The 57,671-nt window shown below is 62.6% G+C and carries 48 protein-coding genes, 2 tRNA genes, 1 pseudogene and 1 riboswitch (1 of these 52 cut by a window edge); of the genes and pseudogenes, 25 read left to right on the top strand and 26 right to left on the bottom strand.

All coding sequences use genetic code 11. From position 1 onward, the window contains the following. Positions 1-1,668, top strand: the 3' portion of a protein-coding gene (locus tag BQ8482_RS22630; RefSeq protein WP_123149623.1) for a Tex family protein. 645 nt of this gene lie to the left of the window's left edge; only the last 1,668 of its 2,313 coding nucleotides appear in the window; the start codon falls outside the window, past its left edge; its stop codon occupies positions 1,666-1,668. On the opposite strand, the gene BQ8482_RS22625 is transcribed toward BQ8482_RS22630, so the two are convergent. Then, on the bottom strand, positions 1,669-2,565 hold the full coding sequence (locus tag BQ8482_RS22625; RefSeq protein WP_123149622.1) for a LysR family transcriptional regulator: 897 nt from the start codon (positions 2,563-2,565) through the stop codon (positions 1,669-1,671). A gap of 162 nt (positions 2,566-2,727) precedes the next feature. On the opposite strand from BQ8482_RS22625, the gene BQ8482_RS22620 reads away from it, so the two are divergent. The 17 genes from BQ8482_RS22620 (at position 2,728) to BQ8482_RS22540 (ending at position 26,473) form a co-directional block, all read left to right on the top strand. Next, entirely contained in the window at positions 2,728-3,918 is a 1,191-nt protein-coding gene (locus BQ8482_RS22620; protein WP_123149621.1) for an acyl-CoA dehydrogenase, read from the top strand. Positions 3,919-4,040: 122 nt separating this feature from the next. Continuing rightward, on the top strand, positions 4,041-7,418 hold the full coding sequence (locus BQ8482_RS22615; protein WP_123149620.1) for a transglutaminase family protein: 3,378 nt from the start codon (positions 4,041-4,043) through the stop codon (positions 7,416-7,418). Positions 7,419-7,424: 6 nt separating this feature from the next. Further along, positions 7,425-9,830: a circularly permuted type 2 ATP-grasp protein gene (locus BQ8482_RS22610; RefSeq protein WP_123149619.1), complete on the top strand. Its 2,406-nt coding sequence runs from the start codon at positions 7,425-7,427 to the stop codon at positions 9,828-9,830. 25 nt (positions 9,831-9,855) lie between these two features. After that, a complete protein-coding gene (locus tag BQ8482_RS22605; RefSeq protein WP_123149618.1) occupies positions 9,856-10,740 on the top strand; it encodes a transglutaminase family protein in 885 nt (294 codons plus the stop codon). A gap of 148 nt (positions 10,741-10,888) precedes the next feature. After that, positions 10,889-11,995, top strand: coding sequence for a DNA topoisomerase IB (locus tag BQ8482_RS22600; RefSeq protein ID WP_123149617.1), 1,107 nt, complete (start codon positions 10,889-10,891; stop codon positions 11,993-11,995). Between the two features lie 115 nt (positions 11,996-12,110). Continuing rightward, the gene (locus BQ8482_RS22595) at positions 12,111-12,485 is read left to right on the top strand and encodes a YciI family protein (RefSeq protein ID WP_123149616.1); all 375 of its coding nucleotides are present in this window, start codon (positions 12,111-12,113) and stop codon (positions 12,483-12,485) included. After that, positions 12,482-13,756 (top strand): RNA polymerase sigma factor, encoded by a 1,275-nt coding sequence (locus BQ8482_RS22590; RefSeq protein WP_123149615.1) that lies wholly within the window; start codon positions 12,482-12,484, stop codon positions 13,754-13,756. Before BQ8482_RS22595 ends, BQ8482_RS22590 begins: the two co-directional genes overlap by 4 nt. A 169-nt stretch (positions 13,757-13,925) precedes the next feature. Continuing rightward, the gene (gene amaB, locus BQ8482_RS22585) at positions 13,926-15,437 is read left to right on the top strand and encodes an L-piperidine-6-carboxylate dehydrogenase (protein ID WP_123149614.1); all 1,512 of its coding nucleotides are present in this window, start codon (positions 13,926-13,928) and stop codon (positions 15,435-15,437) included. 109 nt (positions 15,438-15,546) lie between these two features. Then, complete coding sequence (locus tag BQ8482_RS22580) at positions 15,547-15,759, top strand: hypothetical protein (RefSeq protein ID WP_123149613.1); 213 nt, start codon at positions 15,547-15,549, stop codon at positions 15,757-15,759. Positions 15,760-15,902: 143 nt separating this feature from the next. After that, positions 15,903-17,438 (top strand): FGGY-family carbohydrate kinase, encoded by a 1,536-nt coding sequence (locus BQ8482_RS22575; protein ID WP_123149612.1) that lies wholly within the window; start codon positions 15,903-15,905, stop codon positions 17,436-17,438. Next, positions 17,435-18,211 (top strand): DeoR/GlpR family DNA-binding transcription regulator, encoded by a 777-nt coding sequence (locus tag BQ8482_RS22570; RefSeq protein ID WP_123149611.1) that lies wholly within the window; start codon positions 17,435-17,437, stop codon positions 18,209-18,211. Before BQ8482_RS22575 ends, BQ8482_RS22570 begins: the two co-directional genes overlap by 4 nt. A 92-nt stretch (positions 18,212-18,303) precedes the next feature. Beyond that, positions 18,304-20,001 carry a glycerol-3-phosphate dehydrogenase/oxidase gene (locus BQ8482_RS22565; protein ID WP_123149701.1) on the top strand — a complete coding sequence of 566 codons (1,698 nt, stop codon included), beginning with the start codon at positions 18,304-18,306 and terminating at the stop codon, positions 19,999-20,001. Between the two features lie 517 nt (positions 20,002-20,518). Then, the gene (locus BQ8482_RS22560) at positions 20,519-21,169 is read left to right on the top strand and encodes a DUF2291 family protein (protein WP_123149610.1); all 651 of its coding nucleotides are present in this window, start codon (positions 20,519-20,521) and stop codon (positions 21,167-21,169) included. Continuing rightward, on the top strand, positions 21,166-22,707 hold the full coding sequence (locus tag BQ8482_RS22555; RefSeq protein WP_123149609.1) for a sugar ABC transporter ATP-binding protein: 1,542 nt from the start codon (positions 21,166-21,168) through the stop codon (positions 22,705-22,707). The genes BQ8482_RS22560 and BQ8482_RS22555 overlap by 4 nt, the downstream gene beginning before the upstream one ends. Before the next feature lie 2 nt (positions 22,708-22,709). Beyond that, on the top strand, positions 22,710-23,870 hold the full coding sequence (locus BQ8482_RS22550) for an ABC transporter permease (protein ID WP_165848670.1): 1,161 nt from the start codon (positions 22,710-22,712) through the stop codon (positions 23,868-23,870). A gap of 32 nt (positions 23,871-23,902) precedes the next feature. Continuing rightward, positions 23,903-24,862 carry a D-ribose ABC transporter substrate-binding protein gene (locus BQ8482_RS22545; protein WP_091594763.1) on the top strand — a complete coding sequence of 320 codons (960 nt, stop codon included), beginning with the start codon at positions 23,903-23,905 and terminating at the stop codon, positions 24,860-24,862. 525 nt (positions 24,863-25,387) lie between these two features. Beyond that, entirely contained in the window at positions 25,388-26,473 is a 1,086-nt protein-coding gene (locus BQ8482_RS22540; protein ID WP_244602934.1) for an AI-2E family transporter, read from the top strand. Between the two features lie 271 nt (positions 26,474-26,744). Here BQ8482_RS22540 and BQ8482_RS22535 read toward each other — a convergent pair whose 3' ends face one another. The 4 genes from BQ8482_RS22535 to BQ8482_RS38250 all read right to left on the bottom strand — a co-directional run bounded on the left by BQ8482_RS22535 (position 26,745) and on the right by BQ8482_RS38250 (position 29,476). Continuing rightward, complete coding sequence (locus tag BQ8482_RS22535; protein ID WP_123149607.1) at positions 26,745-27,758, bottom strand: ABC transporter substrate-binding protein; 1,014 nt, start codon at positions 27,756-27,758, stop codon at positions 26,745-26,747. Next, positions 27,755-28,510, bottom strand: a complete 756-nt coding sequence (locus BQ8482_RS22530; RefSeq protein WP_123149606.1) for an ABC transporter ATP-binding protein — start codon at positions 28,508-28,510, stop codon at positions 27,755-27,757. Before BQ8482_RS22530 ends, BQ8482_RS22535 begins: the two co-directional genes overlap by 4 nt. After that, on the bottom strand, positions 28,507-29,307 hold the full coding sequence (locus BQ8482_RS22525; RefSeq protein ID WP_165848669.1) for an ABC transporter permease: 801 nt from the start codon (positions 29,305-29,307) through the stop codon (positions 28,507-28,509). Before BQ8482_RS22525 ends, BQ8482_RS22530 begins: the two co-directional genes overlap by 4 nt. Positions 29,308-29,329: 22 nt before the next feature. Beyond that, on the bottom strand, positions 29,330-29,476 hold the full coding sequence (locus BQ8482_RS38250; RefSeq protein WP_165848668.1) for a hypothetical protein: 147 nt from the start codon (positions 29,474-29,476) through the stop codon (positions 29,330-29,332). Further along, positions 29,467-29,579, bottom strand: a riboswitch (TPP riboswitch). It overlaps the preceding gene by 10 nt. Before the next feature lie 359 nt (positions 29,580-29,938). On the opposite strand from BQ8482_RS38250, the gene BQ8482_RS22520 reads away from it, so the two are divergent. From BQ8482_RS22520 to BQ8482_RS22505, 4 genes are all read left to right on the top strand, one after another. Continuing rightward, positions 29,939-30,712: a sulfite exporter TauE/SafE family protein gene (locus BQ8482_RS22520; RefSeq protein WP_123149605.1), complete on the top strand. Its 774-nt coding sequence runs from the start codon at positions 29,939-29,941 to the stop codon at positions 30,710-30,712. 134 nt (positions 30,713-30,846) lie between these two features. Continuing rightward, positions 30,847-31,356: a superoxide dismutase family protein gene (locus tag BQ8482_RS22515; RefSeq protein ID WP_123149604.1), complete on the top strand. Its 510-nt coding sequence runs from the start codon at positions 30,847-30,849 to the stop codon at positions 31,354-31,356. Between the two features lie 195 nt (positions 31,357-31,551). After that, positions 31,552-32,562: an ATP-binding cassette domain-containing protein gene (locus BQ8482_RS22510; protein WP_123149603.1), complete on the top strand. Its 1,011-nt coding sequence runs from the start codon at positions 31,552-31,554 to the stop codon at positions 32,560-32,562. Then, the gene (locus BQ8482_RS22505; protein WP_123149602.1) at positions 32,559-33,365 is read left to right on the top strand and encodes an ABC transporter permease; all 807 of its coding nucleotides are present in this window, start codon (positions 32,559-32,561) and stop codon (positions 33,363-33,365) included. Before BQ8482_RS22510 ends, BQ8482_RS22505 begins: the two co-directional genes overlap by 4 nt. 68 nt (positions 33,366-33,433) lie before the next feature. On the opposite strand, the gene BQ8482_RS22500 is transcribed toward BQ8482_RS22505, so the two are convergent. The 9 genes and pseudogenes from BQ8482_RS22500 to fdnG form a co-directional block, all read right to left on the bottom strand. Then, positions 33,434-33,883, bottom strand: a complete 450-nt coding sequence (locus tag BQ8482_RS22500) for a hypothetical protein (RefSeq protein WP_123149601.1) — start codon at positions 33,881-33,883, stop codon at positions 33,434-33,436. 16 nt (positions 33,884-33,899) lie between these two features. Continuing rightward, positions 33,900-33,995 (bottom strand) — tRNA-Sec (locus BQ8482_RS38245). 126 nt (positions 33,996-34,121) lie between these two features. Then, positions 34,122-35,954 (bottom strand): annotated as a pseudogene (gene selB / locus BQ8482_RS22495) (selenocysteine-specific translation elongation factor); the annotation flags it as partial. Then, positions 35,951-36,775: a tetratricopeptide repeat protein gene (locus BQ8482_RS22490; protein ID WP_123149698.1), complete on the bottom strand. Its 825-nt coding sequence runs from the start codon at positions 36,773-36,775 to the stop codon at positions 35,951-35,953. The pseudogene selB and the gene BQ8482_RS22490, both read right to left, overlap by 4 nt. Continuing rightward, a complete protein-coding gene (gene selA, locus BQ8482_RS22485; RefSeq protein ID WP_123149599.1) occupies positions 36,762-38,180 on the bottom strand; it encodes an L-seryl-tRNA(Sec) selenium transferase in 1,419 nt (472 codons plus the stop codon). Before selA ends, BQ8482_RS22490 begins: the two co-directional genes overlap by 14 nt. Positions 38,181-38,187: 7 nt before the next feature. Further along, on the bottom strand, positions 38,188-39,105 hold the full coding sequence (gene fdhE / locus BQ8482_RS22480) for a formate dehydrogenase accessory protein FdhE (protein ID WP_123149598.1): 918 nt from the start codon (positions 39,103-39,105) through the stop codon (positions 38,188-38,190). 152 nt (positions 39,106-39,257) lie between these two features. Continuing rightward, positions 39,258-39,953 (bottom strand): formate dehydrogenase subunit gamma, encoded by a 696-nt coding sequence (locus BQ8482_RS22475; protein WP_123149597.1) that lies wholly within the window; start codon positions 39,951-39,953, stop codon positions 39,258-39,260. Then, positions 39,940-40,890: a formate dehydrogenase subunit beta gene (gene fdxH, locus BQ8482_RS22470; RefSeq protein WP_123149596.1), complete on the bottom strand. Its 951-nt coding sequence runs from the start codon at positions 40,888-40,890 to the stop codon at positions 39,940-39,942. The genes BQ8482_RS22475 and fdxH overlap by 14 nt, the downstream gene beginning before the upstream one ends. 10 nt (positions 40,891-40,900) lie before the next feature. After that, positions 40,901-43,987, bottom strand: a complete 3,087-nt coding sequence (gene fdnG, locus BQ8482_RS22465) for a formate dehydrogenase-N subunit alpha (RefSeq protein ID WP_165848667.1) — start codon at positions 43,985-43,987, stop codon at positions 40,901-40,903. Positions 43,988-44,444: 457 nt separating this feature from the next. Between fdnG and selD the strand changes: the two genes are divergently transcribed. Beyond that, a complete protein-coding gene (selD, locus tag BQ8482_RS22455) occupies positions 44,445-45,518 on the top strand; it encodes a selenide, water dikinase SelD (RefSeq protein ID WP_123149593.1) in 1,074 nt (357 codons plus the stop codon). Between the two features lie 143 nt (positions 45,519-45,661). Here the strand turns inward: selD and BQ8482_RS22450 are convergent, their stop codons facing one another. The 9 genes from BQ8482_RS22450 to BQ8482_RS40135 all read right to left on the bottom strand — a co-directional run bounded on the left by BQ8482_RS22450 (position 45,662) and on the right by BQ8482_RS40135 (position 54,008). Beyond that, positions 45,662-46,621, bottom strand: a complete 960-nt coding sequence (locus tag BQ8482_RS22450) for a DMT family transporter (RefSeq protein ID WP_123149592.1) — start codon at positions 46,619-46,621, stop codon at positions 45,662-45,664. Between the two features lie 466 nt (positions 46,622-47,087). Then, the gene (locus tag BQ8482_RS22445; RefSeq protein WP_123149591.1) at positions 47,088-47,981 is read right to left on the bottom strand and encodes a LysR family transcriptional regulator; all 894 of its coding nucleotides are present in this window, start codon (positions 47,979-47,981) and stop codon (positions 47,088-47,090) included. 331 nt (positions 47,982-48,312) lie between these two features. Continuing rightward, positions 48,313-49,368, bottom strand: a complete 1,056-nt coding sequence (locus BQ8482_RS22440) for a lipocalin-like domain-containing protein (protein ID WP_123149590.1) — start codon at positions 49,366-49,368, stop codon at positions 48,313-48,315. Continuing rightward, positions 49,358-51,766 (bottom strand): ABC transporter permease, encoded by a 2,409-nt coding sequence (locus BQ8482_RS22435; protein WP_208867813.1) that lies wholly within the window; start codon positions 51,764-51,766, stop codon positions 49,358-49,360. The genes BQ8482_RS22440 and BQ8482_RS22435 overlap by 11 nt, the downstream gene beginning before the upstream one ends. Beyond that, entirely contained in the window at positions 51,766-52,422 is a 657-nt protein-coding gene (locus BQ8482_RS22430) for an ABC transporter ATP-binding protein (protein WP_123149589.1), read from the bottom strand. Before BQ8482_RS22430 ends, BQ8482_RS22435 begins: the two co-directional genes overlap by 1 nt. 372 nt (positions 52,423-52,794) lie before the next feature. Then, positions 52,795-52,980 carry a DUF3606 domain-containing protein gene (locus BQ8482_RS22425; RefSeq protein ID WP_123149696.1) on the bottom strand — a complete coding sequence of 62 codons (186 nt, stop codon included), beginning with the start codon at positions 52,978-52,980 and terminating at the stop codon, positions 52,795-52,797. A 130-nt stretch (positions 52,981-53,110) separates the two neighbouring features. After that, complete coding sequence (locus tag BQ8482_RS22420; RefSeq protein WP_123149588.1) at positions 53,111-53,404, bottom strand: DUF1488 family protein; 294 nt, start codon at positions 53,402-53,404, stop codon at positions 53,111-53,113. 13 nt (positions 53,405-53,417) lie between these two features. Continuing rightward, positions 53,418-53,753, bottom strand: a complete 336-nt coding sequence (locus BQ8482_RS22415; RefSeq protein ID WP_123149587.1) for a hypothetical protein — start codon at positions 53,751-53,753, stop codon at positions 53,418-53,420. 132 nt (positions 53,754-53,885) lie between these two features. Further along, positions 53,886-54,008 carry a hypothetical protein gene (locus BQ8482_RS40135; protein ID WP_258122430.1) on the bottom strand — a complete coding sequence of 41 codons (123 nt, stop codon included), beginning with the start codon at positions 54,006-54,008 and terminating at the stop codon, positions 53,886-53,888. Positions 54,009-54,325: 317 nt separating this feature from the next. Here BQ8482_RS40135 and BQ8482_RS22410 point away from each other — a divergent pair, with 317 nt between their 5' ends. Continuing rightward, positions 54,326-54,619 carry a hypothetical protein gene (locus BQ8482_RS22410; RefSeq protein WP_123149695.1) on the top strand — a complete coding sequence of 98 codons (294 nt, stop codon included), beginning with the start codon at positions 54,326-54,328 and terminating at the stop codon, positions 54,617-54,619. A 297-nt stretch (positions 54,620-54,916) separates the two neighbouring features. Here the strand turns inward: BQ8482_RS22410 and BQ8482_RS22405 are convergent, their stop codons facing one another. Continuing rightward, positions 54,917-55,132, bottom strand: coding sequence for a hypothetical protein (locus BQ8482_RS22405; RefSeq protein WP_123149586.1), 216 nt, complete (start codon positions 55,130-55,132; stop codon positions 54,917-54,919). Positions 55,133-55,454: 322 nt separating this feature from the next. On the opposite strand from BQ8482_RS22405, the gene BQ8482_RS38240 reads away from it, so the two are divergent. After that, positions 55,455-55,543 (top strand) — tRNA-OTHER (locus BQ8482_RS38240). A 305-nt stretch (positions 55,544-55,848) separates the two neighbouring features. On the opposite strand, the gene BQ8482_RS22400 is transcribed toward BQ8482_RS38240, so the two are convergent. Together BQ8482_RS22400 and BQ8482_RS39470 are read right to left on the bottom strand one after the other, a co-directional pair. Beyond that, positions 55,849-57,039 (bottom strand): NADH-quinone oxidoreductase subunit D, encoded by a 1,191-nt coding sequence (locus tag BQ8482_RS22400; protein ID WP_123149585.1) that lies wholly within the window; start codon positions 57,037-57,039, stop codon positions 55,849-55,851. A gap of 73 nt (positions 57,040-57,112) precedes the next feature. Then, entirely contained in the window at positions 57,113-57,271 is a 159-nt protein-coding gene (locus tag BQ8482_RS39470; protein ID WP_244602933.1) for a hypothetical protein, read from the bottom strand. Between the last annotated feature and the right edge of the window lie 400 nt (positions 57,272-57,671).

Raw genomic sequence — 57,671 nt, 5'->3', positions numbered from 1 at the left:
GCCAACGTGCCGAGCCATCGCGCGCTGGCCATGCTGCGCGGCCGCAACGAAGAGGTGCTGTCGCTCGACATCGAGGTCGATGCCGACGACGCGTCACCAGTGAAGCCGGTCGAACGGATGATTGCCGACGCCTACGCCATCGGCCGCCAGTTGCCGGGCGATCGCTGGCTGATGGAGGTGGCCGGCTGGACCTGGCGCATAAAGCTGTCGCTGCACCTGACGCTCGATTTGATGCGCGATCTGCGAGAGCGGGCCGAGGAGGAGGCGATCCACGTCTTCGCCCGCAATCTGAAGGATTTGCTGCTCGCCGCACCCGCCGGCTCGCGCGCCACGATGGGGCTCGACCCCGGCATCCGCACCGGCGTCAAGGTGGCGGTGGTGGACGGCACCGGCAAGCTGCTGGCGACGACGACAGTCTATCCGTTTCCGCCGAAGAACGATGTGCGCGGCACGCAAGCCGAACTAGCGAAGCTCATCCGCCTGCATAAGGTCGAGTTGATTTCCATCGGCAACGGCACCGGCAGCCGCGAGACGGAAAGGCTGGTGGCCGACATGCTGTCCGACATGCCTGCCGAGTCCGGGCCGAAGCCGCTCAAGGTGATCGTCAGCGAGGCGGGTGCCTCGGTCTATTCCGCCTCGGCAACGGCGGCGGCGGAATTTCCCGGCCTCGACGTGTCGCTACGGGGCGCGGTGTCGATCGCCAGGCGTCTGCAGGATCCGCTCGCCGAACTGGTCAAGATCGAGCCGAAGTCGATCGGCGTCGGCCAGTATCAGCATGACGTCGATCAGTACCGGCTCGGCCGCTCGCTGGAAGCGGTGGTCGAGGACGCGGTCAATGCCGTCGGCGTCGACCTGAACACCGCCTCGGCGCCGCTTCTGGCGCGGGTTTCGGGTCTTGGCGCATCGCTGGCCGAGGCGATCATTGCGCACCGTGACGCGGCCGGCCCCTTCGCCAGCCGCCGTGACCTGTTGAAGGTCTCTCGCCTTGGACCCCGCGCGTTCGAGCAATGCGCCGGCTTCCTGCGCATTCCCAACGGCACCGAACCGCTCGATGCCTCGGCCGTGCATCCGGAAGCCTACGGCGTGGCGAAAAAGATCGTCGCCGCCTGCGGGCGCGACCTCCGCTCGCTGATGGGCGACAGTGCCGCTATCAAGGCGCTCGATCCGCGTGTCTTCGTCGACGAGCGGTTCGGCCTGCCGACGGTGCGCGATATCCTGGCGGAACTGGAAAAGCCCGGCCGCGATCCGCGCCCCGGCTTCAAGACCGCGACCTTCGCCGACGGCGTCGATGACATCAAGGATTTGAAGCCAGGCATGCTGCTGGAGGGCACTGTCACCAATGTCGCCGCGTTCGGCGCCTTCGTCGATATCGGCGTGCATCAGGACGGCTTGGTGCACGTTTCGCAGTTGGCCGACCGTTTCGTCAAGGACGCGCATGAGGTGGTGAAAGCCGGCGACGTGGTCAAGGTGCGCGTCGTCGACATCGACATCAAGCGCAAGCGCATCGGTCTCTCGATGCGCAAGGATGGTGACGGCGGTACACCGAAGCCGCGCGACAATGGCAACAGACCGGTGCCGCGCACGCCGGCGCCGCAGCGCCAGCCGGAGCGGCCGGCAGGGCAGGGCGCGTTCGGCGCCGCGTTGGCCGATGCGTTGAAGCGGAAGTAGCTACTTCTCCGGCGGCAGATGGCCCAGCAGCCAGTCGCGAAAACTGGCGACCGGCGGATGGCCGCGCTTGTCGTGCGGCACGACGAGATAATAGGCGCTGCGGCTTTGCATCGGCCGACCCGGCGCCGGCACCAACTGGCCGCGCTGTAATTCGCCTGATATGAGCACCTGCGGCAGCAGCGCCACGCCGAGCCCGGCCATGCAGGCCTGGGCGGCGGTGCCGAATTGCTCGAACTGCATGCCGGGTCCGGTTGGTGCGCTCAATCCCTGATGCTCGAACCACTCGGTCCATGCGCCGGGCCGCGTCGCCATATGCAGCAGCGGCAGGCGGCCGATGTCGGTGGGTGTGGCAATGGCGCGGCCGGCCAGAAATTCGGGCGAGACAACCGGCAACACCGTCTCGCGCACTAGCAGCGTCGAGTCGGCGCCGGGCCAGTCGGGCAGGCCGTAATGGATGGCGGCGTCAAGCCTTTCGCGGGAGAAGTCGAAGCGGCCGATGCGAGTGACGAAATTGATGGTGATGTCAGGGTTGTTTTCGACGAAATCCGGGATGAGCGGCATCAGCCAGCGTGTACCGAAGGTCGGCAGGATCGCAAGGTTCAAGATGCCACTATGCCGATTGCTCATCAATCCCAGGGCTGCATCGCGCAGCTGGCCAAGGGCGGCGCGCACCGCTTCGGCATAAATCTCGCCTTCCGTCGACAGCCTGACATTGCGGCTGTCGCGATCGAACAGCCGGCGGCCGAACTGGTCCTCCAAAAGCTTGATCTGCCGGCTGACGGCGCCCTGGGTCAGATCGAGCTCCTGCGCGGCGGCGGTGAAGCTGCCCAACCGGGCCACCGCCTCGAAGGCGGCAAGGGCGCTGATACCAGGCAAGAGGCGGCGCTGCACGTTCATTATCCATTACTAACGCTCATTGATCCTTGAAGCAATTTCGTTTGATTTTTTCGAGCTGGAAGCCGATAAGCCGCGCACTTCAAGATTTTTGTTTTTGCATGTCATCATCTCAAATCCGCCGAGTTTTTTGGGCGACGTGCAAGAGTTTGGGAGACCGAGGCCATGGCCGCCGACAAGAATGCATTCGTCTGGGATGATCCTTTCCTGATCGAGGACCAGCTTTCGGAAGACGAACGGATGGTGCGCGACGGTGCAGCGGCATTCGCCGCCGACAAGCTCGCTCCGAGGATCGAGGAAGCCTATCTCGAGGAAAAGACCGACGCCGGGATCTTTCGCGAGATGGGCGAGGCCGGTCTGCTCGGCATAACCATTCCGGAAGAATATGGCGGGCTCGGTGCCAACTACGTCACCTACGGCCTGGTGGCGCGCGAAGTCGAGCGCGTCGACTCGGGCTATCGCTCGATGATGAGCGTGCAGTCGTCGCTGGTGATGTATCCTATCCATGCTTATGGCTCGGAGGCGCAACGCAAAAAATACCTGCCGAAGCTGGCGTCAGGCGAATGGATCGGCTGCTTCGGCCTGACCGAGCCGGATGCCGGTTCCGACCCGGGCGGCATGAAGACGCGCGCCGAGAAGACGGCGAACGGCTACAAGATTTCGGGCTCGAAAATGTGGATTTCCAACGCGCCGATCGCCGACGTGTTTGTCGTCTGGGCGAAATCGGCCGCGCATGACAACGAGATTCGTGGCTTCGTGCTGGAAAAGGGCATGAAGGGGCTGTCGGCACCGAAGATCGGCGGCAAGCTGTCGCTTCGCGCATCGATCACCGGCGAAGTGGTGATGGAAGGCGTCGAGGTCGGCGAAGATGCGTTGCTGCCCAATGTCTCAGGCCTGAAGGGTCCGTTCGGCTGTCTCAACCGGGCGCGCTACGGCATCTCATGGGGCGCGATGGGCGCGGCGGAGGATTGCTGGCACCGCGCCCGCCAATACGGCCTCGACCGCAAGCAGTTCGGCAAGCCGCTGGCCGGCACGCAGCTTTTCCAGAAGAAACTCGCCGACATGCAGACCGAGATCGCTCTGGGGCTGCAGGCCAGCCTGCGCGTCGGGCGGCTGATGGATGAAGGCAAGATGGCGCCGGAGATGATCTCGATCGTCAAGCGCAACAATTGCGGCAAGGCGCTCGACATTGCCCGCCAGGCCCGTGACATGCATGGCGGCAACGGCATCCAGATCGGCTACCATGTCATGCGCCACGCGCAGAACCTGGAGACGGTCAACACTTATGAGGGCACGCATGACGTGCATGCGCTGATCCTCGGGAGGGCGCAGACGGGATTGCAGGCGTTTTTCTAGGCGACCCCTAGGCCGGCAACGCTGCTTAAATTAGGTGCAGCGCAACATCTCTGCTTGGAGAATGGCCAGCATTTGTGTCAGGGTTCGGCGAATTCGTTTGAAACGCCGACTTTCGAGGCCCCATGGCAATTCTGGCAGCTGTCTACCACCTGACCCATTACAAATATGACCGGCCGGTTGTTCTCGGCCCTCAGGTCATCAGGCTGCAGCCGGCGCCGCATTCCCGCACCAAGGTGCTCAGCCATTCGCTGAAGGTCGAGCCGGCGAACCACTTCGTCAATCTGCAGCAGGATCCCTACGGCAACTTCCTTGCCCGCTTCGTGTTTCCGGAGCCGGTGACGGAACTGAAGATCGAGGTCGACCTCGTCGCCGACATGACGGTCTACAATCCGTTCGATTTCTTCGTCGAGCCGTCGGCCGAGATCTTTCCATTCGAATACCCGGAAGAGATCAGCGCCGATCTCGCCATCTACCGGACGCCGGAACCGGCTGGACCGCTGCTGGCGGCGTTCCTGCAAACCATCGATCGCCACCCAACCAATACCGTCAATTTCGTCGTCGACCTCAATGCGCGCCTGCAGCGCGAGATCGCCTATATCGTGCGCATGGAAACCGGCGTTTTTTCGCCGGAGGAAACGCTGGCCGCCAAGAAAGGCTCGTGCCGCGATACGAGCTGGCTGCTGGTGCAGATCCTGAGGAACCTCGGCATCGCTGCGCGCTTCGTTTCCGGCTACCTGATCCAGCTAAAGCCCGACCTCGTCGCGCTTGACGGACCGCCCGGCACTGCCGTCGACTTCACCGATCTCCATGCCTGGTGCGAGGTCTACCTGCCAGGCGCCGGCTGGATCGGCTTCGACCCGACCTCCGGATTGCTCACCGGCGAAAGCCATGTGCCGCTCGCCGCAACGCCGCATTTCCGCAACGCCGCGCCCATTTCCGGCATGGCGAGCTTCGCCAATGTCGAGTTCGGCTTCGACATGCGGGTCGACCGCATCGCCGAGCATCCACGCATCACCAAGCCGTTCTCCGACGAAAGCTGGCAGGCGCTCGATGCGCTGGGCAACCAGGTTGACGCCGCGCTCGAAGCCGGGGACGTGCGGCTGACCATGGGTGGCGAGCCGACCTTCGTGTCGATCGACGATTTCGAGGCGGAGGAGTGGAACACCGCCGCCGTCGGCCCGACAAAACGCGAAAAGGCCGATGCGCTGATCCGCCGGCTGCGTGAGCGTTTCGCGCCCGGCGGCTTCCTGCACTACGGGCAGGGCAAGTGGTATCCGGGCGAAAGCCTGCCGCGCTGGACCTTCTCGCTGTACTGGCGCGCCGACGGCGAGCCGGTGTGGAGCGACCCGTCGCTGATCGCACGAGAGAATAGCGAAGCAGATGTCGGACCGAAGCAGGCTGAAGGCCTGCTGACGGCGATTGCCGATGAACTCGGCATCGACAAGACCATGGTCAGCGAAGCCTATGAGGACCCGGCCGAGTGGCTGCTCAAGGAAGGCAAGTTGCCGGAGAATGTCGATCCGTCCAATTCGAAGCTGGACGACCCCGAGGAGCGCAGCCGCATGGCGCGGGTGTTCGAACGCGGCCTGACCAAGCCGTCGGGCTATGTATTGCCTGTCCAGCGCTGGAACAGCCAGGCGTCGGGACCGCGCTGGCGTTCGGAGAGATGGAAAACGCGGCGCGGCAGGCTGTTTCTGGTGCCGGGCGATTCACCGGTCGGCTACCGCCTGCCGCTGGGCACGCTTCCCTATGTGCCGCCGGCGCAGTTCCCCTACATCGTGCCGGTCGATCCTTCCCTGCCGCGCGGGCCATTGCCGGCGCGCGAGGCTATTTTGCCTGAAGCCGCTCCCTTGTCGGAGGCTGCACCGGCCGAACTTGAAGGCGCCGACGAAATGGCGCGTCGCCAGCAGGCGGCGTCCTTCACCGCCGCGACCGGCCAGCAGGACCGTGTCGAACAGGAGATCACCGAGATCGGCGGCGCGGTGCGCACCGCGCTGTCGGTCGAGCCGCGCGATGGACGGCTTTGTGTGTTCATGCCGCCGGTCGAGGCGCTGGAAGACTATCTCGAACTGGTCGCGGCGGCCGAGAACGCGGCAAAGGCTATCGGCCTGCCGGTGCATATCGAGGGCTACGGCCCGCCGCATGATCCGCGCCTCAACGTCATCCGCGTGGCTCCGGATCCCGGCGTCATCGAAGTGAACATCCATCCGGCTGCCAACTGGCAGGACTGCGTGGCGACGACCGCAGCGATCTACGAGGAGGCGCGGCAGACGCGGCTCGGTGCCGACAAGTTCATGATCGACGGCCGCCATACCGGCACCGGTGGCGGCAACCATGTCGTCGTCGGCGGCGCGACGCCTAACGACAGTCCGTTCCTGCGCCGCCCCGACTTGCTGAAGAGCCTGGTGCTGCAATGGCAGCGCCGTCCGTCGCTGTCCTATCTGTTCTCAGGCCTGTTCATCGGCCCGACCAGCCAGGCGCCGCGGTTCGACGAGGCGCGCCACGATTCGCTCTACGAGCTCGAGATCGCGATGGCGCAGGTGCCGCATCCGGACAAGGGTCAGGCCCCGCTGCCGTGGTTGGTCGACCGGCTGTTCCGAAATCTTCTGACCGACGTGACAGGGAATACCCACCGCTCGGAAATCTGCATCGACAAGCTGTTTTCGCCGGACGGGCCGACCGGCCGGTTGGGGCTGGTCGAGTTCCGCGGCTTCGAAATGCCGCCCAATGCGCGCATGAGCCTCGCGCAGCAATTGCTGGTGCGCGCCATTATCGCCCGCGCCTGGAAGAACCCGCTCGATGGCCGCTTCGTGCGCTGGGGCACGTCGCTGCATGACCGTTTCATGCTGCCGCACTATGTCTGGGCTGACTTTCTCGACGTGCTGGACGACCTCAAGCTGAACGGCTTTGAATTCCGTCCCGAATGGTTCGACGCGCAGCTCGAATTCCGCTTCCCGTTCTGCGGCGAGGTCCAGCATGCCGGCATCAAGCTGGAACTGCGGCAGGCGCTGGAGCCGTGGCATGTCATGGGCGAGCAGGGCGCCATCGGCGGAACCGTGCGCTTCGTCGATTCCTCGGTCGAGCGGCTGCAGGTGAAGACGGAAGGGCTCAACCCGGAGCGTCACGCCGTCGTCTGCAACGGCCGCATCGTGCCGATGAAGGTGACCGACACCAGAGAGATCGCGGTGGCAGGGGTCCGCTTCAAAGCCTGGCAGCCGGCATCGGGGCTGCATCCGGCGCTGCCGGTCAACACGCCGCTGGTCTTCGACATCTACGATCGCTGGTCGGGCCGGGCCATCGGCGGCTGCATCTACCACGTCGCGCATCCCGGCGGGCGCAGCTACGACACCTTCCCGGTCAACGGCAACGAAGCGGAGGCGCGACGGCTCGCCCGCTTCGAGCCGCGCGGCCATACGCCGTCCGGCTACGTGCTGCGCGACGAACAAGCCTCTGAGGAATTCCCGATGACCCTTGACCTGCGGCGGCCTGCAAGACTCTGATCAGCCATGGCAAAGGGGAATCACAAGAAAATACGCGGCAGGCCGCACAACCTGCTGGAGCACTACCAGCCGATCGACGGCGTCGTCGACGAGATGGTCGATGCATCAGGCAATCCCCGTCCGGTCTGGAAGGAGTTCATCGAGGCACTGGAAGAACTGGGGCCCGAAAAGCTCGCCCAGCGCTTCGCCCGCGCCGACCAGTATCTGCGCGACGCCGGCGTCTATTACCGCGTCTACGACAAGGCCGGCGCCAATGAGCGCGAATGGCCGCTGGCGCATGTACCGCTGCTGATCGAGGAGCAGGAATGGGCCGCGATCAGTGCTGGCCTGGTTCAGCGGGCCGAGCTGTTCGAGGAAACGATCGCCGATATCTACGGGCCGAACCGCCTGGTCGAGAAGGGCATCCTGCCGGCGGGGCTGATCGCGGCCAGCCCGGAATATTTGCGGCCGGTCGTCGGCACCAGACCGGCCAGCGGCCATTTCCTGCATTTCTGCGCTTTCGAGCTCGGCCGTGGACCGGACGGCCGCTGGTGGGTGCTGGGTGACCGCACGCAGGCGCCGTCGGGTGCCGGCTTTGCGCTGGAAAACCGCGTCGCCACCACGCGCGCGCTGTCCGACATCTATGGCGAGATGCATGTGCACCGTCTTGCCGGCTTCTTCCGTCGCTTTCGCGACGCGCTGAACGGCATGGCCAAGGTATCAGGCGGCCGTGTCGCCATCCTGACGCCGGGGCCGCTCAACGAAACCTATTACGAGCATGCCTATATCGCCCGCTATCTCGGCATCATGCTGCTCGAAGGCGAGGATCTGACCGTCTCCGGCGGCCGGCTTATGGTGCGCACCGTTTCAGGGTTGATGCCGGTCAGCGTGCTCTGGCGACGGCTCGACGCCGCCTTCGCCGATCCGCTGGAGTTGCGGCCGGATTCTCAGATCGGCACGCCAGGGCTGGTCGAGGCGATTCGCCGGGGGGCCGTTTCAGCCGTCAACGCGCTCGGCTCCGGGCTGATGGAAACGCGGGCGATGTTCGCCTTCCTGCCGAAGATTTCGCGCGAATTGCGCAACGAGGAGCTTCTCTTGCCGAGCGTCGCGACGTGGTGGTGCGGGCGGGACACGGAACGCGACCATGTGCTGGCCAATCTCGACCGCATGGTGATCGGTCCGGCGCTGTCGACACGGCTTGCCTTCGAGGACGACGATTGCACGAGGCTTGGCTCGGCGCTGGTTGCCGGGGAGCGGGCCGAACTGATAGCCCTGATCGAACAGAACGGCGGCGACTTTGTCGGACAGGAAGCGGTGACGCTTTCGACCACGCCGGTCTATGTCGGCGGCTGGCTGGAGCCGCGGCCAGCAGCCCTGCGCGTCTATCTGGCGCGAACGCCGGAAGGCTGGACGGTGATGCCCGGCGGTTTTGCCCGCGTCGGCTTTTCGCTCGACCCGACGGCCATCGCCATGCAGCGCGGCGGCCAGGCGGCGGATGTTTGGGTGGTCAGCGACAGACCGGTGGAGCGCGAGACGCTGCTGCCGCAGGAGCATGACAGCTTCACCCGTACCTTGCCGGGCAGCCTGCCCAGCCGCGCGGCGGAAAACCTGACATGGCTCGGCCGCTATATCGAGCGATCGGAAGACACGGTGCGCATCCTGCGCGCCTATCACGTGCGGCTGGCCGAGGCCTCCGACCCGGATATGCCGCTGCTTGCCGATATCAGAGACTATCTCGAACCGTTCGGCACAGACGTCGAAACCGCGATCCCGCCGGGGCTGATCGGCACCTTGGACAGCGCCGTCTACAGCGCCGGACAGATTCGCGACCGCTTCTCGCCCGATGGCTGGCTGGCGCTGAAGGATCTGTCGAAGACCATTCATCAATTCGCGACAACGGTGGCGCCGGGCGATGATGCGACGCGGGCGATGACGGTCATCCTGCGCAAGCTCGCCGGGTTTTCCGGCCTGCTGCATGAGAATATGTACCGCTTCACCGGCTGGCGCTTCCTGGAGATCGGCCGGCGGTTGGAACGCGGCATCCAGATCGCCCGCACGCTCGCCCGGTTGACCAGGACTGCGGCACCGGACGGGGCGCTCGACATGATGCTGGAGATCGGCGACAGCGTCATGACCCATCGGCGGCAGTATCCGGTGCAGGCCGGCCGAAGTACGGTGGTCGACCTCCTGGTGCTGGATCCGCTCAACCCGCGCTCCATCCTGTTCCAGCTCGAGCGGCTGAAGGCGGAAATCGCGCTGTTGCCTGCTGTCGGCGGCGAGGGGCACATGTCGCCGGCGGCGAAAAAGATCCTGCAGCTCAACACGGCAATCGCCATCAAGGAGCCCTCGGACATGACGGCGCAGGCCCTGGACAATCTCGCCAATGAGATCGGCGGCCTCTACAACAGCCTCGCCAAGGCCTATTTCGGCTAAGGGCGGGTTCGGTTAAAGGCGGGGCATGCTCTACGATATCAGGCTCAATCTGCGTTACGATTACGATGCGGCGGCGGGCGGCGGCCGTCATCAGGTGCGCGTGCTGCCGTCGACGATATCGGGCGTGCAGCGCGTGATCGCCGCTTCGCTGTCCTTCGTGCCGGCGCCGAGCGAACGCTCGGATTTTTCCGATTTCTTTGGCAACAATGTCACGTCGATTGCCTTTCGCGACGTTCACGATGCGCTCGAGATCAGGATGAGCGCGCGCGTCGCGGTTTCGCGGCCGGAACCCGGGCTTGACGTGTCGCCCGACATTCGCCGGCTGAGGGAGGACCTCGATGCGGTGCGGTCGCTGTCGCCTGATACACCGCATCACTTTCTGGCCGCCAGCGACCATGCCGGCATCGATGCTGATATCACGGGTTACGCGCGGAGCAGTGCCGGCAACTCTGCTGTCAGCACGGCCATGGACCTGTGCAGCCGTATCTACCGCGATTTCACCTATGATGGCGAGGCGACTACGGTGCAGACCCGGGCAAGCGATGCCTTCGACCTGAAGCGGGGCGTCTGCCAGGACTTTTCGCATATCATGATCGCCGGCCTGCGCGGCCTGGGCGTCCCCGCCGGCTATGTCAGCGGGTTCCTGCGCACCATTCCGCCGCGCGGAAAACCGCGGCTGGAAGGGGCCGACGCCATGCATGCCTGGGTGAAGGTGTGGTGCGGGCGCGACACCGGATGGCAGGAGTTCGATCCGACCAACGGCATGCGGGCAAGCAACGACCACATCACCGTCGGCCACGGACGCGACTACTCGGATGTCGCGCCGATCGTCGGCATCCTGAAGACGACCGGAGGGCAGGTCGGCGAGCAAGCGGTCGACGTCATTCCGGTCGTGCTCGAGAAAGCATGACGGCAGGCGATGCCGCATCGATTTGTAAACGCTGAACATAGACGGAAGACGGGTTCTCATGCGGTGAGCCTGACATGTTTGTGAAAGCCATGGCGGAACCAGCGGCCGGTCCGGCGCTTATCTACGGGAAAAATTCCGTGGAGAGGATATGCTGGACAAATCCGGGTCGTCGTCTGGCCAATCGGCTGCCAGGGAGGTTGCACCAAAGAACGGGGCGCCGAAAAATGGGTCGCAAGCCTCTGCCGATCGAGGCTCACTCACCTACATCACTGACGCTGAGCCCGGTATCCGCCGTTTTAGGACTGGCAAGGGATTTTCATACAAAGGACCTGACGGGCAGGGTGTCGACGACGACACTATGGCCCGCATCAAGGCGCTCGCCATACCGCCGGCGTGGACGGATGTGTGGATCTCGCCGGATGCTGACGGTCACATCCAGGCGACGGGCCGGGATCAGCGTGGGCGTAAGCAATATCGGTATCATGCGCTGTGGGCGGAGGAGCGTGACGGCGTCAAATATTCGAGCCTGGTTGCCTTCGCAGAAAGCCTGCCTGAGTTGCGGCGCCAGATCGATGCCGATCTGCGCCGTCACGGCCTGCCGCTGGAACGCGTTGTCGCCGCTGTGGTCTGGCTGCTCGACAGCACGATGATCCGCGTCGGCAACGCCGCCTACGCTCGCGACAACAACAGCTTTGGGCTGACCACGCTGCGCGACCGCCATGTCGACGTCAATGGCTCGAGCCTGCGTTTCGCTTTCAAAGGCAAGTCCGGCAAGGAATGGAAGCTGAAGCTCGTCGATCGCCGGATTGCCAGGATCGTGCGCGGGGCGCAGGATTTGCCGGGCCAGAAGCTGTTCCAGTATCTCGACGAGGATGGAAGCAGGCGACCGATCCGCTCCGACGACGTCAACCGCTACATCAGGGAGAACGCAGGGGGCGATTTCAGCTCCAAGCATTTCCGAACCTGGGGCGGCACCATCCATGCTGCGTCACTGTTTGCGCAAATCGAACGACCCGAAAGCCAGGCACAACAGAAGCGGGTGATGAACGGCGTCATCGACAAGGTGGCCGAGCGGCTGGGCAACACGCGCGCCATCTGCCGCAGGTGTTACATCCACCCGCAAGTTTTCGAAGCCTGGTCCGAAGGACGGCTGCTCAGCGAAATGGCGGATGTGAACAAGCGGAAGCGATCGATACCCGGTCTTGATGACGAAGAAGCCCTCGTTCTGAGATGGTTGAAGGCGCAGGAAAGCTGAACCGAACAGAGCAGCCACAGGCTTTCATTGTCCTGGCAGGACGTAATTTTTTTATCGACGTTATGTCGGGATCGGTCCTACTGTTTCGTCCTTTGACAGAGAAAAGGACGCACCCATGCTCTACGCTATCCTCTGCTATGCCTCCGAAGACGTCGTCTGCTCCTGGAGCAAGGAACAGGACGATGCCGTCATGGAAAAACTCCTGGGCGTGCAGGAAAAATACGCTCAGGCCGGCCGGCTTGGCCCGGTGGCGCGGCTGCTGCCGACAACCGCTGCAACAACGCTGAAAAAGGTCAAGGGCGAAGCGGTCGTCATCGACGGACCATTTGCCGAAACCAAGGAACAGTTCCTCGGCTTCTACACGCTCGAATGCGCCGATCTCGACGAGGCCGTCGACTTTGCGCGCGAACTTTCCGAGGTCAACCCGAGCGGCGGCTCCTACGAAATACGGCCGGTCTCGCTCTTCAACCCCGCCAGGATTCCCGCATGACCGATCTCACCTGGATCAGCACGGCGATCAGCACGGCCCGCCCACAGGCGATGGGCGCGCTGCTGCGCTACTTCCGCGATCTCGATGCGGCGGAAGAAGCTTTCCAGGACGCGTGCCTGCGAGCTCTGAAGAACTGGCCGACAAACGGCCCGCCGCGCGATCCGGCAGCCTGGCTGATCTTCGTTGGCCGCAACAGCGGCATCGACGCGGTGCGCAAGCGTGCCAAGCAGGCGCCGCTGCCGGAAGAGGACCAGATCTCCGATCTGGAGGATGCCGAGACCGATATCGCCGAACGGCTGGACGGCGCGCATTACCGCGATGACATATTGCGGCTGCTGTTCATCTGCTGCCATCCCGACCTGCCGGCGACGCAGCAGATCGCCGTGGCGCTGCGCATCGTTTCAGGCCTGAGCGTCAAGCAGATCGCCCGCGCCTTTCTCGTCGGCGAAAGCGCCATGGAGCAGCGCATCACACGTGCCAAGGCGCGCATCGCCGATGCCGGCGTGCCGTTCGAGACGCCCGGTGCGGTCGAGCGGTCCGAACGGCTCGCCGCCGTCGCCGCCATGGTCTACCTGATCTTCAACGAAGGCTATTCGACCAACAGCGGTGAGGCGCCGGCCCGCGCGCCGCTCTGCGAAGAGGCAATCCGGCTGGCCCGGCTGCTGCTCAGGCTGTTCCAGACCGAGCCGGAGATCATGGGCCTGACGGCGCTCTTGCTTCTCCAGCATGCGCGTGCGCCGGCGCGTTTCGACGAGAACGGCGAAATCGTGCTGCTCGAAGACCAGGACCGCAGCCTGTGGAGCCGCAAGATGATCGACGAGGGGCTGGCGCTGGTCGATAAGGCGCTGCGCCATCAGAAGCCCGGTCCCTACCAGGTGCAGGCGGCGATCGCCGCCCTGCATGCGCGGGCGGAAAAGCCTGAGGACACGGACTGGAACGAGATCGAGCTGCTCTACAGCCTGCTCGAGCAGATGCAGCCGTCGCCGGTGGTGACGCTCAATCGCGCCGTCGCGGTCGCCAAGGTGCGCGGGCCGGAAGCGGCACTTGCCATGATCGAGCCGTTGGAACAAAGGCTTTCCGGCTATTTCCATTTCTTCGGCCTCAAGGGCGGACTGCTGATGCAGCTCGGTCGTGGTGAGGAGGCGCGCATCGCCTTCGATCGCGCCATTGCGCTTGCCAATACGGCCGCCGAGGCGGCCCATATCCGCATGCACATCGACCGGCTGATGAAGGAAGGCGCCGCGCGGGTAACCGCGCAGACAGTGCGCTGAACGACTCGCTGGTTCAACGGTCTGACCTTGGCTTAGACCATGCCGGGGTGGCGATTTTTCCCTGAAACGAGTAATGCCACGCCATGACAGCGCCTGACGGCACAGGGACGGCATGGCACAAGGCTTCGACCGACGCCATATGAGCGACGGGATCTGAAAGGGACAGAGAATGACGATTGCGAAGGAAACAGCCGGGCTACTGGCGAAACTGGGCGTCGCCGAGGATGCGCTTTCGGGCGGCGATCTTATCGTGCGCAGCCCGGTGACGGGCGAGCAGATCGCCGCGCTGAAGACGATCTCGCCGGCCGATGCGGCAAAGACCATAGATAGTGCCCATAAGGCCTTCCAGACGTGGCGTCTGGTGCCGGGGCCGAAGCGCGGCGAACTGGTGCGGCTGCTTGGCGAGGAGCTGCGCACGCACAAGGCCGAGCTTGGCAGGCTGGTGTCGATCGAGGTCGGCAAGATCCCGTCCGAAGGGCTCGGCGAAGTGCAGGAGATGATCGACATCTGCGATTTCGCCGTCGGCCTGTCGCGGCAATTATACGGCCTGACCATCGCCACCGAGCGGCCCGGCCATCGCATGATGGAAACCTGGCATCCGCTGGGTGTCGTCGGCGTCATCTCCGCTTTCAATTTCCCGGTCGCGGTGTGGTCGTGGAACGCGGCACTTGCGCTGGTCTGCGGCGACGCGGTGGTGTGGAAGCCGTCGGAAAAGACACCGCTGACGGCGCTCGCCTGCGAAGCGATCTTCAAGCGCGCGGCAAAGCGTTTCGGTGATGCTCCGGAAGGCTTGACGTCGGTGCTGATCGGCGACCGCGCTGTCGGCGAAATTCTGGTTGATCATCCGAAGGTGCCGCTGGTCTCGGCCACCGGCTCGACCCGCATGGGCAGGGAGGTCGGTCCTCGGCTGGCGAAGCGCTTTGCCCGCGCCGTGCTGGAGCTCGGCGGCAACAATGCCGGCATCGTCTGCCCGACGGCCGATCTCGACATGACCTTGCGCGCCATCGCATTCGGCGCCATGGGCACGGCCGGCCAGCGCTGCACGACGCTCAGGCGCCTGTTCGTGCATGAGATCATCTATGATGCCTTGGTTCCGCGCCTCAAGAAGGCCTATGAAAGCGTCTCGGTCGGCAATCCGCTGGAGACATCAGCGCTGGTCGGACCGTTGATCGACAAGGCAGCCTTCGACAGCATGCAGAATGCGTTGAAGGAAGCCGCCGCTCACGGCGGCAAGGTGACCGGTGGCACGCGGGTCGAGAATGCCCATCCCGACGCCTATTACGTTCGTCCGGCGCTGGTCGAGATGCCCAAGCAGGTCTCGCCGGTGACGGAAGAGACCTTCGCGCCGATCCTCTATGTGATGAAGTACTCGGATTTCGACGCCGTGCTCGACGAGCACAACGCGGTCGGAGCGGGGCTGTCGTCGTCGATCTTCACCCGCGACCTGCAGGAATCCGAGCGCTTCCTCGGCGTCGACGGGTCCGACTGCGGCATCGCCAACGTCAACATAGGCACATCGGGGGCAGAGATCGGCGGTGCCTTCGGTGGCGAGAAGGAGACCGGCGGCGGCCGGGAGTCGGGCTCCGACGCCTGGAAGGCTTACATGCGGCGCGCCACCAACACGGTGAACTATTCCAAGGCGCTGCCGCTGGCCCAGGGTGTATCCTTCGACATCGACTAGGCTGGTGAGGCCCTTGTCGTGGCGGCTGCGCCAATAGCTGCCACGATTTATCTCGGTCGCCGTTCAGCGGCTTCCGGGAGATCCAAAACAGTCCGCGAAAGCCGCATCAATGATGGCCAGCTACGCCGGCCTTTCCCATGAGCTTGCCCTCTGGCGGTGGAGTGACGGTGGCGAGATCGCGCGGCATGTGCGCCTGTTCGTCAGCGGCCAACTCGAAGCTGCCGCGGCCCGTCCGAGTTCGGACTTCGGCGCGCTCGTCAAGGCCCTCGGCCGCAAGATTGGTTCGAAAATCACACACATTGACGTTAATTTAACACCATAGTATGGTCGATTCTGTTGGTTCGGAATTCCCATCGCTGTTCGGCTGCTGCATCACCGGGCAGCTTCTCCCCGCCGTCGTCAAGCGCAATGCACCAAAATCCTATTCGCAATGCGTGTCGGCAAACGCCGAGCTGAGAGGTAGCCATGTCAAGCCTGCTTGGGATCGACAACGGCCTGACGGTGACGAAGGCGGTGATCTTCGATGCCGACGGCTCGCAATTGTCGGTTGCGCGCCGGCGAGTGCCGCAATCGATGCCACATGCGCGCTGGGTCGAACGCGACATGGCCGGTCTCTGGCAGGCGACCGCCGAGGCGATCCAGGAAGCCATTGCCTTGAGCGGCAGGCCGGCCAGCGACATCAAGGCAGTGGCGGCGACCGCGCATGGCGATGGCCTTTACCTGCTCGACAACGATCGCCGGCCGCTAGGCCCCGGCATATTGTCGCTGGACAGCCGGGCGGGCGAAATCGTCGACAGATGGTCGCGAGGTTCGGTCTTCGCCGAAGCGCTCGCCCTGACCGGCCAGGTGCCGCACGCTTCCTCACCGTCGTCGCTGCTGGTCTGGTTGCGGGAGCACGATCCGGAACGCTTCAGCCGGGTCGCGCACATACTCGCCTGCAAGGACTGGCTGCGTTTCTGTCTGACCGGCACCATCGGCACTGACCTCACTGAGGCGAGCACCTCGTTCACCAATGTGCGTACGCAAAGCCATGTGCCGGAGGCGATGCGCATTTTCGGTCTTGAGGCATTGTTTGAAGCCTTGCCGCCGATGATGCATTCGGCCGACATCGTCGGCTACGTCACCACCGATGCAGCGGCGCTGAGCGGGCTTGCTGAAGGCACGCCGGTCGCTTGCGGCCTGCATGATGTCACTGCCTCAGCGCTTGGCATGGGCGGCCACGAGGAGGGCGTGGTCAGCATCGTCGCCGGCACCTATTCGATCAACGAAATAGTCTCCACCGAGCCGCGCGTCGACCTGCGCTGGTTCTGCCGCAATGCTATTGATCTTGGGCGTTGGAACAACATGTCGATCTCGCCGGCCTCGACGGCGAATTACGACTGGTTCCTCGACACGCTCTGCTGCCCGGAACAGGACGAAGCAAAAAGGACCGGCGGCTCGATCCACGAGATGCTGGCGGCAGAGATCGACATTGCGCTTGGCAGGCCTTCGACCATCTTGTTCCATCCCTATCTGTTCGGCTCGCCTTACGGCAATGCCGCCAGCGCCAGCTTTCTCGGCCTGCATGGCTGGCATGATCGCGGCGACATGCTGAAGGCAGTGCTGGAAGGCATCGTCTTCAACCACCGCACGCACGTCGAAGCGCTGCGCGACGGCTTTGCCGTTCGTGAGGTGCGGCTCACCGGCGGCGGGTCGCGCAATCCGGCCTTCGCGCAGATGTTCGCCGACGTGCTCAATGTGCCGGTCATCGTGACGTCGACCGACGAGGCGGCTGCCTTCGGCGCAGCCCTTTGTGCCGGCGCCGCGGTTGGCCTGTTTGCCTCACCGCAACAGGGGGCGCGCGCCGTCAGCAAGACGAGCCATGAATATCTGCCCGACGCGGCGCGCAATGCGGTTTTCGAGGACCGTTTTTCTCTCTATTGCCGCATTGCCGAATCGCTCAAGCCGCAATGGCTGGAGATCGAAAGGCTGGCGGGGCAAAGCATTGAGGGGGCTGCATGATCAAGGCCGACGAACGGCGCGAGGAAATCGCCGACTATGTGATCAAATTCGGCCAGGTGCGCATCGACGACCTGGTCGAGCATTTCGGCGTGTCGCGGATGACCATCCACCGCCATATCGACCAACTGGCGCACCAGGGCGTGCTGCGCAAGCTGCACGGCGCGGTGACGGTGCAGCCTTCCGGCCTTTATGAAAGCGCTTTCCGCTATCGGGTGACAGTCGGCAGGGCCGAGAAGGATGCGCTGGCGCATGCGGCGCTGGATTATGTCGAGGCCGGCCAGGCCGTCATGCTGGACGATTCGACCACGGCGAACGCGATCGCTCCACTGCTGCCCGACATCAAGCCACTGACCGTCATCACCAACAGCGTCGCGACTGCAGCACTGCTGACCAATGTCGACGATATCGACTTCATCTGCCTGGGCGGTCAGTACCACCGCACCTACAATGCCTATATCGGCATCGTCTGCGAGAATGCCGTGGCGCAATTGCGCGCCAATCTTCTGATTTGCTCGGCTTCGGCGATCTCAGGCACCACGGCCTTCATCCAGGACCAGCATGTGGTCCGGGTCAAGCAAGCGATGGTCGCTGCCTCGACCAGGCGCATTCTTGTCGTCGACCATTCCAAGTTCGACAAGGTCGCCCTGCATGTTTTCGACGATCTGACCCGTTTCGACGCGGTGCTGACGACCGACGGCGTAAGCGACGCGCAGGCGCAAAAACTCGAACGAGCCGGCGTAAAACTGAGCATCGTCAAGATGGCTCAGTCATGAGCCCTTCCGGCGACGCAGGCGCATCGGACCCTGTGTCGGATCCCGGCGCATCCGACCCCGGCTCAGCCGACCCCATCGACCGCCTCGCCTTTATGAACAAGACGGGCGACGTCGACGTCGTCATCCTTGGCGCCGGCATCAATGGGGCTGGCCTGTTCCGGGATCTGTGCGCGCAAGGCGTCAGTTGCCTGATCGTCGACAAGGGCGATTTTGGCTCGGGCACAAGTGCTGCGCCATCGCGGCTGATCCATGGCGGCCTGAAATATCTCGAAACGGGCGAGTTCGGGCTGGTGGCACAGTCAACGCTGGAGCGCAACCTGCTGTTGAAGAACGCGCCGCACTATGTCAGCCCGCTGCCGACAATCATCCCGATCTTCTCCTGGAGCAAGGGCATGTGGGCGGCGTTGCGCACGCTGCTGGGCTCGACCAGCGCACCGCGCAGCCGCGGCGCCGTCCTCATCAAGATCGGCCTGACGATCTACGATTTTTATGGGTCGCGGCATCGTGTCATGCCGCGCCACCGACTGGTCGGGCGACGGCGGGCGCTGAGCGAGATACCGGCACTGACCAGGTCGATCGTCGCCACCGGCATCTATTACGACGCCAAGATCAGCCATCCCGAAAGGCTGGTGCTCGAACTGATCACCGACGGGCTGGCAGCAAATGCCCTCGCCGCGGCCGCCAACTACACGACGCTGGTTTCGTCGTCCAATGGTGTGCTGACTTTCCAGTCAAAAGGCGGGGGCCAGTCAAAAGACGGGGGTCGGTCCGAGAACGGCGCCGTATTTGCGGTGCGGCCGAAACTGGTCGTCAACGCCGCCGGTCCGTGGATCGACGATGTCAACGCCTCGCTCGGCGCGCCATCGAAAATGATCGGCGGCACTAAGGGCTCGCATATCCTTTTGAAGCACGACGAACTGGTACGAAGCCTGGCAGGCCGCATGCTCTACTTCGAAGCCGACGACGGCCGCATCTGCCTTGTCTACGACTATCTCGGTCTGGCGCTCGTCGGCTCGACCGACATCCAGGCCGACAGCCCGGACACAGTACGCTGCGAGCCGCAGGAGATCGACTATCTGCTCGAAAGCGTGCGTGCGCTGATACCGGGCATGAGCTTTGGACGCGACCAGATCGTCTATGCCTATAGCGGCATCAGACCGTTGCCTGCATCCGACGCCTCTGTCCCCGGCTTGATCAGCCGGGATCATTCGGCACCGGTCGTCGAGCCGGAAGGTTCGCGTCCGTTTCCGATTATCTCGCTGGTCGGCGGCAAATGGACGACGTTCCGCGGCTTTGCCGAGGAGGTTGCCGACACGGTACTCGACCGGCTGGGACGCGGCCGCAAGGTCACCACGCGATCGATGCCGATCGGCGGCGGCAAGGGTTTTCCAACCGAGCCTGCGGCGCGAGCTGCCTGGCTGGCGGATGCCAGATCGGCTTCGGGCGCCGACGAACGCCGTCTCGACCAACTTCTGTCGCGCTACGGAACCAAGGCGTTGCCGATCGCCCGCCACCAAAGTTCAGGAGACAATGAAGATCGCCTGCCGGGGGCAAGCGACTACGGCACATCCGAAATCGACTACATCGTTCGTAATGAATTCGTCGAGCATCTGGCCGATATCGTCATGCGGCGCACGACCCTGGCCATTGGTGGTTCCCTGACCATGAGCGATTTGAAGCAGATCGCCGCCATTGCCGGCCGTGCACGTAACTGGGACCCGCAGCGGATGTCCGACGAACTCGATGCCGCTGTCGCGCAGCTCAGCGACAGGAATCTGATGCGATTGTGATGGCGCCCTGATTTGGGACGAACATCTCGCGGGTATGCGCTGTTTTCAAAAAATACCACACGAAAACAGCATATTAAGCTTTGTTGACAGGTGCCCATTCTCCGGCAGTGCCGGAGAATGGGCAAAATATCACATGTCTTGACGTGAATTTAACACTAACGTATGGTCGATTTTGTGCCTGAGGCCTGACTGTTCCGAAAGGCTTCGGCTCGTGAGGAATTTCTTGCTTACGGCGGTTGGGCTGACGAACCAGCGCATGCAATCGCGGTCACACGATCGTGCAGCCGAATACCGGCTGGGTTCTCGGCCGCAATCAACTGCTACGCGACAAAGTTCCTCTCGATGACGCCGGCTGCACGCTGATCCCGGTGAAGGCGGATTGACAACGACATGAACGCGTGAAAAATTTTTCAACTTAAGATAATAATATCATCTCGGGAGGAGATGGAATGAAATCCAGCAGCGCCGCCAGTGGTGATCGTGACCTGATCGGCGTCATGCCGCAGGTCGTTGCACCATGAGTTCGCAGCCCGCTACCACGATCAATCGGCGGGTCGGCGTTCATTGGATTGTCGCCGCGGCCGCGATCCTGATTTTGCTCGGCGCGATGGTTCTCGACACCAAGGTCGTCATAATTGGTTCGGCGGAGGACGCGCGAAAGGCTGCGTTCTCCCCGGAAGAATACGGCAAGTCCGAGTTTCCGAAGGTTCAATCCGCCGTGGAGCAGCGCGCGGTGAACGCCGCTACCCTTGCGTCGGCCATCGCCAAGGACAAGGCGGCGGCAGAGAAGGAGTACGGCGTGCCGGCCAATGTCGGTACGGAATTCTCAGTCAAATTCACCGGCGTGATCGGTGAGGGAAAGTCCGGCATCTACGCCGTCAAGGTCGACGAGGTTCCCAGCACTTTGGTCATTCGAGTGCAGACGGGTCCGGCGATCAACGGAACCGATCTGCGCGATGCCACGGGAACGATCGCCTTCGGGCAATTCACCAACCAGATCGAGTATCAGAACGCAGGATCGGCCTTGAACAACGAGATGAAGAAGCAGGTATTGTCGGCCATCGACAACACCAAGCTCACCGGCAAGACGATTTCGGTGATCGGCGTCTTCAAATTGGTCAATCCCAAGGGCTGGCTCGTCACACCCGTAAAGCTGAGCGTTCAATGAATGCGGCGCCTCAATTCGAGCCGGCGGCCGGCGATACCGTGCTCGCGGCGCGCAACATCGTAAAATCCTATGGCGGAACGCATGCCCTCAAGGGGGTCAATTTCGACATCCGCCGTGGCGAGGTCACCACGCTGTTCGGAGAGAATGGCGCCGGCAAGTCGACGCTGATGAAGATCCTTTCCGGTGTCGAGACGCCGACGTCCGGAAGCATCGAACTCGATGGCCGTCCTGTCGTCTTCTCCTCGACCGTCGACGCGCGGGATCGAGGCATCTCGATAATCCATCAGGAGTTGAGTCTCGCGCCCAATCTGAGTGTGCGCGACAATATTTTCATGGGCCGTGAGTTGCGGGGCGCGACCGGCCTCGACTTCGCGGAAGAGGCTCGTCAGACGCGGATGCTGATGGGCGATCTCGAGGAAGATATCGATCCGATGACCTTGGTGCAGGATCTACGCCTGGGCCAGCAGCAGATCGTCGAAATCGCACGCGCGCTCTCCGTCGATTCACGCATCCTGATCATGGACGAGCCTACCTCCGCATTGAGCGCGACCGAGGTGGAGGTGCTGTTCAAGGTGATCCGGGACCTGACCGCCCGCGGTGTTTCGATCGTGTACATTTCTCATCACCTCGAGGAGGCGCTGCAGATCACCGACCACGCCGTGGTGCTGCGCGACGGAACGATCACGGCCACGGCCAAAGCGAAGAACATCGATCTCGAATGGATCGTCCGTAACATGGTGGGCGAGAACTTCGACCTGGGATCGCCGCCCACGGGATACGCATTCGGCGACGTTGCCCTGTCAATCGACGATGTGAGCGTCGCCGATGTTTCGGGTTCGGACCGCCTGGTCGTCGACCGGCTGTCGCTCGATGTCCGCACGGGCGAGATCGTCTGCATTTACGGGCTGATGGGCGCGGGGCGCACGGAATTGCTGGAGTGCGTCGCCGGACGATTGCCGGTGACGGGCGGCCGGGTCTTGCTGGAGGGCGACGACATCTCCCGCCTCAGCATTGCGGAGCGGATAAACAGGGGGCTTGTGCTGGTGCCTGAGGACCGCCAACGCGACGGGCTGGTCCAAACGATGACCGTGGGGGCAAATCTGTCCCTCGCCAGCATTGGCGCCTTCGTCAAGGGGATGCTGCTTTCGCGGTCGCAGGAGCGGTCGCTGATCGACGGAACCATTCGCGATGTGCGCGTCAAGACGGCGGGCGCAGGCGCGCCCATCGGATCGCTGTCCGGCGGCAATCAGCAGAAGGTCGTCATCGGCAAGATGCTGACCACCGACCCCAAGGTCATGCTGCTTGACGAGCCCAGTCGCGGGATCGATGTCGGCGCCAAGGCGGAGGTGTTCCGGCTGCTCGGCGAGCGGGCCGCGCAGGGGCTCGCGGTCGTCTTCTCGACCTCGGAAGTCGCCGAGTGCCTTGGTATCGCGCACCGGATCATCGTCATGCGCCGAGGCAGGATTTCGGCTCAGTTCGGCGCCGACGTGACGAAAGAGCAGATCATGGCCGCCTCGGGCGAGGCCGTGCTCGTCTGATCATGAAGAATACAGGAGCCCAGACCGTGACCAACGCCAGTCAGAATAGTAGCCGCTCCGGCCCGAGGACATCGAGCGGTGGCTTCAGCCTGGCCAAGCTGTTGTTGGAGGGCCGGGCATTCCTCGCGCTGATGGTGATCATCCTCGTCTTCTCGATGCTGTCGCCCTATTACTTCTCGCTGGGCAATTTCCTCACCATGGCGTCGCATGTCGCCATCTTCGGCATCCTCGCGGTCGGCATGCTGCTGGTCATCCTCAATGGCGGCATCGACCTGTCGGTGGGGTCGACGCTTGGGCTGTCGGGCGTAATCGCCGGATTCCTGATGCAGGGCGTGCAGTTGCAAACGCTCGGCATCGTGCTGTTTCCCCCCGTCTGGGTGGTCGTGGTGCTGGTGTGCGTGCTCGGCGCACTGGTCGGTCTGGTCAACGGCGTGCTTATCGCCTGGTTGAAGGTGCCGGCCTTCGTTGCCACGCTGGGCATGCTCTATGTGGTGCGGGGCGCCGCGCTGCTGATGACAAACGGCCTCACATATAATGATCTCGGCGGCAAGCCGGAGCTGGGCAATACCGGCTTCGACTGGCTGGGCTTCAACCGCCTGTTCGGTATCCCTATCGGTGTGCTGGTCATGGTGGTCATCGCGATCATCGGCAGCATCATCCTCAATCGCACGGCCTTCGGCCGGTGGCTCTATGCCTCCGGCGGCAACGAGCGCGCCGCGGAACTGTCCGGCGTGCCGGTGAAAAAAGTGCAGGTGTCGGTGTATATGCTGTCCGGCATCTGCGCCTCGGTAGCCGGCCTCATCCTGTCCTCGGAACTGACCTCGGCAGGGCCGACCGCCGGCAACTCCTACGAACTGACCGCCATTGCGGCCGTCGTCATCGGCGGCGCGGCACTCACCGGTGGTCGAGGCAATATCCGCGGCACGCTGGTCGGGGCCTTCGTCATCGGCTTCCTATCCGATGGCCTCGTGATCATTGGCGTGTCCGCCTACTGGCAAACAGTGTTCACCGGCGCGGTCATCGTGTTGGCGGTGCTGCTCAACGCCATTCAGTATCGCCGTCGCGTCAAGCTCCCGGGCTCGACCGGCGGCCCTTCGACTTCTCCGCAACAAGCCGGCAAGGCCCGAACGGCCGATCCCGCTCACGAGAAGATTGCCGGTTGACCGGTACCATCGCTAACCAAGGAGGAAATTACATGTATGGCAAGGCAAGAATTCTAATGCTCACGGCCTTTGCGCTGGCCGCTCCGGTCCTCGCAGGGTCGGTAAGCGCAGCGTCGGCCGAAGGCCTCATTTCGATCATCGTCATCGATCCCGCCAACCCGTACTGGCTCACCGAAGGCAATGTGGCCAAGGCCGAGGCCGAAAAACTCGGCTACACCGCGACTGTCGGCGCATCGAAAGCCGACACGAACACGGAAAGCAGACTGATCGACACCGCAATCACCAACAAATCCGTGGCGATCATCCTCGATCCTGCCGACGCCAGCGGATCCATCGGCGCCGTCAAGAAGGCGATTGCCGCGAACATCCCGGTCTTCCTGGTCAACGCCGAGATCAATCAGGAGGGTCTGGCCAAGGCGCAGCTCGTTTCCAACAACGCACAGGGCGCCGCTCTGGGGGCACAGCAATGGGTGACGAATATCGGCGAGAAGGGCAACTACGTCGAACTGTTGGGCGCCCCGTCCGACAACAACGCCGCCACCCGGTCAAACGGATACGAGACCGTGATCAGCCAGTATCCGGACCTCAAGAAGGCCGGCTCGGAGGTCGCCAACTGGGACCGGACCCAGGGCCACGACAAGATGCAGAGCCTGCTGCAGGCCCATCCCGATATCATCGGCGTGACGAGCGGCAATGACGAGATGGCGCTTGGCGCGATCGCCGCGCTGAAAGAAGCCGGAAAGCTGTCGAGCATTAAGGTCGGCGGCTTCGATGGCTCTCCGGACGCTGTCGCCGCGATCAAGGCGGGCGACTTGCAGTACACCGTGCTCCAGCCGGTGGCCGTCTACTCGGCGAAGGCCGTACAACAGGCCGACTCGTTCATAAAGACCGGCAAAACCGGCGCGCCGACCGAGAAGCAGCTGTTTGACTGCCTTCTCATCACCAAGGACAACGTCGACAAATACACGGCTCCCTTCACGCTCTCGGAGTAAAAAACGAAGGGGGAGTGTCCCGCGGGACACTCCTCGCCTGACCCTCGTTGATCGGGCCGACGCACCACATGTCTGTTACGCTAAAACTGAAACACAGGCCGTGACCTGAATCCGCGCTGGTGGCTCTATGGAGCGGCTGATGTGGCCCACCACATGTCGTTGAAACGCCACCCGTGCGGATCCATATACGCATTGCGTCGGATGTTTTCCTCCCATTGCGTCCGGCGCGTTCCCCTCTGGAGGTTTTGAACCTTCATGCCTGGCCGGACTTTAACAGTCCGGCCTTTTTTTCTATTGGTCCTGTGAAGCTGCGCTGCCGCGAGCGAGTTGTAGAACGGCCGTAGGTCAGACCATCCACGACCGGCAGGCCGCGGTGCTGGCAGCGCGCACGGGATTTTCGTCACACTCGACAGCGGCCTAGCCGTAGGGTGCGGCAACGGAAGCTGCCATTTTGTTGGGAAATCCACTAGGCTCGCTTGGTTTGCGAGACAGCGAGAGATGCCCGACCTGAAACAGATGCCCGATATGAAACAAATGAGATTGCTCGGCATCGTGGCCGCGACGGCGATCGGTCTGTATGTCTGCTATCTCTTGGCGTTGCCTTTTTTGCCCGCATTGACCTGGGCGGTGGTGTTGGCAATCATCCTGTATCCGGCTCATCGACAGGTCGAGGAAAGGCTCAGGAACAAAAACCTGGCTGCACTGATGTCGGTCAGCATCGCGGCGGTTGCAGTCGGCCTGCCGCTCATCTTCGTGGCACAGCAGCTTGTCCGCGAGGCGGTAAACGGAGCCACCTATATGGAGGAGGTCATCCGGGGTTGGAACACAGATGCCTTCGTGTCGGGCTATCCCAGGCTTTCGGCGGTTGCCCAGTGGATTGAGAACCAACTCGATCCGGCCGGCACGGTCGCCGCATTTGTACAATGGCTGACGGCACAAAGCACATCGCTGTTGCGCGGCTCGATCAATCAGGCCGTGATGTTCATTCTGACATTTTATCTGCTGTTCTATTTTCTGCGGGACCGTGAATCCGCCCTGCGGGGGATCGAGCGTCTCTCGCCCCTGCGTACCGCGGAGACGGCATACATGCTGTCCCGCCTTGCCGAGACGGTACATGCGATCCTGATAGGCACCGTGCTTGTCGCCGCTGTGCAGGGGACGCTGGGCGGCCTGATGTTCTGGTGGCTCGGCCTGCCCACTCCGGTCTTCTGGGGCTTGGCAATGGGACTTCTTGCCATCGTGCCGGTGCTCGGCGCATTCGTGATCTGGGTGCCGGCAGCGATCTATCTCGCGCTGGAGGGGGCTTGGGCGAGCGCGGCGATCCTGACCGTCTGGGGCGGCGTGGTCGTCGCCGGCATCGACAATCTGCTCTATCCGATGCTTGTCGGGAACCGGCTGCGGCTCCACACGGTGGTGGCCTTTGTCGGTGCTGTCGGTGGCATCGTCCTGTTTGGAGCATCCGGGCTCGTCCTCGGCCCTGCGGTGATTGCGGTCACCGTCAGCCTCATTGACATCCTCAAGAAACGATTGAGCGACCAGCCCGAGGCGGAACTGACGCCAAAGCGCGACACAAAGCCATCACGTCAGTCCGGAGCCGCGCTCAGTGAGTAAGCACCGCCGCGCGACCAGTTCATCATGCGGACCTTGTTCGACGATGCCCGTATCGGCGACCATCACGATGCGCATGAGCAATTGTCCCAGCATCAGCCCGTCCCGCCCTGCGATTACGACCAGCACGCCGACCCGGCTCTGGCCGGACTGGTTCGGCCGTGCGCTCGACAGGGCGGCAGCGGCGCGTCGAAGCTGGTCGATGCAGTTCCGATCTGTTCGATCCTGCTGGTGACGACGGCGAGCCCGACAGGATGCATGCGCCGCGGCGGGCTCATTTTTCGCCGTCCAGATAGGCGTTGCTGTAATAGGCCGCGAAATCGGGTCGTTCGCCGACCGGGTTTCCATCGCCGTCGCGCAGGGCGCCGGCCTTGAACAGGTAGTTGCCGATAGCCTCCATCTTTGCGGGATCGATCGCGCCAATCGCGCCGGCGGGGCTTTGCAGATAGTGGCCGTCGATCAGCGCCTTCAGCGATGCCTCGATCAATGGACGGTCAGTCAGCACGTCGCTGTTTGCTGCGATCAGGATATCAGCCGCTTCTTGCGGATGTTCGACAGCGAAGGCATAGCCGCGCCTGGTCGCGGCGATGAAAGCGGTTGCCGTGTCCTTGTTCTTCTCGAGATAGGCCCGGCTCGAGCCAATGAAATTGGTGTGTTGGTCGGGCACGCCGAAATCCGAGTAGCGGAAGGCGCGCTGGGCCTTGCCGTCAAGTTCCGCCTTGATCCCCTCCCAAGTGTAGACCTCGAGCGTAAAATCGACCGCGCCGTTGGCCAAGGCCTCATAGGCGGAGGTGCCCAGCGTCACTGTTTCGAATTTGCCCTCGCCGCCATCATGGCGGATGATGGTGCCGATCAGCGCATTCTCCCAAGCGCTGCCGAAACCGCCATAGGTCAGGCCGTCCAGATCCCTGGGGGTTTGTATATCGGCGCGGTCGGCGTTGAACACCAGCCTGCCGGTTTCTGTCTGCATGATGGCGTAGGTGGCGACGAGGTCGGCGCCGGCCGTGCGTTGGGTGAACAATCCTATGGATCCCAGTATACCGAAATCGGCCACACGGTTGGCGATCAGCGTACCGGCCGCAGTGTCGGTGTAGGGCAGGATCTGCACGTCGAGCCCAGCCTCGGCATAGAAGCCTTTCGCCTGGGCGACATAGAGCCCGACATGGTTTGTGTTCGGCGTCCAGTCTAGCGCGACGGTGACAGTCTGCTGGGCGCAGACGGAGGTGACGGGTCCGAGCCCGGCGATCAATGCGGCAGCGATGAAGAGGCGTCTGGAAAGCATGGTCATGTCCTTTGGGCGGGCTGTGGATCGAGAAGGGTATCGAGGATGTCGGCTTCGATGGCGCTGGCTTCCGGCGAGGCAAGATCCTTGCGCGGGCGCGGAAGAGGGATGGCGATTTCGCGCAGCACGCGGGCAGGGCGGCCGCTCAGCACATAGATGCGGTCGGACAGGAAGACCGCCTCGCGGACATCGTGGGTGATCAGCAGGACGGTCCAGCGGTGTCGGTCCCACATCGTCTGAAGCCAGCGCTGCATGCCGGTGCGCGTGAGAGCGTCGAGTGCGCCGAACGGTTCGTCTAGCAACAGCATGGCACGGTCCTGCACGACGGTACGCAACAGCGCGGCGCGCTGGCGCATTCCGCCCGAGAGCTGCGCCGGATACTTATGCTCGAAGCCCGCAAGGCCGAATTCGCCGAAGAACGACGCTACCTTGTCGCGCGCCGCCTTGCGGGACATGCCCTGCACTTCCAGACCGAGCGCGGTATTGTCGATAACCGTGCGCCAGGGCATCAGGGCATCGTGCTGCGGCATGAAGGCAAACGGTCGGCGCGTGTCGGCCAGTGGCCGCCCATCGAAGTCGACATCGCCGTGGCCTTCGAGACTGCCCGTCAGCAAGCTGAAGATCGTGGACTTGCCGGCTCCGGAGGGGCCGAGGATTGAAACGAATTCGCCCGGCTCGATGTGCAGGGTGATGTCGGCAAGCACGTCGATGTCGCCAAAACGCTTGCTGACTTGGCGCAGCTCCAGCCGCCTGCTCATGACTTTCGTGCGTCATCGAGCCGCTCCCATGGCATGACGACGCGCTGGATCAGCATCGTAGCAGCAAACAGGACCAAGGTGAGCAAGGCGCTGACCAGCACGGCCGCCAGCACGAGATCGGGCCGGAAATTGTTCTTGGCGTTGAGCATGTAGATGCCGAGCCCTTTGGCCGCACCGGCATATTCCGCGAAGATGGCGCCCACCACGGCATAGGTGATCGAGATGCGCAGTCCGGCGAAGAAATAGGGCAGCGAGGAGGGCAGGCGGGCCAGCAGGAAAATGCGCATGCGGGAAGCGCCCATCGAACTCAGAAGCGCCGAGATTTCCCGATACGTCGAGTCGTAACCCTGCACCAGCGCGACCAGCATGGGAAAGAAAGTCACGAGTGCGACCAGCATGATCTTCGGCGTCAGCCCGAAGCCGAACCAGAGCGCGACCAGCGGGGCGATCGCCACCAGCGGCAGGGTCTGGCTGATGATGAACACCGGGAACAGGGCGCGGCGCAGCGGCTTGAAGAAGTCGATCAGCACCGAAAGGATGAAGGCAACGGCCAGCGAGCAGGCGAAACCCGCCAATGTGGCGCTGATTGTCGGCACGGTGTTGTCGAACAGCGCCTGGCGCTGCTGGATGGCCTGAGCGAGGACTCGTGACGGGGCGGGCAGCGTGGTGGGCGAAATGCCCGAGATGCGCGCATAGAGCTCCCAAGCCAAAACCAGCGTGCCGACCGACAGCAAGGCCGATCCGATCTTGGCGAACAAAGTTGCGATTCGCGGCGCGGTGGAGAAAGGCTGGGACATGCGAGACCTCTGGCGCGAAAGATCAGCGCGGGGTCGGGCCGTTGGCCGAGACCGTGAGGTCGATCGTGACATAGCCCTCGAGCGTGCCAACCGGGAGCGTCGAAATATTGACGACGCCGACGAAATCGCCGGTCATCGGATCAAGAGAAATCTGTGCGTCGGAAAACATCGCCCGCCTCGCTCCGCTGGTATTATCCAGATCAGCTCTAGGGTTTACGGGCTTGCAGCCCGTCTCTCAGCCCCGACGACACGGAGCACCCCTGTGGATGGCGGCAATTAAACAGATATGGGGTGGAGCTGCAAGCCTGCGTCTGACCCGTGAAACCGCAGGTCAGAGGAGGTGCGGCTTGAGCGACTGGCGTGGCCTTTCGAGGACGGTCGATTGATACGGCTTCAACTTCAAAGGGTGCCACCCCGCCACCCCGCTCGAGATCGCTCTCAATATTCTGAGAAGCTGAATGACCTGATGGTATCGGGAAAGGCGTCGATCGAGTGAACAGTTTCCCGTTCGTCGCCATTGTCGATGCCAGGCGTTTGGTGAATTGTGGAAGCATGAAGACATGAATTGCATTCGTTGTAGGCAGCGGGTTTCTATTTCGCCCATTACGACCGCGCTTTGTTGGAGGGCCAAATGCAAGAATTTATCCTTTTTGCGCTTGTGGGGTTTGTAGCTCAAGCTGTGGACGGGGCTCTCGGCATGGCCTATGGCGTGATTTGCTCGACAACCCTACTGGGGTTTGGCGTTTCTCCCGCACATGCTTCGGCTTCAGTTCACGCGGCTGAGCTGTTTACCACTGCGGCCTCAGGTTCGGCTCACCTCTATCACCGCAATATCGACTGGAAGCTTTTCTGGCGGCTGATGCCATTTGGCGTCCTCGGTGGCGTTCTCGGCGCTTATGTGCTCACCTCGTTTGAGGGAGCGATCATGAAGCCATATGTGACCACATATCTGGCGCTTGTCGGAGCTTGGCTCCTGTTCCGTTCATTCCGGCGGATCCCAAGCAATCCGGTCCCTGCAGGCGCGGTACCTCCGCTTGGACTTGGTGGTGGATTTCTCGATGCCGCAGGGGGTGGCGGGTGGGGTCCCATCGTAACGACGGGCCTTCTCGGTTTTGGCGGGACGCCCCGCTACGTTATTGGTACGGTAAATGCCACCGAGTTCCTCACCACGTTGTCGGTGTCTCTAACCTTCTTGTTTGCCTTGCTAACCGGCCATTGGCAGGAGGCAGGGGGGCTAGAAAATCTACTCCCCGTTGCCGGCTTGGTCCTTGGTGGTGTTATCGCAGCGCCTATGGCCGGATTGATGGTGAAGTCAATCGCAGAAAAGACGCTTCTCAGGCTCGTTGGTATTCTCATCATACTGCTGGCAGGCTGGCAAACCGCGCAACTCTTCGAATTGGTGTAAACTGAAGACACATCGAACATGTTGTCGGCATCTCTCCCCTGGCGGCCGTGCCGGAGACAAAAAACTCAATTTTCAAATGGAACGAAGAGGCTCCTTTGTTGTTTGGATGCCTTGGACAACCGGAGGCCGAGTCGATGAAAAAATTGGTTGCAACAACAGGGTTGGCGCTGGCGGTCGCGATGCCTGCGGCGGCTCAGGACACCGCGACCGCGAAAGCCGAATTCGTCAACATGGCCGGCGAGAAGAATGGCACGGCCACGCTGACCGAGACGGCGCAGGGCGTGCTGATGGAGTTGGAGGTAACGGGACTGCCTGCGGGCGAATGGGTCGCGTTCCATGTTCATGAAACCGGAAAGTGCGACCATCAGACCGGCCATGACTCGGCCGGTGGGCACTTCAATCCGACGAATGCCGAACATGGATACCTCACTGGAAAAGGCCCGCACGCGGGCGATATGCCAAATCAGCGGGTCGGCGCCGACGGCGTTTTGCGTGCCCAGGTTTTCAACAGCATGGTCAAGCTGGATGGTGGAGAAACGGCGATAAGAGGCAAGGCATTGATGATCCACGGCGGACAGGACGACTACAAAAGCCAGCCTGCCGGTGATGCCGGAAATCGTCAGGCCTGCGCCGTGATCGAGTGAAAACCCCAAGATCGGTAGAGGCCTGTCCGACATATGATCGGACCGGCGCTTCAGCCTCGGCGGCCAGGTAGCGGTACATGGTCGGAGCCTCTGGCAGGATAAGCCAGACGGTAAGTTCGTGCGCCTGCAGAGGAATTGACGACGCAGCCATCGCGCCGAAGCTGGCCTTTCATTTTGCGACTGCCGGATGATTGCATGAACGATACTTCTCCTATGGGCGTGCCCTCCACGGGTCTTGTCCAGTCAGCCATTTCCGCCCGCGGCCTGGTCAAGACGTTCGGCAAGCTGCGCGCCGTCGATGGTGTCGATCTCGATGTGCCGCGCGGCATGATTTTCGCCATCCTGGGTCCGAACGGCGCCGGCAAGACAACGCTGATGCGCATGCTCGCGACGCTGTCGCGCCCCGACGCCGGCTCTGCGACCGTGATGGGGCACGATCTCGTGCAGGCCCCGCGTGCGGTCCGTGCGGCAATCGCGATGACCGGGCAGTTCGCTTCGCTCGACGAGGACTTGACGGGCCGGGAGAACCTCGTCCTGCTCTCCCGACTCTGGGGTTTTCGCGGTCGCGCTGCTAAAGCCCGTTCGGACGACCTGCTCGCGGCTTTCGGCTTGTCCGAAGCGGCGACGAAGCAGGTGAGGGACTATTCAGGTGGCATGCGAAGGCGGCTCGACATAGTCGCCTCGCTGGTCGTCACGCCGGGCGTGCTGTTCCTTGACGAGCCGACCACAGGCCTCGATCCCAACGCCCGCAAGGATGTCTGGGGCATGATCCGCGGCCTCGCCGAGGCCGGCGTCACCATCCTGCTCACCACACAATATCTCGAAGAGGCCGATCAACTTGCAGCGCGTATCGCCGTCGTCGACCACGGCAGGAAGATCGCCGAGGGTACCAGCCGCGAACTGAAGGCGGCCACCGGCTCCGGCTTTCTCCATGTCGCGCTCGCCGATGTTGCACGGGCGGACCAAGCGGCGACCATTCTGGAACGCCGGCTGGAACATCCTGTCCAACGCAGCGCCGAAGGCGCTGAGCTCTCCGTCCTTGCCGGCACAGCGAAGGCCGCCAACGAGGCGCTGGCCGATCTGGTCGCCGCCGGCATCGAGCTGTCGGATTTCTCCATGGGCCAACCCAGCCTCGAGGAGGTCTTCTTCGCGCTGACGGGCCAGCCGGGCCTCGGTGAAAGCCGGAAGGCAGGTGACAAGCCATGATCGACACGACATCCCTGCAGCGGCTGCAAAGCGTCGCCCGACCTAGGACCCCATCAGCCCTTTCCAACGCGCTGGTCTTCGGGTGGCGCGCGGTGCTGAAATTCAAGCATGTGCCGGAGCAACTCTTCGATCTGGTGATGACTCCGATCATGTTCACCCTGCTCTTCACCTTCGTCTTCGGCGGCGCGCTCGCCGGTTCGCCTGGCGAGTACCTGCAATTCTTCTTACCCGGCATCCTGGTTCAGACCGTGGTGTTCAACGCAGTCTATTCGGGCATGGGTTTGTCGACCGACCTCGGCAAGGGCTTATTCGACCGCTTCCGATCGCTGCCGATCTGGTCGCTGTCTCCGTTCGCCGGCCTGATGGTGGGTGACATCCTGCGCCATTTGATTGCCGCCTCGATCATTCTCACCATCGGGCTGATCCTCGGCTACCGGCCTGAGGCAGGCATCCTCAGCGTGCTTGCCGCCTTCGCCATGCTGATCGCCATCGGGTTCGGCATGGGCTGGGTATTCATCGTGCTCGGCCTGCTGATCCGCACGCCGACCACGGTGATGACGCTCGGCTTTACCTTCCTGTTCCCGCTCGTTTTCGCCTCAAACATCATGGTCGACCCCGGCACCATGCCGGACTGGCTGCGGGCCATCGTCGAAGTCAACCCAGTGTCGCTGATGACGACGGCGCTGCGCGGGCTGATGGCTGGCGGGGCGACGCTCGGTCAGGTCGTCCTCGCCCTGATCGCGCCGGTGGCGCTGACCGCCATCCTGGCGCCGACGACACTATGGCTGTATCTCAGAAGGTGAGAGGAGCCAAACGGTCGCAGTCCTGATCGCCTGAGCGTCAACAATGCGCCCGGATGGACCTGCGCTTCTTAAAAGTCGACACGGGGCGTGTCTTGCATCTGGCGCTCGAACAGGAGCCAGAAGGGCGATCCACGGGTTTCGGCATACCAATGTTCGAAACCCGCCAGGGTCTCAGGAATGTCATTGGCGGATTCCTCTTCCTCCGACGCCCGGAATATCGCCAGCACAACCTGGCCGAAACGCGCGATCACCTCCGAGCGCGCTTCGCTGTCGGAATTCCAGCCGAGTCGCGTGCGCAGCGTGGCGAAGGCGCTAGCGACGGCTATCTCCTCACTCTCGGCCGATGCCATGGCCTCAGCGATCGCCTGCATGAGATTGAGCCGCCTGAAGGCGAAGGCGCGCTCTTGTTCGAGCGCAGCGATCCGGACTGCGGCTTCCCGCCGGAAACGGCCCTCGGCGACTTTGGCGGCCTCGGCCGCTGACTTGAGATCAACGAGAAAGCGGGTTGTCACCGTCATCGCGCCTTTGCGAGAGTGGCGGAAGAGAGTGGGAGTCGAACCCACCAAGGACCGGCTCGCGGCCCCTCCCGGATTTGAAGTCCGGACGCCCCACCGGGGACGATGCTCCTCCAGAAACTTCCGCTATTGCCGGCTCACTATCGGCCGGTGAGCGAAACAGATCCCGTCGATGCCTGTTGACGAGCCGCAGGTCGCCGCGTCGCAAAGTGACGCCATGCCTATCGAGAAATTCAAGGATCTGGATGGCAACCTTGCGCCCGCTGCCTGCACGATCGCGAAACTGGGCGGCGTTAAACCGCCCGCCCGGCTCGGCCGCCGTCAGGTCGTCGACGATCTCGACAATCCCGGCCAATGCCGGGCGCAGGAAGAAATGATCATGGGCGACTTCGTATACTCTCCCGATGCGGCCGGTAAGTTTCAGGATCCGGCGGATTTCCGTTTCCGGCTTCGCCAACATATCGGCTATATCGCGGACCCTCGGCGGATGATATCGCGTCGAGCCGCCGATGAGCCGCTCGATTTGCAGCCACAGCGTCTCGTCCTGCGGTGTCAGACGGACCTCATGGCCGGGCAGCCGCACCCAGGCGCCGTCAAGGGCGAGCTTGCCGGCGCGCGCCAGCATTCGCAGAGCGGCTGCAAACATCGGCGCCGGAAGTCGCGGGTCAAGCTGAAGGCGCAATCTCTCCATGCCGATTCCCGGCAGATCTGGATTGTCCGCGTGAAAGGTCTTCAAGTTCGCGGCCAGGCCGAGCCTGAATTGCATCCAGCGTGCCGGCGAGAGAACGAACAGCGTTTTCCTGACGGGAATGCAGACCAATCCGAGGCTGTCGACCAGTCTCTGCGTCTCGTCGCTGCCGAGCGCCCGGTCGCGCGCGAATGAGCCAAGGTCAAGGTAATGGGGCGGCGTGTCGAGCAGTGCGGTGACAGCCGCCTCGGGATCCGGGACGGCATATGCTTCGATCTGGATAAGCCGTTCCGGCGTGCGGCGCTTCCGGCTCGGCGCCCGCAGATCGATCAGGCGTCCGCCGCCGATGGTCCGCTGCGCCGAGGTGTCGCGCACAACATAGGGGTCGCCCGCGGCAGCCGCGATCGGATTGTCCAGCACCAATTGAACCTTGGCGACGCCGCCGGGTCTGACCGGCTCGTCACTGAGAAGCACGACCCTTGCGCCAACCTCGGCCGCAGCGTGGTGGAGGCGTACCGGGAACCACTGGCCGATCGGCCTAGGCTCTCCTGGTAAGACGCGCAGCCTTGCGTCGATCCGACCCGTCGGCGCGTGAAGTTCCGGGTCGAGTATGATGTCGCCGCGCCCGATCGCCTCCTTGCCGATGCCGTCACCAGCCAGGTTGAGCGCGCAACGGTCTCCTGCCCGCCCGCGCTCAGCCAGCCTGTTCTGGGCGTGGATCGAGCGAACACGCGCCGCCAGGCCCGACGGGCTGACGACAAGGTGGTCGCCGACGCCGACTGATCCTGAAAGGACCGTGCCGGTCACGACAGTGCCGACGCCGTGCAGCGTGAAGCATCGGTCGACCGCCAATCTGAATCGTCCAGAGGATGCGCGGCCGGCAAAGCGCGACGCCTCCTCAAACAAGAAATGCCGCAGATCGTCGATACCGTCGCCGCTGACGGCCGAGGTGGGCATTATGTCTGCTTCGGCAAGTGCTGTATCGGCAAGCGCGGCACGGATGTCCGCTTGAACGGCGGCGCGCCGTGCGGGCGCGATCAGATCGGATTTGGCCAGCACGACCGCGCCGCGCCTGATGCCGAGCAGATCGATGATTGCCAGATGTTCGCGCGTCTGCGGCATGATCCCGTCGTCGGCGGCAATGACCAATAGCACGAAATCGATGCCACTGGCGCCGGCGAGCATCGTATCCACGAACCGTTCGTGCCCCGGAACATCGATGAAGCCGATGACGTCCCCGTTCGGTGCCGGCAGGTAGGCAAAGCCGAGATCGATGGTCATGCCCCGCGCTTTTTCCTCCTGCAGGCGGTCGGTGTCGACGCCGGTCAGCGCACGCACCAGCGCGGTCTTGCCATGGTCGACATGGCCCGCCGTGCCGACGATCATGATCCGTCCCCCGTCAAGGATACCGCGGCGCGATTTTCGGCCTCGGCGGTCTCGTCAGGGGTGAGGCCGGCACGCGCGGCCGGCAGATACCGTTCGGCGAGCGCGCTGCCTGCTGCGTTCGCGCGCAGAAGCCAGGCATATGCCTCGACCGCGTCGGCCTCGACACCCGCTGCCAAGTGACAGGCGGCGCCGAGCATGGCCTGCCCGTCCGCATCCCCGCGCAAGGCAGCCCGACGCCACCAGCGGACTGCCTCGGCGGGATCGCGCGGCACACCGAGCGCATTGTGATGAATCATGCCGAGCCGTGTCATGGCCGACGCTATTCCCTGCTCGGCGGCGGCAGTCGCCCAGCGCCGCGCCTCTGCTGGGTCGGTCTCGACCACCTCGCCTTCGAGCAGCATCCAACTCAGCATGTCCTGCGCCGGTCCGTCGCCTTGCTCCGCGGCTGCTCGGTAGAGCTCGGCTGCGCGGCCGTAGTCCTGCGCGACGCCCTCGCCGCGGAAATAGAGCGACGCCAGGTTCCGCCGCCCGACGGCATCACCGGCCTCGGCCGAAAGCGACAGCCAGCGGAAGGCGAGTTCGCGGTCCCGCTCGACGCCAAGCCCTTCTGCGAAGCAGGCGCCGATATTGTTCTGTGCGCGCGCGACCCCAGCATGGGCGAGCGGCTCCCATATGCTCAAGGCGCCCGCATAATCACTGCGCCTGGCCGCTTCCAAGGCCTTTGCCAGACGTTCGGCGACCGGCACGTCGGCCGGCCGGGGCACGTCAGCCGGCCGGGGCACGTCGGCCGGCCGGCGCGCGAGGCTCTCAAACCAGCGCATCGGCTCCTCCAGGATCGAAGCCGGCGAGGTTTGCACAGAACCCCGCTTCGTCTTCGAGGCAGCGCAGATCGAACACAAGCGCCCGGCCCTCGATGCGCCCGATCACGGGAACGCGCAGCCCGCGCAATGCCGCTGCAAGCGCTCCCAGCGACTTCCCGCCGCCGGACTTTACCCGCACAACAAGACCGGCGCTGGGTATCGTCTCAAGCGGCAGGGCACCCGAACCGACCTGACTGCGGCATTCCACAGTCTCCACGACGAATGCCTCACCCAGAGCATTGGCAACCATGGGGGCAAGGCGCTCCGCCCGGGTTGCGATCTCGGCCGAGGGGCGCGTCAGCAATCTCAGCGTCGGCAGTCTCTCCGCCAGGCGATCAGGGTCGCGATAGAGCTTCAACGTCGCCTCCAGCGCGGCGAGCCGAAGCTTGTCGACGCGGAGCGCCCGCTTCATCGGATTGCGGCTGATCGCGGCCAGCAGAGCCTTGCTGCCGACGATGAAGCCCGCCTGGGGTCCGCCGAGCAGCTTGTCGCCGGAAAAGGTGACCAGATCCGCGCCGTCGGCAATCGCCTCGCGCACGGTTGGTTCATGCTTGAGGCCATAGGCAGCAAGATCGAAGAGCGTGCCGGAGCCGAGGTCGTGGACCAGGGGCACGCCCTGCGCCTTGGCAATGGAAGCCAGTTCGCGCGCGCCCACCTCAGCCGTGAACCCCTCGACCCGGTAGTTCGAGGTGTGCACCTTGAGGACCAGCCCGGTCTCCCGGCCGAGCGCCGCGGCATAGTCCTTCGGATGCGTGCGGTTGGTGGTTCCGACCTCGACCACCTTGGCGCCGGCGCGGGCCATAATCTCGGGCATCCTGAACGAGCCGCCGATCTCGATCAATTCGCCGCGCGAGACGATCGCCTCGCGGCCGAGCGCCAGCGTGTTGAGGACAAGAAGGACAGCGGCCGCATTGTTGTTGACCACAGTTGCGTCTTCCGCTCCCGTCAGTTCGCAAACGAGCGAACGCAGATGATCATCCCGCTCGCCGCGCTTGCCTGTCTCGAGGTCGAATTCGAGAGCGACCGCTTCGCACATTGCAGAGCGCACCGCCTCGATCGCCTCTTCAGCCAGCGGCGCCCGGCCGAGATTGGTGTGCAGCACCGTGCCGGTCAGGTTGAAAACCGGTCGCAGGGAAGGGCGCTCTGCAACCTTGAGTTGTTCAACCGCGTCGGCGGCGACGTCGCCGGGCTGCGGCACTGCTGCTCCGCCGAGGCAGGCCTCCCGCGCTGCGGCAAGTGCCGCGCGGACAGCCGCCGTCGCGACTTGCCGGCCGAAGCGCTGGATCGCCGTGGATCCGAGCGGCGTCTTCAATATCTGATCGACCGATGGAAGATCACGCAGGCGACGTGCAGGCAAAGCGGTCATCGCGTCCTCAGTATCCGACAAGGAATGGGTTGAACGACCCGCGACGGTAGCCGCTCTCGCGGACGAGCAGGTCCAAGCCGAGTGTCGCCACGTCATCGGCAACCGGATCGAGGTTCGGATCCTTGTGCTGATGCAGGATTTTCACATAGCAGCCGCATGAATCGCAGGTCTCGGCCTTTACAGTGCCGGGTCCGCCTTCGACTTCCACATAGCCTATTCCCTTGGTGGAGCCGCACAGGGTGCATTTGATGCGCACATAATTCCAGAGCGTCCCGCAGAGCGAGCATGCACAGAACCTTGCCCCGTGGGAGCCATGCCAACCGACGACCATCGAGGACACCGGCGGCCCGCCGCAGACGGGGCATGCGCCGTCACCTACCGGGACCAGCGTGGAGGCGTCGAGGCAAGCGGCAAGACGCGCGAAATGAAGCTGCAGCGCCGCCGCGACATAAACATGCTCGGCCAATGCGTCAGCCGCAATTGCATCGGCGAGCACGTTGCGCACCAAGGCATGGCGCTCTGCAGGCGTGGCCAGCTTCAGTCGGTCGAGCGCGTCTGCCGCGGCGCGAGGCTTCTCGATGGCCGAAGCCGCCAGCACCAGGCGGTCGAGCGTCTCGAAGAACGCCCCGGAGGCGACCCTGTCACGATCGAGTGGAGGCATCCCGAAAGCGTGCGCCCGTTCACGCACCTCCGTTTCCGGCAGATCCGGATCGGACAGGCCGTCCTGTATGCCGTGCTGGACATCGGCGAGAGCAGCGAGAAAGCGGAGATAAGGACCGAGCTCATCGATTTCGGCCAGCGCATTCAACCGCTGCGCGCGTCGAACGAAAAGACGCGTCGGATCAGGCAGACGGACGTAAGGCGGCGCCGAGACTTCACCGATGGCGGTGGGATCGATATCCGACGGAACGATCTGCTTTGGCATACTCACCTCACGAACCACACGGGCCACGTGGTTGGCTGGCTAAGCGCATCGCGTCTGAAGGGACTCATGCGACGCGCTTCAAGTTCTTGTTTTATGCATGTCGTTGTCCCAAAACCGCTGCGCACTTTTGGGCGACATGCATTAGCGCCCGCTCATTCGGCGGGCTTCGATCCCGATCTTCCGCCCGGTTTCGTAACAAGTTCCCGCAACCATTTGCGATGGTGCCGCCAAGCCCAGCCGCCCGTCACCGAACCGCGTATCATGGCGGGAATCGTGCCTCGCACCCAGAGGGCCGAATAGGCGTGGATGATCCAAACGCCGATCATCGCAACGGCGGCGATGGCATGAATGAGGAGCGCCATCCGCTGCTGACCGACCGTCGTGTAGGCGGAGAAATACTGATCCCAAATGACCAGGCCACTCGAAATCAAGATGACGATCAGGACCGACATGGCCCAGAATACGAACTTCTGGCCGGCATTATACTTGCCGACTTCCGGCACGTTCTCCTCGTGATTGGCCAGCACGTCGCGAAAGCGCGTGAGCCAGGCCCCATCTTCGCGCTTCCACAGATTCGCCTTCCAGAACCGGATGAAAAGCCCGAAGAAGCTGAAGAAGAGAACGACGCCGATCCACGGATGGATGAAGCGCGTGAACTGGCCACCACCGAACAGTCCTGACAGAAAGAACAGGCTCGGGTGAAAGAGCGCGAGGCCGGACAGGGCAAGCAGGATCAAGCTCGCCGCCGTGATCCAGTGATTTATCCGCGCGCCCACCGTATACCGGTCCACCGTGACGGGCTTGCCGGGATGAACTACGCTATCAGGTTCGACATCATGCGCTGTCATGGCGGTCACTCCGCACTAGCCGTTCGGCATTCTCCTCATCCGTGTCCGAAACCCTGTTCGGCCCCATCACCAGATGGTGGAGCAGGCCGACGCCGGCCGCGACCCCAAGCACGGTCAGGCCGGCATATTTGGTGATGCCCTTCCACGCCTCCACGAGAGGACTGATCCTAGGCTCCTTCGGCAGGCCGGAATAGAGTTCGGGCTGGTCGGCGTGATGCAGCACGTACATCACGTGCGTTCCGCCGACACCTGGCGGATCGTAGAGGCCGGCATTGGCATACCCGCGCGCCTTCAGGTCGGTAATGCGGCCCTCGGCATGCTGCTTCATCTCATCCTTTGTGCCGAAGACGATGGCCTGGGTCGGACAGGCCTTGGCGCAGGCTGGACCCTGGCCGACGGCGACGCGGTCCGAGCAGAGGGTACATTTGTAGGCCGTATGGTCGACGCGGGAAATGCGCGGGATGTTGAAGGGGCACCCCTTGATACAATAGCCGCAGCCGATGCAGTTCTCGTGGACGAAATCGACGATGCCGTTGGAATATTGAACGATAGCGCCCGGCGCCGGACAGGCCTTGAGGCAGCCCGGATCTTCGCAGTGCATGCAGCCATCCTTCCGGATCAGCCACTCAAGATTGTTCGTCTCTGGGTTCTCCCACTCGCTGAAGCGCATAAGCGTGAACATGTCCGGCGTCAGGTCGGGCGGATTCTCGTATACGCCGGCGTTGACGCCGATCCCCGGATGCGTGTCGTTCCACTCGATGCAGGCTGTCTGGCACGCCTTGCAGCCGATGCATTTCGAAACGTCGATGAGCTTGGCCACCTCTGTCAGCCGCTCGGCCGGCGCGGGTACCGTTGAGGCGGAGCGGCGGACGAGATCCTTCTCCGAGAAGCGGGGCGTCACGTCCGTTACCGAGGGATTGGCAATTGGAGGAAACATCGCCGCCTCCCTATGCTACCGGCCCGGAGACGGGCTCGATATTGACTAGAAACGCCTTGTATTCGGGCGTCTCGATGTTGGCGTCGCCGACATAGGGCGTCAGCATGTTCGGGCCGAATCCCTTCTTTGCCGCCCCGGTGAAGCCCCAGTGCAGTGGAATGCCGACGATGTGGACGGTCTTGCCGTCGCAGGTCAGCGGCTTGATCCGCTTGGTTACCATCGCCTTCGCCGTGACCGAGCCGCGCTTGGACCAAACGCGCACCCAACCGTCCTTGGCGATACCTTTTTCGGCCGCTAGCTGTTCCGATATCTCCACAAAGAACTCCGGCTGCATCACAGCGTTGACGATGACGTGCTTGGTCCAGAAGTGGAAATGCTCGGTCAGGCGGTAGGAGGTCGCCGCATAGGGGAACTCCGCCGAGGCCGGCTCGGCGAACTGCCTGAAATCCCCTTCGAATACCCGCGCTGCCGGGTTGCCCCGGACGTTGGGCGCGACCGGATTGACGATCGGCGATTCGAACGGCTCGTAATGCGCCGGGAAAGGTCCGTCCCGCATCATTCCCCGGGTGAAGAGGCGCGACACGCCTTCCGGATTCATGATGAACGGGCCGACCTCGCCGGGCTTCGCTGTCGGCGCGATGTCCGGGACGTCATAACCCGACCATTTCGCCCCGTCCCACTCGATCACCTTGCGGTCGGGATCCCAGGCCTTGCCGTTCAAGTCGGCCGAAGCCCGGTTGTAGAGGATGCGGCGATTGGCAGGCCATGAGAACGCCCATTTCGGGAAGGCGCCCGTCTCGTCGGGATCGTCAGTATCCCGGCGGGCCATGTTGTTGCCCTTCTCGTTGAAGCAGCCGGAATAAATCCAGCAGCCGCAGGATGTGGAGCCGTCGTCGCGCAGCGCGGCGAAGCCCGGCAACAGTTTTCCGGCCTCGGCAAGCACCTTGGTCGGATCGGCCGTGTCCGTAACCGTCGCGAGCGCTCGGCCATTGATCTCCTGGGCGATTTCCTCGGCCGTCGGATCGCCCGGATCGGCATAGGGCCAATGGAGATTGAGGATCGGATCGGGGAAAGCGCCGCCTTCCTTGCGATAGAGTTCCTTCAGGCGAAGATGTATCTGCGCCATGATCCAGGTGTCGCGTTTGGCCTCGCCCGGCGGTGTGCCGCCGGCCCAGTGCCACTGCAGCCAGCGCCCCGAATTGGTAAGGGAGCCGTCGTCTTCGGCAAAGCACGTCGACGGCAGTTCGATCACTTCGGTCTGGATCGCCGACGGATCGACGTCATTGTGCGCGCCGTGGTTCTCCCAAAACCGCGCCGTCTCGGTAGCCAACGGGTCCATGACGACCAGGAGCTTGAGCTTGGAGAGCGAGGCCGTGATCTTCTGCTTGTTGGGGAACGCTTGCAGCGCGTTGAAGCCTTGGCAAAGATACAGGTTGATCTTGCCCTGGTGCATCATATCGAAGGCGCGCAGCACGTCGTAGCCGGGCACGTCGAGCTTCGGCAGGTAGTCGTAGGCAAAGTCATTTTCCGGGGTTGCCGCCGAGCCGTACATGGCCTTCTGGAAACTGACGAAGAACTTCCTGTAGTTCTGCCAGTAGCTCATCTGGTTCGGCCTGAGCGGCTTGAAACCGCGTGTCGACATATAGGCGGTGAGGTCCGGTTCCTTCTCATTGGGCAGCGTCAGATAGCCCGGAAGCAAGTTGGACATCAGCCCGACATCGGTCAGCCCCTGGATGTTGGAGTGGCCGCGCAGCGCGTTCATGCCGCCACCGCGAACGCCGATATTGCCCAGAATGAGCTGCAGCATCGCCATGGCGCGGATGTTCTGCGAGCCCTTCGAGTGCTGCGTCCAGCCGAGCGCGTACATCGAGGTCATCGCCTTGGTCGGCGACGAGCACTCCGCCACCATCTCGGCGACCTTCAGGAACTTGTCCTTCGGCGTGCCGCAGATGCGCTCGACCATCTCCGGCGTGTAGACCGCGACATGGTTCTTCAGCAGGTTCCAGACGCAGCGAGGATTTGCCAGCGTATCATCGACGACGGCGAAACCGTCCGCGCCGATCTCGTAGTCCCAGCTTGACTTGTCGTAGTCGCGCTTCGCCTCGTTGTAGCCGGAAAACAGGCCATCCTGGTAGGTGAAGCCCTGCTTGACGACATAGCCGGCGTTGGTGAACGCCTTCACATAGTCCCGCTGCACCTTGTCGTTTTCGATGCAATAGTTGATCAGCCCGAGCAGGAACGCGATGTCCGTGCCTTGACGGATTGGTGCATAGAGATCCGACACCGAGGCCGAGCGCGTGTAGCGCGGATCGACGACGATGAGCTTGGCGCCACGGTTGGCCTTCGCCTCAGTGACCCATTTAAAGCCGCAAGGATGGGCCTCGGCGGCATTGCCGCCCATGATCACGACAAGATCCGTATTCCTGATGTCGGTCCAGGAATTCGTCATTGCTCCGCGGCCGAATGTTGGGGCGAGACTCGCCACCGTCGGGCCGTGTCAGACACGTGCCTGATTATCGAACACCAGCATGCCCGCGCTGCGGACCACCTTATAGGTCTCGAACGCGGTTTCATTGGTCGTCGCCGAAGCGGCGAGGAAGCCGGTGGTAATCCATCGGTTGACCGTCACGCCGTCATTGTTCGTCGCGACGAAGTTCTGGTCGCGATCGTCCTTCATCAGGCGGGCGATGCGGTCAAGCGCGTTTTCCCACGTTGTCGGCTCGAACTTGTCCGCCCCGGGCTTGCGGATCATCGGCTGCTGTAAGCGGGTCGGGGCCTTGACGAAGCCGAGCAGGGCCGAGCCCTTGGGGCACAAGGTGCCGCGGTTGGTTGGGTGGTCGGTATCGCCCTCGATATGGGTGATTTCGGCCTGTTCGCCCTTCCTGAGATCGCCCTTTGAGTAGAGGATCACACCGCACGCCACTGAGCAGTATGGGCAGGTGTTTCGTGTCTCAGTGGTGTTGGCGAGTTTGAAGGATCGTATCGCCTCGGCATGTGCGGCTTCGATATCGCCGAAGCCGAGAGCTCCAAGCGTAGTACCGGCGAGACCCGCGCCTGCCGTCTGCAGGAACGCGCGCCGTGACAGTTCGATGTTCATTTGAATGTCCTCCCGAAGCGGATGCTCCGAAGGGCATCCCGAACCAAGGGTACGAGTGCATTCTGATCCAAAACAGGACAATGTCAAACAAAGCAAAGCGTTCCGACTGCTCTGCATTTTCTTACTGATTATAGTTGACGATATAACTCATGTTTTAGGACGAGAGTGCGATTGACGCTTGTCCAAGGATAATCTTAGAGTGCCGCGTGGTATTGGAAACGGCTCCCGCGTGCCGGGGCGCTTTTCGGACGACGGCCGACGGTGGCGTAAGCGTGCGCTCCGAGGCTGCGCATGTGTCCCGCTTTTGCCCTCTCACCAAGCGTCTTCGGGCCGCTCTCACCGTTTCCGCGTCTGATCTCTCCGTTCCCTCAAATCGGTTCCCCGAACGATCGCCGGCGTACGGCCAACGCCAATTCCGCTCGGTATCTCGCTCGGTGCCAATCTAAGGAGGCTTGCCATGGCAGTCGCCCTCTCTCCTGAAGTCGCCGACGTTCCAATGCTTCGCTTGACCAGTCTCGCCCATGGCGGCGGCTGCGGTTGCAAGCTGGCGCCCTCCGTCCTTCAGCAGCTTCTCGCAGACCAGGTCGAGGCCAATCCCTTTCGTCAGCTTCTTGTCGGCACCGAGACCGGCGACGACGCCGCTGTGTGGCAGCTTGACGACGACACCTGTGTCATCGCCACCACCGATTTTTTCATGCCCATGGTTGACGATCCGTATGATTTCGGCCGGATCGCCGCGACCAACGCGATCTCCGACGTCTATGCGATGGGCGGCCGGCCAATCATGGCGCTGGCCATTCTCGGTATGCCGCTCGACAAGATGCCGACGCATATGGTCCGAGACATTTTGAAGGGCGGACGGGCAGTTTGCGCCACCGCCGGAATCCCGGTCGCCGGGGGCCACTCGATCGACTCGCCGGAGCCGATCTATGGTCTTGCCGTGATCGGTACATGCCGGCCCGATGACGTCCGGCGCAATTCGGGCGCGAGGCCGGGAGACGCCTTGATCCTGACGAAGGCACTCGGCGTCGGCATCTACTGCGCCGCCATCAAGAAGCAGGCGCTCCCGCCCAGCGCCTATGTCGAGATGATCGCCTCGACCACCCTGCTCAACCGGATCGGATCGGAGCTCGCGCAGGATGAGAGTGTCCATGCGATGACCGACGTGACCGGTTTCGGCCTGCTCGGACATGCTCTCGAGATGGCGCGCGGCTCAGGCTGTGTTCTCGTCATTCGTGATCGCGAGGTTCCGCTCTTTTCCGAAGCCGCGCTGCTGGCAGAGCAAGGGTTTGTCACCGGCGCTTCGCGGCGCAACTGGGCGAGCTATGGCGACGCGGTGCTCCTGCCTGCCGATATGCCGGAGTGGCGGCGCCATCTTCTCACCGATCCACAGACTTCGGGCGGGCTGCTCGTCGCCTGCGAGCGCAACAGAGCGGCGGCCCTGGTCGAAAAGATTGTCGCGGAAGGTTACACGTCGGCTTGCGTGATCGGCCATGTCGAGCCCGGCGCGCCCGCGATAACGGTCCAGTGAAGCCGTTGTACCGGCGCGCCTAATTTAGCGACGCGAGGCGTGAACGTGATGAAATCCGAAACCGTCGAACGTCATCTGGCGTGATGTGCACCTCGGCTCTTGATCGCTAAGTGCCGTCTCGGAATCGGCAATGCTAATATTCCCTACGCGACATGCACCGTGCGCTGCCTCGGCTTGATCGCGGTGGCCAGCAGCAGGCCGGCGACGATAAAGGCAGCGCCGGCGAGGTCGTAGTCGTGCAAGCCTTCGCCAAGGAACAGATAAGCGAGCACGGCAACGAAGACAGTCTGCAGATAGAGCAGCATGCTGGCGCGCCCGGCGCCAAGCGTCTCGACGCTGCGGTTGTAGAGGTAATACATCAGAGCGCCGCCCGGGCCAGCGACATAGGCGAGTGCCAGAAGGCCGTTCGCATGCAGCGCCGAACGCTCCCCGGAAAACAGCTCCCAGAGATAAAGGGGCAGTGCGGCCAGCGCGCCGGCTCCTAGCAGCAGGACCACCATCGGCAGAAGCTCGATAGCGAATTTGGAGCGACGCAGCAGCACGGTGTAGAGGCCCCAGCAAAACGCGCTGCCGACGATCCACAACTCGCCGGGATTGAACTGGAGCCGCATCAGCGCGGTAAGGTCGCCGCGCGCTACGATCACCACCATCCCGACCAGAGCGAGCAGCGCGCCAAGCGCCTTCCAGACGCCGAGGGGCTCGCCGAGCACGTAGCGGGCAAGCACCATGGTCATGATCGGCGACAGTGCCATGATAATGCCGGCGGTCGTCGCGTCGGTGTAGTTGAGGCCCGTGTAGATCATCCCCTGACAGAGGGTCAGCCCGATTGCGCCGATGGCTACCACCTCGATCGCCCGGGATTGGACCAGCACGAGCATCGCCCCATGGTGGCGATGGACGATGGGCAGCAGGATCGCGCAGGCAAGCGTCAGCCGCCAGAAGCAGAGCGCCCAAGGCGGCATTTCGGGGGCAACCCACTTGGCTGCGATGTAGACGCCGGCGGACAGGAGCCAGCAGAGCGTCGCGGTGGAATAGGCGAGAGGAAGCGATACCCCGGCTGTCGCCTTCGCTACGCTTGGATGGGCTATCGGCAGCGATTGCATGTCCGTCTCCTCCCACCGCCGATCTTAGCAAGATTGCTGCGTCTTGCCGAGCAGCAACGCCACCTGTTTAACTAATCCTTGTGCGGCGTTTTTTTCCGTGTGGAACACATGCCAGCGACGAAAGATCGACTTCTGCAGCCGTAGCCAAATGCTGCCAGATCGGATCCTCCCGCCGATCACAGCCCGCGTCCTTCTCCCCCGGGCGCGGGTTTTCATCTATTTGACCGATGCGCTGATCATGGACGGTACCACATTACAATTGGATCAGTCCCTCTGATCCCAACAGACCGTTGCCCGCGACCTCTCCCGGAGGCGCGGGCTTTTCAATTCACAGGCTGGTCCGCAACGCGGCGCTTTTCAGACATTTAGTCCGAGCAGTTGAACGTCTGCGTGGGCCACACGCTGCCAACGCCCGACCTGAGCCTTATAACCAGCCTTTCGAAGCTGGGCGATGGACCGACATATCTCAGCTTTTGTGTCGAAGCGCGTCGACGAGCAGAGTGAAAGCGGGGGACGCTTGACGGCGGCTGGGATAATAGAGGTAATATCCTGGCCAACGCGGGGACCACTCATCCAGCACCCGAATAAGGCGGCCGCTCTCAAGATGAGGCTCCGCCACGTCCTCCGGCACATAGGCGAGGCCGAAACCATCCAGCGCGGCTTCGAGAATCCCGACGGTGCCATTCAGGACGATCTGGCCGTCCACCCGCACCTTCAGTTCGCGACCGTCTCGCTCGAAATCCCAGGCCCACAACCCGCCATTGGTGGAAAAGCGCTGGTTGATACAAATATGACCGGTTAGCTCCTGCGGCGCCGTTGGCGGCGGCCGCTTGGCGAAATAGGGCTTCGCACCGACGACAGCGAAGCGGAGATCCGGTCCGACGCGTACGGCGATCATGTCCATTGCAACCTGCTCTCCGAGCCGCACGCCGGCGTCGAACCGTTCTGCAGCGATGTCCGTCAGTGCGTTGTCAATGAAGACCTCAACCATGATGTCGGGATAGTCCGGCAGCAGCTTCGCCAGCTTCGGCCAGAGCACGGATTTGAATGCGTGATCACTGGCAGTGAGCCGAATGGTGCCGGCGGGCTTCTCCCGCAACTCGCTCAGTGCGTCGAGTTCGGCCTCGATCTCCTCGAAATGCGGGCCGATGTTGCGAAGCAAGCGCTCGCCGGCCGCTGTCGGTGAAACGCTGCGGGTGGTGCGGGTCAGCAGACGAAGGCCCAGGCGCTCTTCGAGATCGCGGATCGTGTGGCTCAGTGTGGACTGCGAAATTCCGAGCTGCGCGGCGGCCCGCGTAAAGCTGCCTTCCCGTGCGACGGCCAGAAAGGCCAGAAGCATATCAAGTCTTCCGCGCTGCATTTATGGCTCATGCCGATAAGTCGATACTGGTTATACAAGCTAGTGAGACGAGTTGCACCCGGGCACGATCGACGCGGAATGTCCTAAACGGATCAGGCGTTCGGTGATCGACAACCGCAACGGGCGCGTCACGAACGCAACCTTGCCGGATATGCTGTGCCGGTTCACGCCGACGCGCCGCCCGTCATGGACGTGATCTTCGTCGACAAGGGAGACCTATCATGCCGTTAAACGTCTAAAATGGTAGAGGGAAGGGCGCTGGAAACTAACCTTCTCCATTTTCGGCAATTCGCCAACCGTCGCGATCTCGCGATCGAGCAGCGTCCTCCAGTCACTCATAGCCTGTCATCTCGAGATAGCCGCGCCCGGCATGGGTGCCCTCAAATCGGATCGGGCCTTCCCAATAGGGAAAGCGTGTGTCCATCCAGGCTTCTGGGTTTAGCGTCCGGATGGTCACATCCACCCCTTTTTCCGACAATTGCACCCTCCAGCGGACCGGCACGCTACGTCCCGCGACTGCCGCCGTTTCGAGCGGCGTCACCCTTAGCGCGCCGGGGGCCTGCGGCTGCGGCCTGCCGTCGGCCTTGATCCATGTGGCCGATGTAAAGCCCGCGCCTCCGTCGCGCAGGCGAAAGCCCATCATCTTTTCGCCGCTGTCGAAATGCAGCGAGAACCAGTCCCACCCGGTTTGATCCTCAGCCAGCGGCTGCGAGGACCATTCGTGGTCCAACCACGCCTGACCGGTCACCGCAATCGCGCCTGCCGGAAGGGTCAGCGTGCCGGTCACGTGGTAGAATGGTTGCGAGTAATAATAGCTCGCCTGCCCCTTCTCGGATTTCACCGAATAGCCTTGCACTCCCTGCGGCACCAGAGGGCCTTTGGCGTCCAGCGCCAGTTCGTAGGAAAACGCCTGTCCCGCCGCACGCAGATCGAGCGCCGACAGCGCATCCGCCTCTGGCAGGGCTCGGCCTGCCATCTGCCAGTTGTCAATCCAGGCCGCAAAGGGCGCAGCCGTAACCCCCGCCTGGCCGATGCCGCCCCGTGCCATCCGTTCGGCCACGAATTGGTGCGTTTGCGTCGTCAGCCCCGCATGGCCCATCCAAAGCTGCGGACTGGACCAGCCTGACCGCTCCACCGGGGCCAGGGCGGATCGGAAAAGAGTCCATTGCACGCCATAGTCCGCTCCATCCGCAGCTTGCAGGTTGGCGGTCAAATACCACCATTCGATCCGGTAACCGGGGTGCGGGCCGTGGTCTGCCGGAAAGTTGAATGCAGTCCCCGGCTGCGGCACTGAAAACCCGTCAGCCTCTGTGCCAAGCCCAGCAAAACCTTGGCCAAAGGCAGGTGCGGCCAAGCACATGTAGATCAGCAATGCTCTAACGCTCATGTGCAAATACCTTCAGCAAATCCGATGGCGAAAGACGCGCCAGCCGCCAGGCAGGCACGGCGGCTGCAAGTCCGGCCGCCAGCAGCGCGAGCGCCGCCAGCCGCACCCAGTCACCGGGAAAAAGGTGCATCGGCAGACGCCAGCCAAAAGCCTCGACATTCACCACCGCCAGTAGAACAAAGGCGAGCGCAATACCTACAGGCACAGCGGCCAGCATGGTCAAGGCTGCCAACAGCAAGCCGCGCGAAAGCTCCAACCATGCGAGGTGGCGGCGGGTCAGACCCATGGCCCAGACCGGCGCCAGTTGCGGCAGGCGCATCCCCGACAGGGTCATGAGGCTCGCAAACATCGCCAGCCCCGCGACTCCCAGCGTCAGCACATTCAGCGCGGCTGTTACTCTGAATGTGCGCTCAAACACTTTGAGCGAAAAGACCTTGATCCCGGCCTGGTCAATCACGTTCTGCGCGGGCAGCCCGAATTCCGCCCGCAAACCCGCAGCCAGTGCTTCGGCCTTGCCGGGGGCAATCCGAATGGCATAGCGCAGGCGGGAGACGTCAGGATAGTGCTGGACCAGTGTGTCGATCCCGATGATCACTTGGCCGATCGGGTTGCCATAGTCGGCATAGACGCCGGCGATGCTGGCCCGCCAGCCACCGGGCAGCGTGATCTGGTCCCCCAACCCCAACCCTCGGCGCCGCGCCAGTTGTTCGTTGATCAGGGCGCCCTCGCCTGTGGCGATCCGGTCCCACACCTCCGGCACTGCAGAGAGGATCGGCCAGTTGTCGCGATAGGTGGCATGATCGGCCACGCCGTATATTGCGGCGGGCTGGCCTGCGACCCGACCCTCAACGCTCCAGATCGGCAGGACCGCGTCGCTGCGCTGGGCCAGCCAGTCGCGTATCGCCGTGGCCTCTGCTTCGGTGCGGGCGGTCACGTATAACTCTGAGGCGAGACGCTGATCGAGCCAGCCGGTGAAGGTCAGCCGAAAGCTCGACACCATCGTGCTGACGCCCACATTGGCGGCCAGCGCAAGCAGCAGTGCCATTAGCGCCAATGACAGGCCGGGAAGCTGTTGACGCGTGTCGGCCCAAAACCATTCGGCCAGTGGTCCACGCGCCAAGCGGCCGCCAAGGTGCAATATCCCCGTCAGCACGAGCGGCAGCGCCAGTGCCGCCCCCAACAGCAGTGCCGCCAGAAGCGCAAAGCCCGCCTCGAGGCCGGATCCGAAGTGTGCAATTCCCGCCGCCGTCAACAGGAGCACCATCGCAGCCACGCCTTGCGCGCGCAGTGCCCGCTCCGAAGCCCGCGCCCAGGCCCGAGGCTGGGCCGCTGCAAGCAGCGGCAGGTGCCATAGCCGCCAGAGGCTCTGTGCGGCCGCCACCAGCGTGCCGATTACCGCGATGGCCAGCCCCGCTGCCCACACTGCGGGGCGGATCGACAGCGTTCCCGGCACATCGGCCCCGTAAAGCCCGCGCAGGGTGGCGGCGACGTCGGGCAAAAGGGCCGAGGCGACTACATAGCCAAGTGCCACGCCCACCAGCCCCGCGAGGAGGGCGAAGGTCAGCAGCTCGGCGATCAGCAAAAGGACCAGCACGCGTGCCGGCAAGCCCAGTGCGCGCAGCGTGCGAAATACCTGGCGGCGCTGTTCAAAAGCCAGACCGATGGCGGAATGCACGATGAAGAGCCCCACCGCAAAGGCGAGAAAACCGAAAGCCGTCAGGTTCAGGTGAAAACTGTCGGTCAGCCTGGCAAGATCTCCCGTTTCGCTCGGCTCGCGCAGGGTCAGGCCGGGGGCTGCCACCTTTAGAGGGGCACGGCCAATCGGTTGGTCCGGCCAGAGCAAAAGACGAGAGATCTTGTCCTTTGCCCCAAGCAGGACCTGCGCCTGCCCGATGTCGGTGAGGACTGTGCCAGGCGGCAAACCCTCGGCCACGCGCACGGGAGGTGTCGCTTGCTCGGTTAGTCGTGCCGCGGTTTCCGGGGCTGCATAGAGCACACCGGGCGCCGTGATGAACGGCAATAACTGGTCACCCGCCGCAATATCCACCTGCTGCGCCTGCGGCGGCAAAGTCAGTGGGTCAATGCCAAGGACGCGCAACCGCACATCCCCAAACCGCATTTCACCTTCAATCACCGGCGAAGCCAGCCAGCCTGCTCGCCGCAGTCTCACAAACTCCTGTTGATCCATCCAGGCCCCGTCCTCACGCACTAGTTGCGCGAGCCGGTCCTGCCCAAGGATCGCCGCTGCACGGTCATAGCTCGCCCGCGCCTCACCGTTGATCGCCTGAACCGCTGACCACAGCGCCGTTGCCAGCGATAGCCCCAAAAGCAGCATCGCCAATTGGACAGGCCGCCTGCGCCAGTGAGACAAGAGCGCTGTCAGCCCGGTCCACACCATCACACCAGCCGGCCCGCGTGCAGGTGAATGCGGGCGTTCAGCCGGTTTGCCAGACGGTTGGAATGGGTGACCATTAACAGGGCGGCACCCGTTTCAGCCACCAGCGACAGCATAAGATCGAGTACAGCGTCCCCTGTTGCCTCATCCAGATTGCCCGTGGGCTCATCAGCCAGAACCAGCCGGGGCCGGGCGGCCAAGGTCCGGCCGATCGCCACCCGCTGTTGCTGGCCGGCCGACAGTTGTTCAGGGTAGCGCGTGAGGACTTGGGAGAGGCCCAGCCGTTTGGCAAGGACTTTCAACCATGCCGGATCAGGGCGGCCAGCAAGCCGAGCCTGAAAGGCAAGGTTGGCCGCCACATCAAGCGAAGGGATCAGGTTGAACTGCTGGAACACAAGTCCGACTGTTCCCCGCCGCAGGGCGGCAAGGGCTGTATCGTTCAGCCCCACAATATTGGTACCGCCAAGGTGGATTTCTCCCGCATCAGGGCTGTCGAGCCCTGCAACGAGGTGCAAAAGCGTGCTCTTGCCGCTGCCAGACTCGCCGGTCAGCGCAAGGCTCTTGCCCGCCTCCAGCGAAAGATCGATCCCGTTCAGAACATGCAACGGCCCCTCGCCAGTGGGGTAGAATTTGTCGATCTGGTGCAGCCTCAGCAGCATGTTACTCCCCGGAGGTCCGCGTGCATCTGACACGGCATGCCCGTGAAATAGCGCCAAACAACGACCCCTTTCATACAGCCTCCAAACCCACTGCCTTAATTGGACAATGGTTTTTTTCAGAGGGCTCGCGTTTTGCATCTAACGCGACCTCCACTTGGAATTCGATGTACAATTACGATCTAGAGCGGTTCTCAGCTAGGCGGGATAGGCGTTGACCGTACCGTCACAACTCACTCTCCAAACGGAACTGGAGCGCTGCCTTCAATTCCTCAGCAGTGCCGATGCCGTTGCTGAAAAGCGCCATGATTATGCCTGCAGCCTGGTCACACTCAGGCGTGCTTGGCTCTATGCCAGCCTCACGGCAATACGCGATCAGAGCTTTCGGGCAACGAGTTCCTCTTCGATCTTTGCGCGGTTGTTTCCATACTTTTTTACCAGCCTGAGGGCATCAGCCCGTTCGAGATGGTGCTTCTTCATGAGGTACCCGACTTCATAGTCTTCGCCACCGTCGACCCGTGCTCTGTCTTGCGGACCACGCTTTGACTTGTCGTCTGCCATGACAACCTCCATGGGCGATCGCCTCGCCCAAACCTGTCAAGGATAATCCTCTAATCGACGGGGACAAGGACGTAGTCCCCAACCATGTCGAAACCGCACAACTCCGCGGTCGCAGGGATAAGCCGATCCCTTACGGGAACGCTTTGCTCGTCCGCTGTTCGAAGCGTTGAGGTTTTCTGGGCTGGTACACGTTCTTGCGGCCGTGGGAGTAAACTTTCCGCGCGACATCACGAATGGAGTCCGGTGATGCATCGAAGGTCGCCAAATAACCCGCTTCGGCTGTGGCTGCTTCCGGTTTTGCGTTCGCGAGCGCTTCGATCTCAATCAAGAACAGCATTTCAAACATGCCATTGTAGCCGAGAAAATGGAGGTATTGTCCGGCCTCGTCGTAGCTGCGGCTTCGGTTCGGAAAAGTCAGCGCCAAGGTTGAACATACCTCAAGCCGTTAAGAACCGCGTAGCGAACGTCTGTTGCAGGCTCGCGGCCTTGCGTCTCTTCGCATTGTGCGCGTTCAGAATTATCATTCTGGTAGTGGCATCTGTTTTGCTGAGCCCAGCCATGGATCGGCTTCCCATATCTGCCGGTGCCCCGGTGAAGACGTGATAGATCGTCCATGACCCGTCCGGCTCTACGCGCCGGCCGTAGTGATAATTCATATCGTATCGATCCGAGGCTCCGCCTTCGTTCTCCCAAATGCTGATATCAACAGCATCGCGAATGCTGATATCAACAGCATCGCGATTTTCGCGGGCTTTGTCGTTGGTGTCGTTCATGGCGGTGCACCTCTTGGGTGGGACAATCAAAGATCCCTATGGTAGAACTAGACCAGCGGCCTCCAGCGAAGCCCGCGCTCTAGAAGCGCCACTCCAGGACGTTTGGCCGCCAGTCGCTACCGACGTCTGGACTTACCAGGTGATGCCGAAAAGCGTCAAATAGACGATGATGCCTATGGCAATCGTGACCGACGCTCTTACGAATAAGCTCTTGTAGTCGTAAAGGTAAACCTGAGCAGGGATATAGGTTTTCACAGCGGCCTCCTTTGTTTTGTTATTTTTTCGGCCAGAAAATCACCCTATCACACAAAGAGCCTCCATAATAGTTTTTTTGGAGCTTTCCTGGCGGAAGCGGCTTAGCGGCCAAAACAGGGCATTCGGCAGCTAGCGGTTCTCCAGACAAGCGGCAGTTAAACCGCAATTGGCGCATACCGTTCGTGTATCGTTCTTTTGGCCATGCTTGCTATCGCGGCGTCACAGGCTCTCGACCCGCCAACTCCCCAAATCATCGATTTTGAAAGGGCTGCGTCGCTTCGCGAGCGCAATAATCTGCTCTTTCCAGGGATATGCAAATGAACACCCGCACAAAGCACACGACCGTGAAATTCACGGCACCATTCTCGCTGGGAGGCGTCGATGAGTTTCAGCAGCCGGGCGATTATGCAATCGACGAGGACGACGACTGGATCGACGGGATTTCCTGGCTCGCCTACCGGCGTGTCGCCACCTTCATCCATATTCCCGCCGTCTCCTCGACTCTCTATCTCGCGAGCCAGCTTGTGGGTATCGACCATTACGAACTCGAAGCTGCGTTAGAGCAGGATCAGGAACAGGCGCTAGGCACAATCAGGAGGATCCAGCAATGAACGTTCATCGTTTCGCCGTCGGGCAGTCGGTCAGATGCTATGGTCAAAAAGATAGCCAAGGCCGCACATACTAGTGAGCGGCGAGACGAGAAACCATCGGGACAGAAGTAATGTCTGGATCTTTCGAGAAGGGGTATTTGGACGGTTGGAAGACGGTTTCGCCCGGCATCCTACCCGGCATCCCAAGCCACTCCATCCCCGCAGGCAAGACCGAATACCAAGCCGGGTTTGACCGAGGCGTTGAAGATGCGAAGGAACGGAAGCGGCCTACCAAACCCAAGTAGGCCCGCCATTCCCCTACGGCTGGGTAGCGTGGCAACCCCGCATCATCCGGCTAATCAGGTGTTTGTCGGCGTTCTCTTGGCCGGTGAGTTCGCGCACCAGATTCTTGGCGTGCTGAATCCTGTGCGCTTTGGTTACCCGTCCTTCCTCGACCGAAGCCTTGAAGGCATCGCACAGAATGTCAAAGTCGTGAGCGGAGATAAATCCGTCTGAGCGGCTGTCGATTTCCATCACATAACTCCCATAGGGGCGGGAGTACGATCTACGCTCTCAAGCGCCAGCGCCCGTTCAGTGGCCAGCGACATTGGGAATGTACGCTTTCGACAATCCATTAGCGAGTCATTATGTACCGGCCTGTCACCGGCATTGGTGAATCCGTTCGCCGGGAAGGCACAAAAAAACCCGCTTTCCAGAGGGGATGTTTGAAAGCGGCTTCGTAGCCACCGGACGCGGCGGGGGGCCGCCCGGTCTCTATCAACATATGCGCGAAGTGTTGGTTCCACGGCTGGATAGCGTTTGGCTCGCGTCTAGCCTTCCACACTCTGCGCGCCGATGGGGCTTGCAAGGACGACGGGAGAACACCATCTAAAGTTGATAGCGAACAAGCTGGAAACGTCGGTTCGAGTCCGACGGCCCCGACCAATCGGGGTTTCGTCTAGGGTTAGGACGCCACACTTGATAAACGCCGCTCCCTTCCGGTCGAGCGGCGTTTTCGTATCTTCAAAAGCGAACGAACGGCCCGCCTTGTGAAAGGGCGAGCCGTTCTTTTCGGGTTTGTCATTCCCTTACGGCTGGGTAGGGTCAACTTGGCCTGCTGCCTGTCCACTGAACCGGCAGCAAGCCAGAGAGACCCACCCGGCGGGGCATTTTGTGCGCGACTTCGATAAACCACGGATGATCCTGCGATTGTAGGCCTATCTTCCAGCAGCCGAGATGTGCAACTCGGCTTAACGATCGATCTCTCCGAACACGATGTCGAGCGAACCAATGATCGCGGAGACATCGGCGATCATGTGGCCCCGACACAAGAAATCCATTGCCTGCAGATGGGCGAAGGAGGGTGCTCGGATCTTGCACCGGTACGGAACATTGCTGCCATCGGAAATCAGATAAACGCCGAACTCACCCTTCGGTGCTTCGACCGCAGCGTATACCTCTCCGGCGGGCACGCGATGCCCTTCCGTGTAAAGTTTGAAATGATGGATCGTCGCTTCCATCGAGCGTTTCATCTCGGCACGCGACGGTGGCGTGATCTTTTGATTTGGAATCGCCACCGGCCCCCGGCCTTCCGGTGAACGCAGCTTTTCCAGACATTGCTTCATGATCCGAACCGATTGACGCATTTCCTCCATGCGGACGAGATAGCGGTCATAGCAGTCCCCGTTCTTGCCGACAGGAATATCAAAATCCATCTCAGGATAGCATTCGTAGGGTTGCGCCTTGCGCAAATCCCAAGCGGCGCCCGATCCGCGCACCATCACGCCTGAGAAGCCCCAAGCCCAGGCATCGTCGAGGCTGATCACGCCTATATCGACGTTGCGCTGCTTGAAGATACGGTTGTCGGTGAGCAGCACTTCGAGATTGTCGCAGACCTTGAGGAACGGGTCACAGAAATCCCAGATGTCGTCCAGAAGTTTCGGAGGCAGATCCTGATGCACGCCGCCGACCCTGAAATAATTCGCGTGCATGCGGGCGCCGGAAGCGCGCTCGTAGAAGACCATCAGCTTCTCACGCTCGGCGAAACCCCAGAGCGGCGGGGTCAGCGCGCCGATATCCATGGCTTGCGTCGTCACATTGAGAAGGTGCGACAGAAGCCGGCCGATTTCGCAAAAAAGGACACGGATGAGCTGTCCGCGCCGCGGAACCGATATTTCGAGCAGCTTCTCGGCGGCGAGGCAGAATGCATGCTCCTGATTCATTGGCGCGACGTAGTCGAGCCGATCGAAATAGGGCAGGGCCTGCAGATAGTTCTTGTGCTCTATGAGCTTCTCGGTCCCGCGATGGAGCAGGCCGATATGCGGATCGACGCGCTTGACGACCTCGCCATCGAGTTCAAGCACGAGCCGCAAGACACCATGCGCGGCCGGATGCTGCGGTCCGAAATTGATGGTGAAGTTGCGAATTGCGGCCTCGGCCATGGCAATCCTTCCGGCCTCGTAGTTCGCAGTCGATCTCGAATGCCCGATGCAAAGTGCGGCGCCTGACCGACGATCAAATCAAGTCGTCGTCTGGGCCATCGTCACCGATGTTGGCAGCGACCACATGCGACGAATCCAGCCCGACCGCTGCCGACACCGACACGGCAGGTGGCGTCGCATCGATCGAACTTTGCAGGATATACAACTCTTCCGAGCTCGTTTGGGTAATCACGGCATCGACCTCCGATTTAATTTCCGGAGGCAAATCCTCGATGTCGATGACCGCTACGCTCGTGAAGTCTGGTCACACAAAGTTGGCGGAGCCTGGGTTACATCTGGGGGAAGTTGCGCGCCCGGGGATTGAGCGTAAACTGGCGACGCCACGCCGAGTGCCAAAAGGATGGCGATTGTCGTCAGCATGCGCATGATCTTTCCGTTCCCGTTTGCTCAAAGGAGGATCATCTTGATGGCAACAAAGAGTATCCCTTAGTTGTGGCCCTCGGCTGCCACAGATGTGGCCAAATGGTGAAAGCCGTGCCTGGGAGCTGTTGCCCTGGACATGTCAATCGTGAGACCGGTAATTTTGCTGGGGTAGTGTCTACAGGGATTGGCAGCAAGGTCCGATCCAACAC

Source organism: Mesorhizobium delmotii (genome assembly GCF_900149755.1).
Classification (GTDB): domain Bacteria; phylum Pseudomonadota; class Alphaproteobacteria; order Rhizobiales; family Rhizobiaceae; genus Mesorhizobium; species Mesorhizobium delmotii.
The sequence above is the reverse complement of the archived record's forward strand: the minus strand, read 5'-3'. Positions and strand labels throughout refer to the sequence as shown.

Coding starts and splice junctions, on each gene's coding strand:
- BQ8482_RS22550 (WP_165848670.1), top strand. CDS start 22,710: ATGAAGAATACAGGAGCCCAGACCGTGACCAACGCCAGTCAGAATAGT.
- BQ8482_RS22410 (WP_123149695.1), top strand. CDS start 54,326: ATGAACACCCGCACAAAGCACACGACCGTGAAATTCACGGCACCATTC.
- BQ8482_RS22445 (WP_123149591.1), bottom strand. CDS start 47,981: ATGCAGCGCGGAAGACTTGATATGCTTCTGGCCTTTCTGGCCGTCGCA.
- fdhE (WP_123149598.1), bottom strand. CDS start 39,105: ATGCCAAAGCAGATCGTTCCGTCGGATATCGATCCCACCGCCATCGGT.
- BQ8482_RS22525 (WP_165848669.1), bottom strand. CDS start 29,307: ATGTCCCAGCCTTTCTCCACCGCGCCGCGAATCGCAACTTTGTTCGCC.
- BQ8482_RS22600 (WP_123149617.1), top strand. CDS start 10,889: ATGCTGGACAAATCCGGGTCGTCGTCTGGCCAATCGGCTGCCAGGGAG.
- BQ8482_RS22615 (WP_123149620.1), top strand. CDS start 4,041: ATGGCAATTCTGGCAGCTGTCTACCACCTGACCCATTACAAATATGAC.
- BQ8482_RS22535 (WP_123149607.1), bottom strand. CDS start 27,758: ATGACCATGCTTTCCAGACGCCTCTTCATCGCTGCCGCATTGATCGCC.
- BQ8482_RS22625 (WP_123149622.1), bottom strand. CDS start 2,565: ATGAACGTGCAGCGCCGCCTCTTGCCTGGTATCAGCGCCCTTGCCGCC.
- BQ8482_RS22580 (WP_123149613.1), top strand. CDS start 15,547: ATGATGGCCAGCTACGCCGGCCTTTCCCATGAGCTTGCCCTCTGGCGG.
- BQ8482_RS38250 (WP_165848668.1), bottom strand. CDS start 29,476: ATGTTTTCCGACGCACAGATTTCTCTTGATCCGATGACCGGCGATTTC.
- BQ8482_RS22540 (WP_244602934.1), top strand. CDS start 25,388: ATGAAACAAATGAGATTGCTCGGCATCGTGGCCGCGACGGCGATCGGT.
- BQ8482_RS22605 (WP_123149618.1), top strand. CDS start 9,856: ATGCTCTACGATATCAGGCTCAATCTGCGTTACGATTACGATGCGGCG.
- BQ8482_RS22570 (WP_123149611.1), top strand. CDS start 17,435: ATGATCAAGGCCGACGAACGGCGCGAGGAAATCGCCGACTATGTGATC.
- BQ8482_RS22565 (WP_123149701.1), top strand. CDS start 18,304: ATGAACAAGACGGGCGACGTCGACGTCGTCATCCTTGGCGCCGGCATC.
- BQ8482_RS22450 (WP_123149592.1), bottom strand. CDS start 46,621: ATGCAATCGCTGCCGATAGCCCATCCAAGCGTAGCGAAGGCGACAGCC.
- BQ8482_RS22555 (WP_123149609.1), top strand. CDS start 21,166: ATGAATGCGGCGCCTCAATTCGAGCCGGCGGCCGGCGATACCGTGCTC.
- BQ8482_RS22400 (WP_123149585.1), bottom strand. CDS start 57,039: ATGGCCGAGGCCGCAATTCGCAACTTCACCATCAATTTCGGACCGCAG.
- BQ8482_RS22435 (WP_208867813.1), bottom strand. CDS start 51,766: ATGGTGTGGACCGGGCTGACAGCGCTCTTGTCTCACTGGCGCAGGCGG.
- BQ8482_RS22620 (WP_123149621.1), top strand. CDS start 2,728: ATGGCCGCCGACAAGAATGCATTCGTCTGGGATGATCCTTTCCTGATC.
- BQ8482_RS22590 (WP_123149615.1), top strand. CDS start 12,482: ATGACCGATCTCACCTGGATCAGCACGGCGATCAGCACGGCCCGCCCA.
- BQ8482_RS22505 (WP_123149602.1), top strand. CDS start 32,559: ATGATCGACACGACATCCCTGCAGCGGCTGCAAAGCGTCGCCCGACCT.
- BQ8482_RS22425 (WP_123149696.1), bottom strand. CDS start 52,980: ATGGCAGACGACAAGTCAAAGCGTGGTCCGCAAGACAGAGCACGGGTC.
- BQ8482_RS22490 (WP_123149698.1), bottom strand. CDS start 36,775: ATGCGCTGGTTTGAGAGCCTCGCGCGCCGGCCGGCCGACGTGCCCCGG.
- BQ8482_RS22440 (WP_123149590.1), bottom strand. CDS start 49,368: ATGAGCGTTAGAGCATTGCTGATCTACATGTGCTTGGCCGCACCTGCC.
- BQ8482_RS22520 (WP_123149605.1), top strand. CDS start 29,939: ATGCAAGAATTTATCCTTTTTGCGCTTGTGGGGTTTGTAGCTCAAGCT.
- BQ8482_RS22530 (WP_123149606.1), bottom strand. CDS start 28,510: ATGAGCAGGCGGCTGGAGCTGCGCCAAGTCAGCAAGCGTTTTGGCGAC.
- BQ8482_RS22575 (WP_123149612.1), top strand. CDS start 15,903: ATGTCAAGCCTGCTTGGGATCGACAACGGCCTGACGGTGACGAAGGCG.
- selA (WP_123149599.1), bottom strand. CDS start 38,180: ATGACCGCTTTGCCTGCACGTCGCCTGCGTGATCTTCCATCGGTCGAT.
- BQ8482_RS22560 (WP_123149610.1), top strand. CDS start 20,519: ATGAGTTCGCAGCCCGCTACCACGATCAATCGGCGGGTCGGCGTTCAT.
- BQ8482_RS22595 (WP_123149616.1), top strand. CDS start 12,111: ATGCTCTACGCTATCCTCTGCTATGCCTCCGAAGACGTCGTCTGCTCC.
- BQ8482_RS22515 (WP_123149604.1), top strand. CDS start 30,847: ATGAAAAAATTGGTTGCAACAACAGGGTTGGCGCTGGCGGTCGCGATG.
- BQ8482_RS22500 (WP_123149601.1), bottom strand. CDS start 33,883: ATGACGGTGACAACCCGCTTTCTCGTTGATCTCAAGTCAGCGGCCGAG.
- BQ8482_RS22430 (WP_123149589.1), bottom strand. CDS start 52,422: ATGCTGCTGAGGCTGCACCAGATCGACAAATTCTACCCCACTGGCGAG.
- BQ8482_RS22510 (WP_123149603.1), top strand. CDS start 31,552: ATGAACGATACTTCTCCTATGGGCGTGCCCTCCACGGGTCTTGTCCAG.
- BQ8482_RS22475 (WP_123149597.1), bottom strand. CDS start 39,953: ATGACAGCGCATGATGTCGAACCTGATAGCGTAGTTCATCCCGGCAAG.
- selD (WP_123149593.1), top strand. CDS start 44,445: ATGGCAGTCGCCCTCTCTCCTGAAGTCGCCGACGTTCCAATGCTTCGC.
- BQ8482_RS22415 (WP_123149587.1), bottom strand. CDS start 53,753: ATGAACGACACCAACGACAAAGCCCGCGAAAATCGCGATGCTGTTGAT.
- BQ8482_RS22545 (WP_091594763.1), top strand. CDS start 23,903: ATGTATGGCAAGGCAAGAATTCTAATGCTCACGGCCTTTGCGCTGGCC.
- BQ8482_RS22405 (WP_123149586.1), bottom strand. CDS start 55,132: ATGGAAATCGACAGCCGCTCAGACGGATTTATCTCCGCTCACGACTTT.
- BQ8482_RS22610 (WP_123149619.1), top strand. CDS start 7,425: ATGGCAAAGGGGAATCACAAGAAAATACGCGGCAGGCCGCACAACCTG.
- fdxH (WP_123149596.1), bottom strand. CDS start 40,890: ATGTTTCCTCCAATTGCCAATCCCTCGGTAACGGACGTGACGCCCCGC.
- amaB (WP_123149614.1), top strand. CDS start 13,926: ATGACGATTGCGAAGGAAACAGCCGGGCTACTGGCGAAACTGGGCGTC.